Consider the following 56,843-nt stretch of genomic DNA (forward strand, 5'->3'; position numbering starts at 1 on the left):
GGTCTGCTTAAACGCATCTACGAGGCGCGCACCGTCTACTGCTTTGGCACCGGTTACGCTCAGCGCAACGCGGTGCAGGAGTTCGCCAAGTCCATGCAGGCCTGCGGCAAATTCTGCCACGTTATTCCGGCTCGCAACGAGTTCGAGAGCGCCATGAACACCATGACCCAGGACGATGTGGTGATTATCGTGTCGTTCTCGGGCCAGACCGAGAACATGCGCGAGCACATCAAGATGCTGTCGCTGCGCCGTATTCCCATGGTTGCGGTGACAGCGATTGGCGTGAACTACATGTCCTCGCACGCCGAGTACTCCCTGCACTACCAGGCGACCCCCACCCACATCAGCACCCAGCGCAAGCCCTACCACTCGTTCGTGGCTCTCTGGGTGGTGCTGGACTACGTGGTGCGTCGCTACATTGAGTACTCGGAAACCGCGCGCCGAGAATCCCTCAGCAAGCAGGTTGAGGATGCCCTCGACGGAGGCACCGAAACCACCCCGTAGTTGCGGGCGCTCCTGCCCGGAGCCAATTTATTCCCGCTGCCCTGAATCTACCTCCTGAACAGAACCTGAAAGAGACACCTTCGTGACCGCAATCCTGGCGCTGATTGATAACTCCGAGAAGATGCGTAAGTACCTTTTCTGGTACCTCATGATTATTCCGGCCCTCCTCTTCTTGTGGATTGCCGTGGGTGCGGCAAACTCCCAGATGAGCTTCCAGGACGCCATGAAGATTCCCTTCTTTACGGTTGCTTTCATGAACGGATGCTTGAGCCTGCTGCTGGGCGGTACTCTTAAGCTTGCGGGAATCGAGAATGAGCGCACCGAACGAGCCTATGCTCTGTATTTGATTATCTTGCTGGCCGTCATCGGTAACCTGCCCGGCGCGCTCCTGTCCTTCTTCCTCTTCCGTTCCCTGCGCTTCGGTAACCTGGAGGGTGAACTGGCCCCCAGGTACCGCTGGGTCCTGCTGGCGGCCATGGCGTTTTATGTCATGGTGGCTTTGGTGCTCACCATGGCTAATCTCTCGATGACGCTGGGCTAGGACGCTATCGTAGATCGAATAACATCTGAGCGCGAGGACCGCTCACGAAGCACCACCGGATTGCACGCCGTGCATCACACTGACATACAAGGATAGTCGAGACGTGAATCATACTCCTGATTCTGTTCACATGCAGAACACCGACGGAACCCCGAGCGATACCGCCGAGGTACCCGTCGCATCGGCGACCCCCGAAGAACAGGCGCAGCTAGCCGAAACGACCGAACCCGAGATGAGCATCGCCGAGCTTCCCCCGCACCTGAACCCCGCCCACGAGGACTTTGACCCCTCGGCGGGGCTTGAGCGTTGGGCCGAACAGATGGACGTCTACACCGGCCCCGACGCGATGCTTGACTTCAACCAGGTCGACTACGTGCACATCGACCTGTCGGAGGCGAACCCCTCCGGCCTGGCTCAGCTACTTGCCGGACGTAAGACCCGCCTCTCCACCATCCTGCGCGAAAAGTCGCAGCTGGAGGCGGGCATGCGCTCCGCCCGCACCCTGCGCACCAAGATTTACGAGCTTGCCACCGACCACGGTCTGGACTCCGGCTACTTCGTGGCGGGCACCGCATCCTGGCTTTCGCACGACACCCGCGAGGCCGCCGCAGCCTACGAGAAGCGCTTCATCGCGCCGATCCTCATGGCGCCGCTGAGCATCACCCCGCACCCGAAGGATGACGACTTCGAGCTGCGCCTGGCCGGCTCCGCGCGCCTGAACCCCGCCATGGTCCGCCAGATCAAGCAGGAGTACGGCATCGACCTGGGCACCATGGACGTGGCCCAGCTGGCGAACTCCATGTCTCGTCTGGATCCGGAGCCGGTCATCGAGCGCATGCGCGCCTCGGCCGGCCGTATCCCGGGCATGACCATCGAGTCGAAGTACTTCATCTCGACCTTTGCCGACCTGAAGGAAAGCCTGGGCGAGTTGCCCCACACCGCCATCACCCCGCTTGTGCGTGACGTGGCGGCGCTGAAGGTGCCGGGCGTGAAGCCGCGCGAGCTGAACGCCCACAACCTGCAGCAGCCCCTGGACCAGCGCGACCCCGCCGAGGAGATGCTCCTGCTCGACGCGGACGCAAACGCCCAGGATATTATCGACACCGCGGTGAGCGGTTTCTCCTTCACCGTGACCGCGGCCCCCGGCACCGAGCCGCTGCGCACCGCCGTGAATATTGCCTCCGCCCTCATCGGCCGCGGAAAATCCGTGCTGGTTGTGGGCGAGAAGCGTTCGACGCTCGCCGAGTTCTCGGCCCTGCTCAAGCGCACCGGCATTGACAGCCTGCGCTACGACCTGCTGGCCGAACACGATTCGGAGGCGCAGCGAGCCGAATTTATCCGCGCCATCGTACGCAACGAAAGTGCCGAGGAGCCGAACTCCGAGGACCTCAACGAGGAACTGTGCGCCACCCGCCAGACCCTCATCGACCACACCCGCGCTCTGCTCACGAAGGACCCGCACTGGCAGATTTCGGTGTACGCCGCCCTGCAGCGTCTGGCCGAGCTGACCGCATCCGAGGACGGCCCGGCCACCCGCGTACGCTTCGACCGCCCCATGCTGGACTCCCTCCTGGAACGCGATCAGGTACGCGCCGAGCTCGTGCGCCTGGGCGAGATTGACGGATTCGCCGCGGCCTCGCGCACCTCGCCGTGGTACCGCGCCCGCCTGGTCAATGACGAGGAGGCCGCGGAGGCCTACGCCCTGGTCATTACCCTGAAGTCCTCCCTGCTGAATCTGCGCGAGGCCATGAACCGTATGGCCGCCATGCTGGGCCTGCGCCCGGGCCGCACGATTGCCGAGTGGGAGTCGCAGCTGGCGATCCTGATGCGCATTCGCGAGACGCTTAAGCGTTTCCGCGCCGATGTGTACGACCGCCCCGTGACCGATCTGATTGCCGCAACCGCCTCCGGTGCGTGGCGTCGCGAGAACGGCATCGAGATGAGCAGTATGCAGCGCTCCCGCCTGCGTCGCGCGGCGAAGGAGTACATCCTGCCCGGCGTGAACATCGGGGATTTGCACGAACAGCTCAAGATTGTGCAGACCGAACGTGCCGAGTGGATTCGCCATATCGAGGCACCCCGCACCCCGCAGATTCCGCAGAACCTGGATCAGCTGGCCGACGCCCTGAACTCCCTGGTGTCCGAGCTGGCGGGCTTGGGTATCGTGCTTGCCGATACGATCGACGGCACCGACTTTGTGCGCACCGACCTGGACGTTTTGGACGCCCGCCTGGACGCCCTCATGGACGACCGCGTCCTGCTCATGACCCTGCCCGAACGTGACGCGCTCCAGCAGAAGCTTCACGAACGTGGCCTGTCCGAGCTGCTGGATGACCTGTACGCCCGTCAGGTACCGACCGAAGTTGTCGCGGCCGAGCTGGAGCTCGCCTGGTGGCAGTCCGCGCTGGAATACCTGCTGGAACGCCACGAGGGTAAACTGCTGGACGGTGACCGCCTGCGAGACACCGAATCCCGCTTCCGTCGCGCCGACTACGCCCACATGACCAGCGCCCCGGCCCGCCTTCTGGCAAAGGTCGCGCGCGTGTGGACCGACCGCATCGAATCCGAGCACGACCAGGCGGCCTACCTGAAGAGCCAGCTGCGCGGCTACGAGTTCGTGCTGGAGGAGCTGCTGACGCACGCGCCCGTCATGGCGCGCACCCTGCTGCCCCTGTGGACCGCCAGCCCCTTCGCCCTGGCCCGCAAGGTGCCGGCCTCGATGCGTTTTGACACGGCCATCCTGCTGGACTCTGAATCCACCCCGCTGGCGGCCAATCTGCCGGCTATCACCCGCGCCGACCAGGTGATCGCCCTGGGCGACCCGCACTCGGGATACCCCTCGCCGTTCATCGTGTCCGCACCGACCTTCGGAGCGCCGGACCCCGCCGATGAACAGCTGGACAGCACCTTCGACGTGCTCGCCACGGTACTGCCGAACCGCACCCTGGCCATGCTGCACCGCAGCATGGACCCGGTGATTCTCGACTACCTGAACCGTGAGTTCTACGATTCGCAGCTGCACGCCGCCCCGGTGAGCCGCGCCTCCTCGCAGCCGGCCGCAACCCTGACCGTGGAGTACATCGACACTCGCGGCAAGGTGAGCGATAACGCGAACCTTGATTCGCCCGGCGTTGAGGTCGAGCGCGTCACGAACCTGGTGCTGGAGCACGCCTACCGCACCCCCGGCCGCTCCCTCGCGGTCGTAACGGCCAGCCCCAAGCATGCTCAGCGCGTGGCCGAATCGGTGCGTCACGCCCTGAACCTGTACCCGCAGCTCGCCCCGTTCTTTGCCGCCGGCGAGGAGTCTTTCCGCGTGGTCGACCTGACACGCGCCGAGACCCTCGAACGCGACACCGTAATCTTCTCGCTGGGTGTGGGACGCGCCCGCCTGGGCCAGGCCTCCTATGACCTGGGTCAGCTCTCCACCGAGCACGGCCGTCAGGGCTTTGTCGTGGCGCTGACTCGCGCCCGCCGGGCCCTGCGCATCGTTTCGTGCATCGACCCGACCGAGCTGGACCCGCAGAAGCTACACCACGGCGCGGTCGACTTCTACCACCTGCTGCGTGAGCACGCGGAGCGCCAGGCCCGCGAAGAGGCCGAGGCGAAGGCACAGCGCGTGCCCGAGACTCTGCCGCGCAATGCCTTCCTGGCTACCGACGAGCAGGAAACCCCCGACCTGGGCGATTGGCTGCTCAACGATCTGGTAGCGCGTTTGCAGGCCCGCGGCGTACGCGTGACGCAGGGTGAAGGTGACATCGCGCTGATTGCGCACGCCCCCGAAAAGCTCGTGGCCGAGCCCGTGCCCGCCCTGGGCGTGGCTCCCGTGGTTTCCTCCGGCCCGAGCGCTCCCGCCGCGATGCCTCTGGTGGCTTGCTCCGACGGCGAGCAGAACTACGCGCGGGCCTCGGTGCGCGAGCGTACGCGCCTGCTACCCGAGCGCCTGAGTCGCACCGGCTGGAACTACATCACGCTGGGCACCCTGGAGGTCTTCTCCGACCCGGACGGCGTGGTGGCGCGCATCCTGCACTACCTGGACATGGACGAGGATGCTGAGGACCGTGGCTAACTATTCGCCCGTGCCCAAACCCCGACGCGGTAACCGCCGGGTGAGCGGGGGCGGAACCGTGGGAGGTGCCGAACCCCGTCTTGCGGGTCTGGACCCGTCGTCGGGGACCCCCGCCGCTGCGGTGCCCGGCAACCGGTCGGCCGCGCCAAAAACTGCCGATTCCGGCGGTGGCTCCGGCAGTAGCTCGCGGAAGAAGCGCACCGCCCACGGCGCCTCGAAGCCCCTCACCCCCGAGGAGAAGGAGCGCCTGGAGTGGATGCGCCAGCAGCGTCCCCCGCACTGGGGTAACAACATCGTCTAGGCTTCGGTGGCATGAGGCCGCGAGCCATCATCCAATACACGCTAGGGCGGCGGGTACCTGTTCGGTACCCGCCGCCCTAGCGTGTTATCGAACGCCGAGCCGGTCGGCGCTATCCATCCGTCGCGTTCTGCGGCAGCTGGTTTGAATTCTTATTAGTTTGAGTTCTTATCGGTGCTGTAGAAGCCGGAGCCCTTGAAGGTAATGCCCACGGTGTTGTAGCGCTTGCGCAGGGTCTCCTGACCGCACTGGGGGCAGACGCGCAGGGCATCGTCGCTAAAGGACTGGCGCTGTTCAAATACGTGATTGCAATTCTTACACTGGTAAACGTAAACCGGCATAACTTCCTTCGCCCATTGATATTTCGTTGATTACGGTTAATTGCGTGGTTTGAGTGTACCGCTTTTGAATCGTGAGGGGTATTTTGTTTTCTTCCCACGACTAAAAGTAACGCGGCGTATTCGTTATGAGGGGTTCTGCGCGGTGCGTTCTGCCGGGCGGTAGGTTCCTTCTTCGGTCAGAATAACCGGCAGGATACTGTCCCAGCGGTCGTAGGGGACGGTTTCGTAGATTTCCTCGGCGAAGACGATGCCGAGGGTCTTCTCACGCAGTTGTTCCTCGCTCAGCAGGGGGATGATTCGGTCGTAGTAACCGCCTCCCTGGCCGAGGCGATGCCCGGCCGCATCGTAGGCGAGGGCGGGGATGAGGCGCACATCGGCCTCGACGAATGCCTGTACGTCGCGTTCTTCGCCCTCGGGTTCGGGGATTCCCATGGGGCTGCAGGGGTGGTCAATGGTGGGATCCCACTCAACCCAGGCGAGGGTTCGACGGGGACGGACGACCGGCACGATGATGCGGTGTCCGGCCTCGTGCAGGCGGGTAAGCGCCTCGGTGATGGGAGGTTCCGAGGGGGTGGGCAGGTACGCGGCAACCGTACCGGGGGAGTGCAGACGCTCTCGCACCTCGCGCAGAATATTCTCGGTGAAGAGGTCCCGCACTCGCTGCTGTCCGGCGGGCCCTCGCTCGCTGCGAGCGATGAGGCGTCGGGGACGAATCTGCGAACGGAGGATGTTCTTATCCAGGGAGATATCCTCGGCGCTGGCGCCCGAATCGGAGGTGCTGGCGGCTACTGCGGTGTTGAAGTGCATGGGGGTCCCATCGTCGTTGCGGGGTGAGCGGTGTCTTGAACATGAGGTACAGACTCGCGGCGTAGGCCCCAAATCTCGCGAATAGTGGAGATTTGTGAAGGGGCACACTTCTCTCAGTATAGGACGATTTAAAGAAAGAGCGGCGTGCCGATCTTTTGATATTTTCGGTATCTGCACGAGCCTGTATGCAGTTAATCACGTTAGGGATTTTTCACGTCATAGTTTCACGATTCGACCTAAGTACTTTACAACTTAGGGTATTCTTGTGGCATGGCTACTGAAATTAAGTCTGTTACTAAGGCGGTTATTCCTGCCGCCGGTTTGGGCACCCGATTCCTGCCCGCCACGAAGGCCACCCCGAAGGAAATGCTCCCCGTCGTTGATCGCCCCGCGATTCAGTACGTGGTGGAGGAAGCTGTTCGTGCCGGCCTGCACGATGTTCTGATGATTACCGGTCGCAATAAGCGCGCTCTTGAGGATCACTTCGACCGTGTTCCCGTTCTGGAGCGTCAGCTCGCCGAGCAGGGTAAGGATGCTCTGCTGGCTTCGGTTCTTGAGACCAACGAGCTTGGCGGCGACCTGCACTACGTACGCCAGGGTGACCCGAAGGGTCTGGGTCACGCCGTGCTGCGCGCAAAGCGCCACGTGGGCGACGAGGCTTTCGCCGTTCTGCTCGGTGACGACCTGATTGATGAGAAGGAAGACCTGCTCTCCCGCATGGTGGAGGTCCAGGAGCGTACCGGCGGTTCCGTCGTTGCTCTGATGGAGGTTCCCCGCGAGGCAATCTCGGCTTATGGCGCTGCCGCTATCGAGACCGTTGAAGGCGAAGATGGCTTTGTTAAGATCACCGGGCTGGTAGAGAAGCCCGCTGCTGACGAGGCCCCCTCGAACTACGCGGTGATTGGCCGTTACGTTCTGAGCCCGAAGGTGTTCGAGGTTCTGGAGAATACCGCTCCGGGCCGCGGTAACGAGATTCAGCTGACCGATGCCCTGCAGACCCTGGCTCAGGGTGAGGGCGAAGGCGAAGGTGTCTACGGCGTGGTCTTCTCCGGCCGCCGTTTCGACACCGGTGACAAGCTGTCTTACCTGAAGGCAAACGTTATTCTTGCTGCTGAGCGCCCCGAGTTCGGCGACGACCTGCGCGCTTGGCTGAAGGAATTTGTGGCCGAGAACTGCTAAGGCCGTTCTTTCGTAACACCACCCCGGTTACGGGGTATCAATCACCTGATACGCTGAGGGAGGCGTTCCTTGTCGGCTTGCCGAGCGGGGGCGCCTTCCTCAATTTATTTGGTCGTTCCGTCTTTTGGGGAGACGGAGTGACTAATATGCGTGCAATATTGCGCATAACGTTGTGTATGCCGTCCGGGGTATATGCGCTCATCCATCCCATTTTTACCTTTTATGGAAAGAAATGGGAATATAAGGGTATGATTAAAGTCTAGGGATTTAGGGACGATAGAGGGCGACCTAACATGACGTTGTTGAACACCTCGGGTGTATTGGTAATTCTGACCGTGATTTTGCTGCTGTGGTTTGTACCCAGGAGCCTGCGTCGCGCGCCCGCCGGCCACACGGTTGAGCCCGAACGACCCCTGATTAGCGCCGAACGCACCGCTGAGGACATTCTTGCCTCCGCCGGCGTGTTGCTGAACGAATCGGAAGCCTACCAGTCTTCTGACCACGCCGTGGCGCCGGGCACCTCCCTGCCCTCTTCTGCTCTTCCGCGTTCCTCTTCCTCCTCGCACGCGGTGGGGGACGGCGCGGCACCGCAGACGGCGTCCATTTCGCAGATTCGCGATTCCTCCCCGATGGCCCCCTACACGGATGAGATTCCCGTGGTGGAAGAGCCCAAGCAGTCCCTGCTCTCCTCCCTCGATACTTCAACTCCCTCTGGTGTGGCCTACCTGGTCGCCGCCGGGGCTGGCGTTGCCGCAGTGCTGTGCCTGCTTCTGGCCCTCTTTGATCTGTTCTCCTGGGCATGGTTCGTGATTTTCGCCGTGCTGGGTGGTCTGGCCTGGGCCGCGGGCCGCTTTGGTCTGGCAGATACCTTGAGTCAGCGTCTCGCTCACCGCGAGGGCGACGATGACGAAGACGAGCGCTCCGAGGTCGACTTCGATGATGAGCAGCTTGACCGTGAAGCCGAAGAGTCTGCTTCGGCTGCTGAGGCTCACCCCGCGCCGGCTCCCGCCCCCAAGGCTCCCGTCGCACAGCCCGTTCGTCGTGAGGGTTCCTCTGAGGCTTCGTCCCCGAAGACTTCGGTGCCTGCAGCTGAGCATCGTGACGCTGAACCCCGCACACCCGAGCCCCGAGTGCATGAGTCCCATGCCGCTGAGAGTGTCGATTCTGCGCAGGATGCGCCGGCCCACCGCCGAGCAGAAGGCCGTCCCGCGGCTTCGCGCCACGCACAGCATCCGCAGCGCCGCCCCCAGCGCCCGAGCCGATTCCAGCCCATCCGCCGCGGTAGCGTGCTCTTCGACCAGGAGAGCGGTAGCGGGGCGACCTCTCAGCCCGCACCTCGAGCTGCTGAACCTCAGTCTTCGGCCGAGCGAGCAGTAGCGGCTCAGCACACGCAGCCCGTGCAATCCGCTCAGCAGGTTCCGCAGGCGGCGCCTCAGCAGACGGCCTCTCAGCAGGCCCCGCGCGTTGCTCCCCGGGCCGAAGCCACGGAGCAGCCGGCTGTGCACCAGGCTGCCCCCGCTCGCGAGCCCGCGCCGCGTGTGCCGACCGATTTCTCCGCCCCTCGCCCTGCCGGCACTTCGCAGGAGCGCCCAGCGGCTCAGCAGGCTCCGCAGGCGGCGCACCCGAACCAGTCGAATCAGGGTCAGCCGCGTCCGGCCCTGCGCGACGGTTCCCCGGTGCGTCAGGCGCCTCAGCAGGCCCCCGCACCGATTCCGGAGGAGATTCCCCTGCCGGACGTTCTGGACGATTCTGAGTTCGACGCCCTGGATATCGCCTCGTTGAACAATCCCGCAACCCAGCCTGGTTCGTCGCTCGGCGTATCCCGTCGCGCGGGAAGCCGTCATCCCGGTGGTGGTTCCTCATTTGAGGCGGTCAGCAACACCTGGAACCCCGTGCAGCTGCCCAAGCCTCTGAGCGCCCTGCACCGCGAGAACGACGAGAAGAACTCCAAGAAGTAGCTGGGCAGGCACCTGCGGGCTACCGCCGGTTGCGTGCATTGCCTAGAAACTCCCATGAACGAATGTCCCGAAGGATAGAGTCCTTCGGGACATTCTGCGTATTCGGTGGTGTATCACCGTGATTATTTGGCGGGGGAGTAGCAGAGACAAAAAGAAAAGGGAGCCCCGTCAATGGGGCTCCCTTTCCAGCATCACACACAGGAAGAAAGTCTTCTAGACCGATCGGGGAGGCCTTCCCACAAGGCCAGCCCCATTCGGTAATAAAAATATAACCTAATTCGAGAGGGTGCACAAACTGAAAATAGCGACGGTCTGTCACTAAACTAAGGTTACCCTAAATAAAATCCGCGCCATTGTTGGGAAGAGCGGGGCATCGAGGGTGCATAAAAATCTTTAAAAAAATTTTCGGGAGGCCGCTCGAAGCTCGTTGGGCCATATCAGAAAGGTATACACCGTCGGAAAACGTTGCTCGCCGAATCGCCCTTGGGCACTCGTCTGAGCTTCGCGAGGCTCATCCCCGATGCGTGTCGCGGAATAAGCATATTCGCGCTCGGGGAGGACTGGCGAATCTGTTCGTGAGAGAATAGCCGGGTGAAAGAATGGATTAACTCTCTGCCGATTGAGGTTGCCCTACTCTTCATGTGGATTGTGGGAATCGTCCGCACCAGCCTGGTCTACTGGGTGGCGGCCCTGGCCGCGAAGGGGAGCGCGCGCCTCCACCGCATCCGCGAGGCAATGGAACGTCCCCTCTACCGCAAGGCCCGCGCCTTCATTAACCGATGGGGCGTTATCGCCGTGCCCCTGTGCTTTCTGACTGTGGGTTTTCAGACCGCAGTCATCGTCACCACCGGCTTTACCCGCATGCCCCTACGCCGCTGGATTCCCGCAATGCTGGTTGGCACCCTCATGTGGGCCGGCATCTACACCACGATTGGTTTTGCCATTCTCGCCGCCCTGGGCCTGGAACCCTGGATGTTCCCCGTAGCCCTGGCCTTTGTGGTGGCCGGGGCGGTCGTCATCTCCGTGGCGCGTGAGAAGCGCCTAGACCGCGAAGGTGCGGCCGAGGATCTCGACGACACCGATGCTCTGCCTCGGACCGGCACCCAGCGCGACTAGTTTCGCCGGACGAATGTGTTAGCGTGGAGGGATGAGTTCAACCGACACCTCCACCGCAGGCACCCCCGAGCAGCCTCTCGCAGCTCCCGCAGAGCACCGCGAGAATCATGCAGAGCAGACGGCACCCCTTGAGGCGGCCAGCGCCGAAGCGCCCTCCGAGGCTCCCACCCGCGTGTACCTGCACCCCGAGCAGCTGGCCACGATTCAGACCCCGGAGGCTCTACCCGTGCCGGTTCTGCAGCGCTCGGCCCTGCGCGTGAGCTACGTGCCCGGCATTATGCCCGGCAAGTGGTTCAACCGCTGGCACGAACGCTACGGCGACCGCGTGCCCCTGGCCGAGGTGCCCGTGCGCGAGGCGCGCGGACTGGACTCCCTTCACCAGAACCTGCAGCTGATCGACCCGGAGTCTGCGGAAGGCTCCGAAACGGCAAGCCCCGCAGAAAACGCAGAGCCCGCACCTATCGAGCGAGTGGAGGTTCCCGAGAACCCCTTCGCCCACATGAGCATCCTGCGCCCCTACCGCGAGCCGGCCAGCACCGACGGCGAGAAGTACCACAGCATCCGCCTTTACGAGGAGCTGCCCGTGGTTATCCTGCCGGTGGACCACGTTCTCACCGTGCTCGACGAAGTGCCCGTGGCCGAACTGGCCGAGGAGTTCCTGCTTCAGCCCGCCTCCGATATTCCCGCCTACGAGGAGGTTTCCCGCTCCTGGCGTGAAAGCTCCGGCCGCATTGTGCCCGAGGGGTTGAACGACCAGGAGACTATCGATTTGGTGGCCGCCGGCGTGGGCCTGTACATCGTGCCCATGTCCATCGCGCGTTTCTACCACCGCAAGGACCTCACCTACCGCCCTGTGCCCGATCTGGACACCTACCCGGTGCACCTGGTCTGGCCGCGCGCGCCCAAGGGGGAGCCGCGCCCCGAGGAGCTCGAGGCTCTCCTGCAGGACTTTATCGGCATCGTGCGCGGGCGTACCGCCAGCAGCGATCGCGGCACCGAAACTCGCCAGGCACGCGCCGAACGCGTGGCCGCGGAAAAGACCAAGGCCAAGGCGAAGGCCCGCGCCGCTAACGCACGCCGCGAGGCACGCGATAAGAAGCGCGCCAACGCCAAGAAAAACGGCAACGCCCGACAGCACGCCCGCCAGACCTCCAAGGCGGCCTCAGCGCGCCGGGGTAAGAAGCGCTAGGCGGTAAAATCGAACCATGGCATTATCAATGGAAACCCGACCCGCGGCCTACGCGGTCATCATCGAGCAGGGTAAGCTGCTCATGACCCACTGGGTGCCCGAAGACCGGAACCTCAGCCCCCTCTGGTCGCTGCCCGGCGGCGGCATGGAACCGGGCGAGCAGGCCGACGAAACGGCGCTGCGCGAGACCCTCGAAGAGACCGGATACAGCGTCGCTATTGAGGACATCCTGGGCGTGCATGCCGGTCACTTCCCCGTGCGCTCGGCTCAGGCTCAAAAAGACCCGGAGGCGCTACCCTTCTGCGCCCTGCGGGTGGTTTTCCGTGCCCACATCGTCACCGGCGAACTGCGCCACGAGGTGAACGGCTCCTCCGACACCGCGCGCTGGGTGCCCATCGCCGAGCTCGATACGATTCGCTACGGCACGCTCATCGACGAGGTGGCCTCCATGATGGGGTACACCAACGCCGCAAGCTGGGCCCGAGAATACCGCGAATTTCTCGCCGATGAGAACGCCAGGAAGCTCACCTCATGACCCGCCGCACCCTAACCCGCCGCGCCCTGCTGGGCTCCGCGGCGCTTGCCCCGCTACTGGCCGCATGCGCCACCCACGACGCGATGCCGCAGGTCGACCCCTCCGCCCCCACCTACGGCACCCTGCGCATCGGCTACGGTGCCCTGCGCGAAATGCACGCCGTGGCCCACGTGTATGCTCAGGCCCTGCGGAGGGTCGGCTACACCGTCGAATTGGTTGAAACGGGCCACAGCCGCAGCCTGGCCCTGCGCGCCCTCCTCGCGCCCTCGGGACGCCAGGAAAGCACCGGAACCGAATCGACCACCCCCGAGGTGAGCGAGGCCGAAGCCACCGCCGCCTACGAGGCGCTACCCGTGGACCGCGGGGCCGCCTCCGTCGAAGCCCAGGACGTTGACCCGCTGGATATCGTCATCGACTACAGCGGCGACCTGCTACTTTACCTGACCGATGATGGCAAGCTCAGCCCCGCCGCCGTACAGAACGAGCGCGTGGCGGCCTCGGTGACCGCCTCCGCGGCCGCCGCCGGCGTGACCCTGCCCCCGGCTCCTACGCAGAGCCCCACCCCGAGCGATACGGCCTCCGGTAGCGGAGCGACCGGAGAGGCCTCCGGCACCGCAAGCCCTTCCGCGGATTCCTCGGCCGACCCGACGGCCAGCGCCTCCGCGACCCGTTCGGCTGATCCCATCAATCTGCGCGCCATGACCACCACCGACATGACTAACGCCATCTCGCGCATCCTACCCGAGGGGCTGAACCTGCTGAACGGCGCCAGCGCCACCAACAAGGATGTGCTGGTCACCACCCGCGCCGTCAGCGCCCGCTACAAGCTCACCTCGCTGGTCGGCCTGCGCGATGTGCAATCCACCCTGGGCTTCTCCATTCCCGATAGCTACTCGGTCGGGACCTACGGCATTGAGTCGTTGCGCAGCCTCTACCGCTTCACGGCCCGCGCCGTCACGCAGCAGAATGACCCCGCCGAGCGCGTGCGTGCCCTCACCGACGACAGCGTGCAGGTGACCCTGCTGCACAGCGTGAACCCGGCCATCGACGACAACCGCCTGGTCGTGCTGGAGGACCCCTCCAGTGCCATGTTGCAACAACAATTGGTGCCGATTATTCGTCGCACCCTGCCAGATAGCGCTCGCAACGCGGTTAACCGCGTATCATCTACATTAGACACGGGTAACCTCTCGTTCCTGCTGCAGCTCACCAGCGGATCCAACCCCATCGCCGATGACGACGCAGCGCAATTCATTTTGGATCACCCTAGAAAGTAAATCATCATGACGAAGTACCGCCAGTCCTCCCGACTGAACAACGTCCACTACGATATTCGCGGACCGATTCTGGATGAGGCGAACCGCATGGAAGCGATGGGCTACCGCATCCTTAAGCTGAACATCGGTAACCCGGCCCCCTTCGGTTTTGAGGCGCCGGACGCGATCATGATGGATATTATTCGTCACCTGCCCGAAACCCAGGGCTACTCCGATTCCCACGGCCTGTACTCCGCACGTACCGCCATTGTGCAGCACTACCAGAACCACGGCATCATGAACCTGGACACCGAGTCTATCTACTTGGGTAACGGTGTGTCTGAGCTGATCCCGATGACCCTGCAGGCACTATGCGAGACCGGCGACGAAATCCTGGTCCCCATGCCCGACTACCCGCTGTGGACCGCATCCACCGCGCTGGTGGGCGGCAAGCCCGTGCACTACCTCTGCGACGAGGAAAACAACTGGTACCCCGACATCGAAGACATTAAGTCGAAGATTACCGAGCGCACCAAGGGCATCGTGGTGATTAACCCGAATAACCCGACCGGTGCCGTCTACCCGCGCTCGATTCTGAAGCAGATCGTGGATGTGGCTCGCGAGCACGGTCTGGTCGTGTTCTCCGACGAGATTTACGAAAAGATCACCTACGACGGTGCTGAAGCCATCAACATGGCAACCCTCACCGGCGACGACGTGCTCTGCCTGACCTTCTCCGGCCTGTCTAAGGCCTACCGCGTGTGCGGTTACCGTGCGGGTTGGGTCGCAATCACCGGCCCGAAGAAGGACGCCGCAAGCTACCTTGAGGGCATCCACCTGCTCGCCTCCATGCGCCTGTGCTCCAACGTCCCGGCACAGCACGCAATCCAGACAGCGCTTGGCGGCTACCAGTCCATCAACGAGCTGGTTGCTCCTGGCGGCCGCCTGTACGAGCAGCGCACCCTGGCCCACAAGATGCTCAACGAGATTGACGGCATCAGCTGCACCCCCGCCGACGGTGCGCTGTACCTGTTCCCGAAGATTGATATTGAGCGCTTCGACATTACCGATGACGAGCAGTTCGCTCTCGACCTGCTCAAGAGCCAGAAGATTCTCTTCAGCCACGGCCGCGCCTTCAACTGGAAGGACCCCGACCACTTCCGCCTGGTGTACCTGCCCGATACGCAGACCCTCACCAGCGCCCTGGAGCGTCTGGGTAACTTCATGGCCGACTACAAGCAGAAGCACTAGCGAGGGATATCTCGCCGGCCGCTTAGCGAACCCTACCGGAATATAAACGGCCTGCCCCGCAGTTCTGATGAGCTGCGGGGCAGGCCGTTTGTAGTTAGTCGCTATAGCTAGCCGGACAAGCCGGGGAGGGGCGCGCTAGTTGGCCGTGGGTTCCTGACCGCCCTGCTCACCGCGCACCGCGTTCAGGCGCTCCTGCGCGCCCTTCAGCCACGCCTCGCAGCGGGCGGCCAGGGCCTCGCCGCGTTCCCACAGGGCAATAGAGGTTTCCAGATCGCTGGTGCCGGACTCCAGCTGACGCACGACCTGCTCCAGCTCGGCGCGGGCCTGCTCGTAGCCGAGGGTTTCGACGGGTGCGCCCAGCTCGGCGCTGTTGAAGCTAATGTTCTCGCTCATTGAGGAACCTTTCAGGGGTAAAAACTGGGGGTGAAACTTAGGGGTATCGAGGTTTAGGAGATGTTCGAGGGATTCGTGGAGGTCACGGCCGCCTGCGCCGAACCGGTCGCCGCGCGCACCGTAATCTGCTCGCCCTCGTGCAGCACCGAGGCGTCGCGCACAATAGCGCCCGCAGAATTCTGAACGATGGAATAGCCGCGGCTGAGGGTCTGGGCGGGGGAGAGGGACCGCACGCGCGCAATCGTGTGTTCCAACGTTCCCGACTCTCGCTCGATGCGGTGCTCGGTGGCCCGCAGGGCGCGTTCGCGCAGGCGATTCACCTCGTCGGCACGCATGAGTAGCGCCGAATCGGGATGGGTGAACACCGGGCGGCTCCGCAGCTGCGCGATGTAGCTCATCTGCATGCCCACATAGCCGAGTACCGCGCGGTCCAGGCGGGCTCGGGCCTCGGCGATGCGGGCCGCCTCCTCGGAGATATCGGGCACGATGCGCTTGCCCGCATCCGTGGGCGTGGAGGCGCGCAAATCGGCCACCGCATCGAGGATGGGGGAGTCCGCCTCGTGGCCAATCGCCGAGACCACCGGGGTGACGGCAGCCGCGACGGCTCGGATGAGGGATTCTTCGGAGAAGGGGAGCAGGTCCTCGAAGGAGCCGCCGCCTCGGGCGATGACGATGACGTCCACCTCGGGGTGGGCATCCAGCTCCGCGAGCGCGGCGATGACCTCCTGAGCCGCACCCTCACCCTGCACGCGGGTGTTGCGCACCTCGAAGGACACGCCGGGCCAGCGCAGGGAGGCGTTGCGGATAACGTCCTTCTCAGCATCGGAGTCGCGACCGGTAATCAGGCCCACGCGGTTGGGAAGCATGGGCAGCGGCTTCTTGCGGGCGTCGGCGAATAGCCCCTCGGCGGCAAGCTGCTCACGCAGACGCTGCAGCTGCTCGTGCAGGTTGCCGGTGCCGACCGCGTACACTTCCTTGCCGATGAGGGAGAGCTTGCCGTTCTTCCACAGGCTCGGCTTGGCGCGGGTAACGATGCGCGAGCCCACGGTCACGTCGGCGGCGAGGCCGCTACCGGCGCGGCCGAAGAGCGCGAGAGTGAAGGAAAAATCCTCCTGAACGTCCTTGAGCTCCATGAAGACGTTGCCTCCGCGGCCGTTGAGCGAGGCGACCTGCGCCTCAACCCACAGCTCGGGAACCTTGTCCACATAGTTTTTGAGGTTCTGCGCGAGCAAAGCCAGCGGCCAGGGGTTGGTGGCGGTGGTTTCCTGCGATTTCGCGGGAAGCTGCCGCTCGTGCACGGGCGGCACCACGAGCGTCGGCCGTGCTGCGGAGGGGTTGTAGAAGTTCATGTTCCTATTGTCGCCGATACGCCGAATTTCTGCCCGCCGAATGGTGACGGGGCTCTGGGCGAGCGGAACGGGGAGCGGGCGAATCCCTCAGCTGATGGCACATTCTCATCGAGTCGCCTCGTGACCTTAAGGTTGAGGCGGTACGCTAGGCTCATGCGTTCACCAGATCATCACAACGCCACCCGCAACCTGGACGAGGAAGAGACCTCGCTCCTGCAGCCCACGCGCGCGATGCCGGCATCGGGCTATCCGGCCGGCGGCTTGCCGAGCCCCGCCGCACAGTCCGCGGCGGCCCCTCCCGCGCACGCACCCGTTGCGGCGGGTTTGCGTACGGTTATTGCCCTCCTGTTGAGCCTGCTCTCGGTGCTGTGCGCCCTGGGCGCCACGGGCGGCGCCTGGGTGAGGGCAAATATCGCCTCCGAGACCGGCTTTTCGGAGATTTCAGCGAACCTGGCCAGCGACCAGCAGCTGGCCACCCGCATCGCTGACGGCGCGGTCGAAGACCTCATGAAGAGCGAAGCTATGACAACCTTCCTCGACGGAACCAAAGCAAGCGGCCTATACTCCATTCTGGTGAAGCCCACCGAAGACGGGATCCGCTCCATGCTCAACCGCGCCGCCGGTGAGCTCTCAAAAACTGAGGAATACCGAAGCCTCTGGCGCGATATTGCGGAAGAGACCCGGCGGTACAACCTGAGCCACGACGGGCCCGCCGTCATCGTGCTCACGCCCTTCTACCGGGCCCTGGACGAGAAGGTCGGCTCGATCGGTCCCTTCGACCCGGACCTGACGAAGCTCGGCCCCGAAACCCTGAACATTGACAGGGTCCGGGATGGCGCGGCCCAGGGGAGCGCAACGCAGGATAGCGATTGGGTGGTCCACTCGGCGATTAAACGCGTCGCCGCAATTGGGCAGGCCACCGGAACCCTGATTGTTCTGGCTGCAGTTCTGCTCTTCGTGGCCGTCCTGGTTGCGCCTCGCCGCCGCGTGCTGGTGCCGGTCGCCTCCGCCCTGCTGTACGCCCTGGCTTGCTGGGGCGCCGCCTCCTGGCTGGGCGCCCAGACCCCCGCCTCCCTGGGGATCACCAGCCGTAGCGCCGCCGGAACCGCGTTTATCGACGGGGCGTGGAACGTAACCCGACCCTTGGCAACATCCCACCTGGGAGCTGCGGCGAGCTACGGTCTCGCCGCGGCGGTCATCCTGCTGCTGGTGGGGATTCTCGTGCACCTGGTCCACCTGGGCCGCACCACTGCGAGCGATGCCACAGTCATCACACACTAGAAGTCCGAATAACCTAGGATAGTAACCATGTCCACTGAAACTATTGCCCTGGGCCTGCCGCCCGTTCCTCGCGAACGTCGCAGCCGCGCCGACATCGAAGCCGCCGCGCCCGTGAACGGCGAGAAGAAAGTCCTGCTGGCCACTCCCCGTGGTTACTGCGCCGGCGTCGACCGCGCCGTGATTGCCGTTGAGAAGGCGCTGGAGCACTACGGCGCGCCCGTGTACGTGCGCAAGCAGATTGTGCACAACCGCCACGTGGTGGAGACCCTCGAGAAGCAGGGCGCCATCTTCGTGGATGAGGTGGACGAGGTTCCCGAAGGTTCCGTGACCGTTTTCTCCGCCCACGGCGTGTCCCCCGCGGTGGTTTCTGCTGCCGGCGAGCGCTCGCTGAACACGATTGATGCGACCTGCCCGCTGGTGAACAAGGTGCACCGCGAGGCCGTGCGCTTCGCCAAGCAGGACTACGACATTCTGCTCATCGGCCACACCGGCCACGAAGAGGTCGAGGGTACCGCCGGCGAGGCGCCCGAGCACATCCAGATCGTGAACTCGCCCGATGAGGTGGATCAGGTGACCGTCCGAGACCCCGAGAAGGTCGTGTGGATTTCTCAGACCACCCTGTCTGTGGATGAGACCCTGGAGACCGTGGCGCGTCTGCGTGAGCGTTTCCCCTCGCTGCAGGATCCGCCCTCGGATGATATCTGCTACGCAACCTCCAACCGCCAGGGCGCTATCAAGGAAATCGCTCCGCGCGCCGACCTGGTGATCGTGGTGGGTTCGGCGAACTCCTCGAACTCCGTGCGCCTGAAGGAAGTAGCACTCGAATACGGCGCCAAGCGTGCCGAGCGTGTGGACTTCGCACACCAGGTGGACGAGTCCTGGTTTGAGGGTGTGGCAACCGTGGGCCTGACCTCCGGCGCGTCGGTGCCCGAGGTTCTGGTTCAGGAGGTGCTGGCTCTGCTCGCCGAGTACGGCTACAGCACCATCGAAGAGGTGGAGACCGCGAAGGAAGATATTCTCTTCTCCCTGCCGAAGGAGCTGCGTTCCGCCCTGAAGAACGACGAGAACGTGGGCCGCCAGCTCGGTGGCCGCGGCGCTAAGCCCACTCGTTAAAGGCTTGCTCAAGAGCTTATAGATCCCCGTATCTTCTCCCGTTTGGGATTGGATACGGGGATTTTTGTATCTACTGTGCGGGATGCGCGGGTAGGGGTTCTTACGCAACTTCGTGTAACCGGCTACCCCCGCAGCTTTACGGTCTCGCTACGGGGGGGGGGAGAAAACACTGGGTTTTCGCGCATGAGGATGCACAGGTAGGGGGAGAAGCGCAGCTCTGCGGTCACGCTACGCGGGGGAGTGCCCCCTCTGCGGCGCTGGGGCGCCTTGAGGACGGAGCCCCCGCTTCGCGTGACCGCCTCCGCTGCTGGGGGTGTGCCCTCTCTGCGGCGCCCCAACAATGATTGACACTGGCGCCTTGAGGACGGAGCCCCCGCTTCACGCGACCGCCTCCGCTGCCGCCTCGTTGCCCAGGGCCTATTACCCCGGAAATTACCGCGTCATAACAGCCCCTCTGCGAACTCATGACATTTGTCATGTGCAGGTCATGACACTCTGTACCGCACCGGCGCGAGAACCGGCGGTGTAATAGAAACATGAACACCGCAGCACTTCAGAACAGCAAGCACAACACCGCAGAAACCGTTATTTCTGCCCGCTCCCTCCGCCAGGTTTTCTCCACCCGCGCGGCAGGCACCGTGGTCGCCGTCGACTCGATTGACCTGACCGTCAAGCGCGGCGAAATCATCGCCCTGCTCGGCCCCAACGGCGCAGGTAAGACCACCCTCATCGACATGATTCTTGGTCTGACCCAGCCCAGCGGCGGCGAGTTGAGCGTCTTCGGTCGCAACGCCTCCGAGGCGGCACGCGCCGGTCTGCTCGGTGCGGTGCAGCAGACCGGTGGCCTGCTCAAGGACCTGACGATCCGCGCCACGGTCGAGATGATTGCGGCGCTGTACCCCAAGCCCATTGACGTGGATGAGGTGCTCGCCGGCGCCGATCTGACCGATATCGCTAAGCGTAAGGTCGGCAAGTGCTCGGGCGGCCAGCAGCAGCGTCTGCGTTACGCTCTGGCGACCATGCACTCGCCGGAACTGCTGATCCTGGACGAGCCGACCGCCGGCATGGACGTGAATGCGCGCCGCACCTTCTGGGAGCGTATGGAAGCCATCGCAGAACGTGGAACGACCATTCTTTTTGCGACGCACTACCTGGAAGAAGCACAGAACTTCGCCCAGCGCATCGTGCTCATGGAATCCGGCTCCATCATTGCTGACGGCTCCTCCGATGAGATTCGCGCCCTGACCGGCCACCGCCACCTTTCCTTCCTCGCACCCGCACCCATCACCGACCTGGATGTTCCGGTCGAGGTCACCGAAGAGTCCGGCGGGTACCGCCACCGCATCTCCGTGCTGGAGATTGAGCAGGTACTGCGCACTCTGCTGAACAATTACAGCATCACCGACCTGGAGGTCACCAAGCCCTCCCTGGACGAGTCCTTCACCCTGCTGACTGAGCAGGCCGCCGCCTCCAAGGCATCCGACGCCTAAACATCAGACCATCTAAACGCTACGCCGCCGCTACACACCTCAAGGAAAACATCATGCTCCGCTACGCACTCTACGACATCCGCGCTTCTATCCTCTCGACCGACCGTTTCTTCTTCGGCGTGGCACTGCCGATTGTCTTCTTCCTGCTCTTTGGCGCGATGCAGGACTACTCCTCCCAGCAGATGGGTGACGGCAACGTAGCAGCGTACGTCATGATTGGCATGGCGCTCTACGGTGCGGTTCAGAACACCGTGGCAATTAGCGGCAGCACCGTCACCGAGCTCTCCAGCGGCTGGAACCGCCAGCTGGCGCTGACGCCGCTGACCACCGGTAGGTACCTGGGTGCGAAGGCTCTGACCGCGCTGGTGATTTCTGCGGTGCCGGTGATTGCGGTGAACATTGTGGGCATGTTCACCGGTGTTGAGATCCCTGTGAACCAGCAGCTTGCAGCCGGCGCGCTGACGGTGCTGTGCGGTCTGGTGTTCGCCTTCTACGGCATCATGATGGGCCTGCTGATTCGTAACGAGAACGCCGTGTCCATTGCGAACGGTCTGCTGGTGATTATGAGCTTCTTCGGTACCGTGTTCTCCCCGCTGAGCACCGACCTGCTGAAGTACGCACGCTTCACCCCGCTGTACGGTGCCGCCGAGATTGCCCGCTACCCCTTCACTGCAGGTCAGACCATTATTCTGGGTGGTGAGGACTGGTTCGTGACCGAACCGCTCTGGTACGCAGTGGTGAGCCTGGTTGTGTGGGCGGCTATCTTCCTGGGTGTTTCTGCCCTGCTGATGCGCCGCGCAACCCGCCGCTAACGCTTTCTTTCCGCCGTAGTCTCAAGGGTTCCGTAGCATCAGGGGCTCCCGAGGCTGCGGCGGAAGCTGTATCCGCTCACGCTGCTCCTACTAACACTGCCGCTACTGACACCGCCGCGCCGGTGGCATCTGCACCCGCGGCACCCGCACGTTAGGCTAGAACCATGACCGAAACCCACACCCACCCGAACGAACACCCCCACGCAGAGAAGGAGGCGGCACCCTCCGCCGCGAAGCGCACCCTGGGCAAGCACCGCTTCCGCTTCCTCCACCGCGAACGCAGCGGCAACGTGAACTGGCTGGCGCTGGGCTTTAGCGCCCCGTGGCTGGTGTTTCTGCTCATGCCGCTGGACGGCTTCCTCACCACCCCGGAGTTGGGGCCGGTGCGCTGGGCCGGTGTGGCGCTGATTGCGCTGTTCGCGGTGGTGAACTGCTCGGCGTACGCGGTGCCGTGGCTGGTGCCGGTCGCCTCCACGGTGCGTCGAAGCGTCATCTGGACGCTACTGATGGCTCTACCTGTGGCTGGCCTGACGGCGCTGCGGGCGGAGTCGGCGTATGTGGTGTTCTTGTCGTTCAGCATGTACTTTGTGGCGTTCTGGATTTTTGGCACAATCGCCCCGTACCGCCTGCGCCTGGGCGTGGCGGCGACGATTGCCCTGGTCTGCTGGCTAATTTTTATGGCGAGCATTGGCTTTGACGTCACCGCGCGCGGCGGTATTGCCCTCTTTATCGGTGCGCCGATGGTGGGTATGCTGGGCTTCTCCTACCTCATTGAGCTTGGTGAACGCGCGGACGTAGCGCGTGCCTCCCTGGCACTCTCCGAGGAACGTGAAGAGATTGCCCGCGACGTGCACGACGTGCTGGGCCACTCCCTGACCGTCATCACCCTCAAAGCGGAGCTGGCGCAGCGCCTGCTGGAGATTGACCCCGCCCGCGCCGACGCCGAGATGGAGGCAATCGCGCAGCTGTCCCGCGCATCCCTGGCGGAGGTCCGTTCAACCGTGACGCGCCTGCGTGTGCCCGACTTCTCGGGTGAGATTGAGGGTGCGGGTCGTGCCCTGCAGACCGCCGGTATTCGCGCCGAACTGCCGGAGGCTCAGAGCGCGCTCGCGGTGGCTGGCGTGAACGCGAAGCTGTTCTCCTGGGTTCTGCGTGAGGCGGTCACGAACATGGTGCGCCACTCGGGTGCGAACGCGGCGCGGGTGCGTCTGAGCGCAACCGGTCTGGACATCCTCGATAACGGCGTGGGTGTGGGCGATGCGCGCGGTAACGGTCTGACGGGTATGGCTCAGCGTGTGGCGGCGTCCGGCGGTAGTGTGGTGATTGAGCCGGCCCCCGCGCAGTGGCTGGCTGAGAACCCTGGTGGTGGGGTGGGTACGCGCATCCGTGTGAGCATGGACGGTGACACTTCACTGCTGTAAATAGGTGCTGTAGATTGTGGAACTTGTCGCCGCGCCCTGGACGGGGGAGCTACCCGCCCCTGTATCGTGGTGGTAGGTAGCGCCCAGTGCGCCCGCCGTGCCGGTATTCGCTCGTTCCCCGTGAGGTTCCCATGATTCGTGTTCTGCTCGCTGACGACCAGCAGCTCATCCGTGAGGCTCTTGCCGCTCTGCTGGGGCTGGAGGTTGACCTGCAGATTGTGGGTCAGGTCGGTAGTGGCGATGAGGTGTTGGGCGCTGTCGCCCTGCTGAAGCCAGACGTGGTTCTCCTTGATGTGCAGATGCCCGGTACTTTGCTGGCTGATGGTATTGAGGCGGCTGCGGCGCTGCGTGATGCGGGTGCGGTGAGTGAGTCGGGTGAGCCGGTGCGCACGCTGATTGTGACGACGTTTGGCCGCCCGGGCTATGTGCGCCGCGCCTTGGAGGCTGGTGCGAGTGGTTTTGTGGTGAAGGATACGGGTGCTCGCCAGTTGGCGGAGGCGATTCGCCGCGTGCACGCGGGGTTGCGCGTGGTGGATCCGTCGTTGGCGGCGGATTCTTTGGTGACGGGTGCTTCTCCGTTGACGGAGCGTGAGGCGCAGGTGCTGCGTGAGGCGGCGTCGGGTGGTACGGCTCAGCAGATTGCGTCGGCGTTGTTTTTGTCGGCGGGTACGGTGCGCAATTACCTGTCGGCGGCGATGGCGAAGACGGGTGCGTCGACTCGTCAGGATGCGGTGCGTATCGCCACGGAGAACGGCTGGCTCTAACCCGCTGCTTCTCATCTCTTTCTCATTGATCCCCGGGGGGGGGCGGCGGTGCTTCCTCGCCTCAGTTTTTTCGCCTCCACTTTCTCCTTTTCTGCGCCCCGGTTGGTGCCTATCCTGCACTCGGGGCGGCTCCTGCTCGAACACGGTAGAATGGTACTGTCTATGCCCGCAGGCGCCCCGCACCCGTTTCTTCCTGAGACCGACGGTGCCGCGCTTGGAAGCGGGCACCATTTTCGCCCTGTGCCCGCCCGCACCCGCCGCATCACGTACGCGGCGCATCCGAAACGTATGGCGGCACATGATTCGAAGGAAAACTTGTGGCTCTAACTATCGGCATTGTTGGCCTGCCTAACGTGGGCAAGTCCACCCTGTTCAACGCTCTAACCGGCAACACTGTGCTGGCGGCTAACTACCCGTTCGCGACTATTGACCCGAACGTGGGCGTGGTGAGCCTGCCGGATGCGCGTCTGAACCGTCTGGCTGAGATTTTTGGTTCGGAGCGTATTCTGCCTGCGACTGTTTCGTTCGTTGATATTGCGGGTATTGTGAAGGGCGCTTCTGAGGGTGAGGGCCTGGGTAACAAGTTCCTCGCGAACATTCGTGAGGCGCACGCTATCGCCCAGGTGGTGCGTGCGTTTGATGACCCGGACGTTATTCACGTGGACGGCAAGGTCGACCCCGCCTCCGATATGGAGACCATTAACACTGAGCTGATTCTGGCTGACCTGCAGACTCTGGAGAACGCTATTCCGCGTCTGGAGAAGGCTGTGAAGATTAAGAAGGGTGACGCCGCTCAGCTGGAGACCTACAAGACCGCGCAGAAGATCCTGGAGGATGGTGACACCATCATTTCTCGTGCGAAGGACGCGAAGCTGGAGCTGGCTCACCTGAAGGAGCTGAACCTGCTGACCGCTAAGCCGTTCATTTACGTGTTCAACGCGGATGAAGGCATTCTGGCATCTGAGGAGAAGCAGCAGGAGCTACGTGACATGGTGGCGCCGGCTGAGGCTGTGTTCTTGGATGCGAAGCTGGAGGCTGACCTGGTGGAGCTGTCTGAGGAGGAGGCTCGCGAGATGCTGGAGATGAACGGTCAGGATGAGTCCGGCCTGGACCAGCTGGCTCGTGTGGGCTTCTCGACCCTGGGTCTGCAGACTTACCTGACTGCTGGCCCGAAGGAGGCTCGCGCCTGGACTATTTATAAGGGTGATACTGCGCCGCAGGCTGCTGGCGTGATTCACTCTGATTTTGAGCGCGGCTTCATTAAGGCTGAGGTTGTGTCTTTCAAGGACCTGGATGAGGCTGGCTCCATGGCGGAGGCGAAGGCGCGCGGTAAGGTTCGTATGGAGGGCAAGGACTACATTATGCAGGACGGCGACGTGGTCGAGTTCCGCTTCAACGTCTAAGCAATAAAAACATAAAAGCGGAGCCCCGCACTGTGAATGTACAGTGCGGGGCTCCGCCCTATTAACCCTCGCGCGCCATAGAAGTAGCCGCCCGGGTGTAAGCCTTATCGACCGGGATTAGTGGTCAGCACCAACCATAACGTTGGACGCCTTGATGACTGCGTACGCGGTCTCGCCAACCTTCAGGCCCAGTTCCTTAATCGACTCGTTAGTAATTGAAGCGGAGATAACAACCTCCGGAGCGATCTCAATCTTAACGATGCCGTTAGTCGCACCCTCAGTAATCTCAACAACCTTGCCAGCGAACTGGTTACGTGCAGAAAGCTTCATGAAGCCGTGCCTTTCACTACTCAAAACGTACAAATACTCTAAGCACTCTACACGCCGCAGCCACTCAAAAGCACCTTCCAACCAAAATATTACGCACAAACCATGCAAATTTTATTTTCGGCTTCACCCACGCCCCGCATCCACCCCAAAAGACCGGCAAAAACCAGCCCCACACATGCGGTTCACGCCCGCCAAATGGTATAGTCAGCACGAACGCGAGAATCCTCGCACCCTCCACCGTCGCACCCCGCCCTCGCTGACGCGCGCCCACACGCCGCAGCACCACCGCAGTAACACCGCGGAAACAGGGGAGCGGCGCATCCGCACAGATCGAAGAAGGAACCATGAGCGAAAACCTCAACGAAATCGAAGCACCCGCCTGCCCCGAATGCAACGAAAACTACACCTACGAAATGGGCGAACTCTGGGCATGCCCCATGTGCGGCCACGAATGGGAACGCACCGCAGCAGGCGAAACTGAAGAAGAAGCAGGCTCCAAGGTTCTCGACTCCGTCGGTAATGAGCTCGTCGACGGCGACTCCGTCACCATCGTCAAGGGCCTGAAGGTCAAGGGCGGCGCAGACATCAAGGCAGGCACCAAGGTACGCGGCATCCGCCTGCTCGAATCCCCCGTCAACGGCCACGACATTGAGGCGAAGGTCCCCGGCGCAGGCCAGATGTACCTGAAGTCCTCCGTCGTGAAGAAGGCATAAATCAAGAAGGCATAAGCCCAGGCGATATAAGCCAAGAAGACGTAACGCCTCTTGCGGGGCACAGAAAAGGCGGCATCTCCCGCACTAGCTCACGCTAGGGGAGGTGCCGCCTTTGTACATGAGGGACTCCGCGAGTCCTCGATAGGTCGGATTGTTACTTCCTGCCGGTCATGCCCAGGTACAGGGAGATGGTCAGCATCGCCGCGAAGACCGAAAGAATCCCACGCATCCAGTCGATGCCTGCGGTGGCGGTGACGCCCAGTTGGGTTGCCGCCCAGTTGCCGATAGCCGCGCCGATAGCGCCGCAGACAATGGTCCAAAGAATCGAAATGTTCTGGCGGCCTCGCATGAAGAAGCGCGCAATCACACCGATAATTGCACCGGTAATAACCATAGTGATAAGAGCGTCCATCGTTGTCTCCAAGGGTCGTGCACCTGCCGCTGTGACAGGTGGGCTTTACCTCAAGTGTAGGCAATGCCGGTTACGGGAGGCTTAACAACGGGTATGTTAAGGTGAACGGCACCTCGGTGTTTTACGTGTAAAACACCGAGGTGCCGTTGTTCTACGGCGAAGGTGCTACTTGGAGTGGCGCCAGATCTTCAGAGCGCTACAAATCATCGGCACCTGCAGGGGCAGACGACCGTACGCAATAGCCTTACGCTGAGTGGACTGCTTGCGCGCATCCCCATATCTTAAAAAGGGAAGCGAGAAGGGGACGGTGTTGTCGTGACAAGATCTGGTGTAGCTTGGGATTCTCATATTTTTCTTATTTTGTGATTGTTCAGTTATTGGTAATAGGGTTTAAATATTTTGTGGCCCAGTAAGAAATATTTTAATTCGGCATAAGCGGATAAATATTTGCTGTATAATAGTGTAACTATTGAAGGAGGATTTTATGGCAAAGAATGTTTTGGGGCAGTACTTTACTCCGTCCCATATAGCTCGAATTATGGTTGATTTAATTGAATCTCCCCGAGAAAGCAAAATACTTGAACCTTCCGCCGGAGAAGGGGTGTTTTTGGATGTGCTTCACGAAGCCGGTTATTCGAATATTGAAGGAATTGAAATCGACTCTTCACTGAAGCAAGATGTGATACATACTGTTTATCATGAATCGTTTGTTTCGTGGATGAAGGACGGGGAATACTCTGCCGTTATCGGAAATCCTCCATATATCCGATGGAAAAACCTTGAAGAATTCCAGAAAAACGAGATTAAAGAACATCCTTTGTGGGGTATACTATTTAACTCTTTGTCGGATTACCTGACTGTATTCATAGCTAATGCTATACGAAACCTTCGTGACGGAGGTGAATTAATTTTTATTACTCCAAGCTTTTGGATGCATACGCTCCACTCCGAGAACCTTCGGTCTTGGATGTTGAGTCAGGGGACATTCTCTCACATTATTAACTTTGGTGAGAGTAATGTTTTTCAAGGGGTTTCAAGCTCAATTATAATTTTTAGGTTTGTTAAAAATGCCCAGATTCAGGAAATTCAGTTTTATGAATATGGTGGCCCTCGAAAGGTTTCTGAGTCAATTAGTCTAAATGGTGATGAATTTAAGAAATTTATGATTCCTCAATTTACCGCTGGGGAACAATGGATTTTTGCTGACCGGAAAACTTTGAACGATATAGCCGAACTTGAAGACGCATGCACCATGACGGCGGAGACCGATGATCTATTTGATGAGAAGGTGCGGCGTGTGGCTTTATTGGGTGATTATGTGCATATTGCTAATGGAATGGTTTCTGGATTGGATAAAGCCTTTCGTTGGGATGCCCCTGTTGATAACTTGAACGAAGCTGAACAAGTAGCTTTGGCCACTGTTGTTAAAGGTAAAGATATTAAAAATGTTTACATGGAAGGAAGTAGCAGGTATATCGATATTCCGGAGGGCCTCACGGAATCTGACGTAGCTTCAAAATACCCCTCTCTATATGAGCAGCTAGTTTCTTATAAAGAGAAGCTGATAGAACGTTACTCGTATCAGAGGTCTCTTCCGTTCTGGGAGTGGGCTTTTAAACGGTCTCAAAAGTATTTTTATACGGAGATTCCTAAAATTTTCGTTCCATGTAAGGAGCGTGTCACGAATAAAGAATCTGCACGGTTCTGCCTTGTTCCCGCGGGTGTTGTGGCAACTCAGGACGTAACAGCTTTCTCTCCTTTGGAGGATACGAGGGAGTCAATCGAATATATCTTGGCTTACTTGGTTCATCCGCGTGTTACGGCTTGGTACAGATACAAGGGACTTATGAAGGGCGGAATCGCTGAATTCTCGGAAAAGCCCCTCGCGTCGATACCTTTCAGATATATCGACTGGGATAATGATGAAGATATCGCGTTCCATGACCTTGTAACGAATACAATTCGAGAAAGTGTATCAGAAAATGTAGCCTATGAGGAGATTATTGTGCGTATTATTAATTTGTTTAAATCAGTTAAGGATCGCAACATTCACTATGATACTAATATTTCAGAGGGGAGCTAAGGGTGACTCTTAAAATGCAGGATGTCGAAAAAGCTATTCGAGAATATTTTGTGAATCGAGGCTATATTGATTTAAATTTAAAGCCGAATCAGGAAACCTCTGGGCATAGGATAGCAACTCCTCTTGAAGAAGAGGTCTATGATGCTTTGTCGAAGACCTACCCTGGATTAGCCTTCAAGCAGCATGAAGCGGTTAATAAGTACCTCTCGGAGACTGTGGTACAGGGGAGAGTGCCTGATGGCTTTGTTTTTGGAAATGAAGCTGTCGATTCTTTGGTGAACCCTGGAAAAAAAGCGTTATCTAGTTGGCCAGAAGAGCTGGTTCCGGGTAAGCAAAGCGATACGGCCGATATAGTTCTTTTTTCGGACTCTTCTCTATTTGATGGGTCGGCAGTTTTTCTTATTGACGTTAAAAGTCATGATTTGGGTAAAAGTGATCAGCCTCCAAATATCATGTCTGCTCGCAAACTGGCTAAGGTGGCAGAAATCTGCCTTTCAAAAAATATAGACCCTAACTTCTCTCTGTATTATATTGATCTCGGATACAGAAAGAAGGATGCTGGAGTTGTTGTAGAGGATGTTCGCATGGTAGATATGATGAAAATACCACCTCTTGACTATAACGGCAAAGGAAAACCTCTGTATATTAACTGGTCTGCGGCTATTCAAGTTCAGTTTAGACCTTCTGAGGTATCTCAGGATTTCCAGTTGAGCCAAAAGGACTGGCTGGCAATTTTTATGAAGAATTATACTTCACAAAAGAGGGATAGGATATATAAAGAGGTTCATGAACTTGGGGAGCAGGAAAAAATGCTTGCTGAATATTATGCAAAAAATGGATATGTTCTAGAAGCAAATAGAATTATCTCTGATAGGTTGGAAATTAAATCGCCCCAAGAATCCGTTGAAGGTGTGAAAAAATCTAACTCGCAACTTGGTCAAAATATTGGCGCAAGAAATGGACTGAATCAAATAAATCAACTGCGCAGACTGCAAAATGATAATAATTCACGAGGGGATTTATCTCTATAATTAGGACCACGAATATGGAGGGTGGCAGGTTGCTTAGAGCAACCTGCCACCCTCTAAAACACAAAATTAAATGTACTACTTGGAGCGGCGCCAGATTTTCAGCGCGCTACAAATCAGCGGCAACTGCAGGGGCAAGCGCGCATACGCGATAGCCTTACGCTGAGCGGACTGCTTGCGCGCATCCAGAGCCATCTGAATATTCGCGGGGAACACCGCAACGAACAGCAGTGCGGCCAACAGACCACCGGCACGGCGGGTCTTATCGCTCGACAACAGGGCAGCGGTACCCAGCTCAGCCACACCGGAACCGTGTGTGTACGCATGCGGAGGGCCCGGCAGGTACTTCGGAATAATTGAATCGAAGGGCTCGGGGATAATGAAGTGCAGCGCACCCATCACGGCAAGACCGCGCGCCATACGAGTCGCCGAACGCTCGGCGCTGTACTCTTTCTTCTTAAAAATGCTCATGCCCCCAGTATCCTCTCCAACGAAGAGGAAACCGCTGACCTTCACGGCGAGTCCCGAAAATATCTACCCTCGGAAGGGGAAGCCCAGAAGCCACCGCAACCGGGCGAGGTCCAAATCCAACCCCTCAAGAGGAAAAGACCCGTCAAACAGGGTATGATGTGAAGCATGGCACCGCGTGCGGTACCGACCGACGAGTGGCTCCCCACGAGCCGACGCCGATCAGGACGGACCGGGTGCACCATACCAAAAATCAAAGGAGTAACCCCATGAAGAAGATTCTGTTCATCGCAGCACTCGCAGGCGCCGCATTCTTCATCTACAAGAAGAAGGCAGCCTAAGGTATCTCGCCCCGCAGGGCGTAATAATCCTAAGCATAAGAAGCCCGCCCCTCGAAACATTCGAGGGGCGGGCTTCGTCGTATCCGCAGAATTTACGGACGGAGCGGGGAACCTACTCGCCGCTGGGCGGAACCTCGCCGCTCATCACGACCTTATTCTGAGAAGAGCTCCACGTGAACGTAGCCGTCGTGCGGCCGCTCGCGTTGGCGGGGCTCTCATCGTCCTTCATGTAGCGGTAGGTCACGCTAATCGAATTATCGGAGGTACGGGTAATGGAGGGCGAGAACGAGTAGGGCTCGTAGGTTGCCGTACCAATAAACTTGCCGTAGTGGAAGAGCAGGATGTGATGGGCCATCGAGGAGATGCAGCACTCATCCGGGGAGGAGCCCGGAATCGCGTCAATCCAGGACAGCTCGGCGCAGGGATCAAAACCCTCGTACGTGCGGGAAACGTTCGTCCACTGGTTCCACTTGCTCTTGTTCTTCATATCGCTCAGAGCCTTCGAGACCGTGGACGAAGCCGACACGTTGGAGCAGCTGGAGCTCTTCTTATCGCCCGAGGAGTCAGACTTCGCGGGAACGGTCGTAACGCTCGGCTCGGGGTTCACCGTAATCGTCACCACTGACGGAGCCGGGGCAGGCGAAGACGCAGAGGCAGAGGCGGAGGCAGAAGCGGAAGGGCTCGCCGAAGCCGTGGGGAAGATAGCCGAGGCGGCGCTCGAGGAGGAGCTCGGCGAAGCCGAAGCGGATGCGCTCGCCGAGGCGGACGAAGACACAACGGTACCGGAAAGCGCCGAATCGGTGCTTGCCGAGCAGGACGAGACGGCCAGGGCCACGGCCGCGCCCAGGGCGGGCAGGGATAGAGCGGAGCGGGTCAAACGCATGGGGACTCCTCGCGCGATGCGGCGGCGCATCGCAAGCTGATGTATGTGAACAGTGAACTCGTCCAGTATAGAGAAAAAGACGCATTGACGTGGTGCGGGGCGTCAGCGCCGTTCATTACCGTAGCCTTTTTCCATTGCCGGTAGGCGGCAGAAAACCGGTTAGCAGACCTTATCGTCCGTCAGATAATGCACCAGCCAGGCGCGCCTCGCCGTCGCAATACGCGCCGTAATCCGCGGAAAAACCCACAGGCTGATAGCGCCCTGAGCCCACAAAGTCAGCGAAAACAGCAGTGGCCGGAACGCAACATCCCGCGGATCCACGCCGGGGTTGAGAAGGCGCGCGAGCGCATCCGATAAGAAAATCGACGGGAACATCAGCGACATCAACACCGTACCCAGCACCCAGCCCGGCCCGAAACAGAGCAGAACCCAGCGGACGCTCATCCGCAGGTTCTTGCGGTGCGCCCAGCGGAACTGCCAGCCGCGCAGACGGTACGGATACATCACGCCCAGAATCGAGCCCAGGGACACCACAATAGCCGGCACCACAAAGAACGACAGGGACATCATGAGCGTGGGGGTCAAATGCTCATCCTGACTGTGCAGAACCAGCGCCAGCAGGGTGCCGGAAATACCCGTGATCAGACCGATTGCAATAGCCTTCGTGCGCACGAACAGGTGCAGGGCGTGCGGGTCGCTACTGCGCAACGCACGCAGCGCATGCTCCTCGTCGTGACCCATCAGGTTTGTGGAGGTTACGTCCGCAACCATCCAGCCGACCATCACCAGGGCGAAACCAGCCGGGCCCCTAAACTCGCTAAACAGCCACGAACGCCACGCTTCCGGGAGCAGGTACCAGCAGATTGCCGCCAACAGCGCATTGCATACAATGGTCTGCGTTTCCACCGGGAGGGGGCGCGTGAACATGCGGCGCAGCTCAGCGCGCACACTCGGACGGTAGGTATTCTGCGGATCAACGAGGGCACGACCTTCCACCCGCTGACGGCGCAGGTCCCGGCGGAGGGCCCTGAAATTCGTCACGGGATGCGCCAGCGGCGTAAGGCGGGAAGATACGTGCCTCAAAATGCTCACCTGCCCATTGTAGAGGTGTCGCTGAGGCGAATCGGCATAGCAGAAAATCAGCTATGCGGAAACTCTGCCCGCTAGTGCCTGTGTCCCCTTGCACACCCGCCCTATCCGGGGGACAATGAAGGCATGGCTGAAGTAACTCTACAGAACGAACTCGTAATCCACACCAACGGCGACCTGCCCGCAGTCGGCGCAAAGCTGCCCGAATTCTCGGTTCTCGCGGCTGATCTCTCCGAGATTTCCTCCGCAGACTTCGCAGGTAAGAACCTGGTGCTGAACATCTTCCCCTCCGTCGACACCAGTGTTTGCGCAACCAGCGTCCGCACTTTCAACAAGCAGGCTGCAGGCCTGGAGAACACCGTCGTGCTGTGCGTCTCCAACGACCTGCCCTTCGCAATCGGCCGCTTCTGCGCAGCCGAGGGCATTGAAAACGTCGTCACCTCCTCCGCTTTCCGCTCCTCCTTCGGTGAGGACTTCGGCGTGAAGCTGATTGACGGCCCCCTGGCTGGTCTGCTGGCACGCTCCGTGGTCGTCGTGAACCCCGAGGGCGAGGTCGTCTACACCGAGCTGGTTCCCGAAACCACCAACGAGCCCAACTACGAGGCAGCACTCGCCGCCATCAAGTAGTTTCCGTTTCGTTCGCCTCGCGAATGAGCAATTGATTCTCAACGCCCCGGCGCGCATACCCCTGGTTTGCGCCCGGGGTGCTTTAAAATAGTGATAACCGCCGCGCGATTATTTCTCTCGCGCGGTGCACGACACAACAGATACGAACGCTACACCGCACGAGTACGGTCTCACCCCACACATGCGGCTGGCGACAGCATTACGCTCCGCCCACCCGATATCACGGGTGGGCGGAGCGTTTTAACGATGTATTAGGTGGGGGCGCGAAGGGCCGGCAAGCCACGGGCGCCTAGCGCGTCTGCTTGTGCTCCCCGTCGTGGTCGGCCACAAGCATGTGCTCGGGCAGGGTACCGCGACGCTTTTGCACCGCGTAGCGAGCCACCAGCAGGCTTAGGTAGACGACCATGGACACCACAAGCATGGACTGCGGGGCGATCAGCAGGCCCGCGGCCGCGGCCACCAGCGCGATGACGGCGGTCAGACGGTCCTTCGATTCGCGGTACGCATCCACGGTCAGGATCGCGAAGAGCGCAGTCATCACAAAACCCAGACCCTTCAGCTCGCTCAGGAAGCTGACGCCCAGCACGTAGCCCAGCAGAGTACCGCAGATGACGGACACCTGCATGCCCGCGTGAATCCACAGGATGCGGGAGCCACGCAGCGTGTGGCGGTCGGGGCCGCTATTGAGGACGTACGCCTCGTCGGTGAGCGTGTACACGCTGTAGAACTTCGCGAGAGGATGGCGCACACGCTCAATCGGGTAGGAAAGGCCGTACATGAGGTGACGCGAATTCACGAGCAGAGTCATGAGCGCAATAGACACCAGCGAAGCGTGCAGAGACATCATGTCCAGCAGCACGAACTCCACGGAACCGGCGAAGACAATGCCCGGCAGGACGACCGCCAGCCACATCGGGAAGCCGTAGCTGTGAATCACCACGCCCAGGCCGATACCCACGAAGAACAGGCCCGCCATGACCACGCCGGCGGTGCGCATCGCCTCGGCAAAACCGCTCACGCGCGGTTGCTGAGAACCCGAAGAGCCCTTGGGCGCCTCGACCACGGGAATAACGCCGGTCAGCGGAAGGGCGGAGGCGATCACCTGATCCACCTGCTCCGGGCTTGCCTGGTGGGGTTCCGCCCGTTGCTGGCTCGTCTGTTGCTGCACGCTACGGTCGGGCGCGGTGCGGTGGACCGACTCGACGATGGGGGCGGAGGCATCCGCCGGGTGACGCTGAGAATCCTGAGATGAAGTCATGACGCCCCCTAGAAAACCCAGTTAGCCAGCACAACGCAGGTGACGGTACCCGCCACCATGCTCAGCACCATATTCTTACGCCACAGGTGCACACCCACAGTCACCACCAGACCCGCCAGGTACGGTGCCGCCGTGGTGAACGAGGAGTAATCAATCTTCGCCACCGCATAGATAGCAAGTAGCGCGACTGCGCCGAGCGGAATCCAGTGGCTGAGCGCATCCAAAAGTTCGGAGCCAGCCAGAGCCTTCTTCAAACCGAAAGGCAGAAGACGCAGCATAAAAGTAATACCTGCAGCAACGAACACCGCAGTCAAAATATATCCGGCAGTAACTTCGCCGTTCATGAGGGTTGTCTCTTTCTGCACCACTCAGAAAACCCCGGAGGCGAAAGACACACGGTCGAACGGTTAAAGTCTTCAAAGCAACCGCCGAGAGCCGGGTCTGCCCGAGGAAACGGGGGAGTAGTGCGATAGGTACGTGAATAGATGAAAGCCGCGAACAACGAGGCGGAGGGACGTTCCTCCCGCATGAGACTAGTTTTCGGCGCGGGTAGTTGCGCGCGGCAGTAGTTCTCGTGCGTGACCTCGGGGTGATGCCGCTCCCGGTGCGGTGTTACTCCGGGGCGGCACAGCGTTCTGCGTCGCTGGTTTCCTTAGCGGTATCTTTCATCTGCATGTGGTACCTCAAATCTGTGGGCGGCGGCTCACGAGATGGCGCCGGGAAAGGCGAATCGCGGCCGGTTCCGCGTGAAACAGGAAAGAGAAGGGCGGGCCGAATAGGCGGCTCGCACTTTTTATATTAACGGTTTTCCGAGCCGCCGCGTAACACCCCGGCGGAACCCCCATTATCCTCGGAAGCGGACCCCGTTACTTCGCTTGTCTTCTGCTCCGAGTGGGCTGGCAGGGTGCCGCGGCGCTTCGCCACCGGGAAGCGCGCCAACAGCAACACCACGTACGAACCCAACGCCACCACCAGGAACGAGGAAGGCGCAAAAATCAGCGCAATCGCGGCCGAAACCGCAACGAAGAGCGCCGTCACGCGATCCGGGTTAGCGCGGTAGCCGTCCATGGCGAGAACCGTGAAGATGGCCACCATCACGAAGTCCACGCCCTTCAGGTCGTTTAGGAAGCTCGCGCCGAGTACGTATCCGAGCACCACGCTCAGAATCCACGACACGTAAATCAGCGTGTTAACCCACAGGATGCGGGCGCCGGAACGCTCGTTACGGTCGGGCCCGGAATTGACGGCGAAGGCCTCATCGCAGAGAGTGTGAACCGCCAGGGTCTTAGCCCAGAGACCCTTTACCCTGTGCAGAGGGAAGGAGAGGCCGTACACCAGGTGGCGAGCATTCACGAGGAACACGGTCAAAGCAATCGAGGCAACCGACGCGCCACCGCTGATCATGCCCACCATGAGGAATTCCACAGAACCGGCAAAAACTAGGGCAGATAGAAGCGGTGCCGTCCAAATCGGCAGGCCGTGCGCGTTGAGGATAATGCCCAAACCCAAACCCAGCACAGCGATACCGAGCATCACCACGGAAGAATCCGCAACAGCCAAGAGGAAATCACGCTGCGAGCCTGTGCCCTTAAATCGAGTGCCCTGACGCTGAGCGCCCCGAAGCTTGGGAGTCTGTGCCATAAGTGGGTTCCTCGTATGCGTTACGTTCTACGAAATGCCTCGTCTGCCTGCAGACGGGCAAAGATAACGCCCGCCGCGGCTTTCCAGTGTATAGGAGCAAGCGGTTGACCGACGAGAAAAAGAGTCCGGGAATAAAATAATGAGAAACACGCTTATAGTGAATGACGCTAAACAACGCGGTGCTGAATAACCTAGCGACCGTGCAGACAACCCGAAAGGAACCTCAATGGCTGAACAGAACAACAGCGTGCAGACTGCTGAAGAGCAGAAGAAGGTGTACTCGCGCCAGCAGGAACGCCGCGAACTCGACAACTACCGCCAGACCAAGATTGAGCGCATCGACCGCTTGCGCTACCGTGCCTACGGTGCCAACGGCGCAACCCTCGACTTCGGTGTGGGCGAGGGTCTGCTGACCCCCGTCGAGCTGCTGCTCGCCGCGATTGCCGGCTGCTCCTCCGTGGACGTGGACGCGGGCACCTCCCGCCGCTCCACCCCCGAGGTATTCGAGGTGCTCGCCTCGGCGCTGAAGCAGACCGAGGACGGCGCGGTGCGCCTCGACGACGTTGAGGTGGACTTTGATGTGCGATTCCCCGAGGATGAGCAGGGCGCCAAGGCCCAGAAGATGGTGGACCGCCTGATTCAGCTCAGCGAGCAGAAGGACTGCACCGTCTCCCGCACCGTGGAGCACCCCACGAAGGTTTCGTTCCACAACCTGGCGAACTAGAAAGGCTAGACGGACTAAACGCCCGGAGAGATAGCCTGACTTGAGGCCCTCCCGTGCCGCTCGTGATGGAGCGGTGCGGGAGGGTTTTTCTGTGTTTTTGTGGGTTTGGGGTGGAAAAGAGCCCGGAAAGCGGGTAGGATTGACCCTCAGATTAGGAAAACTTACGGTACGTAAGAAATCCTTAAGATTGAAGAATTTCTTGACCCAGGCACAAACCTTCGGCAGCCGCATCGACGGCAGGGATAGACTGGACAGCACACAATCCCCCTAGCAAACGCACGAAGCAATAGCCTCAGAAAGAAGACCTGACATGGCACAGCCTACAGAGACTTCCGGCACTGCATCGGAAGCCACCCCCGCAGAGGGTGAACTGAAGCGAGGCCTCTCCGCCCGACACATGCAGATGATCGCAATCGGCGGCGCAATCGGCACCGGCCTCTTCGTCGCCTCCGGTAAGACCATCTCCACCGCGGGCCCCGGCGGCGCAATCCTCGCCTACGCCCTCATCGGTGTCATGGTGCTCTTCCTTATGCAATCCCTCGGCGAGATGGCCGCGCACCTGCCCGTGCCCGGAGCCTTCCAGACCTACGCCGCGCGCTACGTGTCCCCGTCCTTCGGCTTCGCCATGGGCTGGAACTACTGGTTCAACTGGGCGATTACCGTGGCCGCCGAGCTCGTCGCGGTCGGTGAGGTGATGAGGTACTGGTTGCCGGACGTGCCCTCCTGGGTGTGGGCGGCAGGATTCCTCGTGCTACTGACCGGTATCAACGCCCTCTCGGCACGCTCCTACGGTGAGAGCGAGTTCTGGCTGGCCACCGTCAAGGTCGTCACCGTGGTCGTCTTCCTCATCGCCGGTATCGCCATGATTTTCGGCATCCTGGGCGGTAGCTCCCCGGGCGTTTCCAACTGGACCGTGGGCGAGGCACCCTTCGTGGGCGGTGCCCCCGCCGTCCTGGCCATCTTCATGGTGGCAGGCTTCTCCTTCCAGGGCACCGAGATGATCGGTGTGGCAGCGGGTGAGTCCAAGAACCCCCGCCGCGACGTGCCCCGCGCGCTCACCAGCGTGTTCTGGCGCATCATGCTCTTCTACATCGGCGCGATGGTCGTCATCGGCTTCCTGATTCCCTACACCGACCCGAACCTGCTGACCGCAGCGGACGGCAACGTGAACATCTCCCCGTTCACCCTCATCTTTGAGCGCGCAGGCATCGCCTTCGCGGCGGCCGTCATGAACGCCGTGATTCTCTCCGCCGTGCTTTCGGCGGGTAACTCCGGCCTGTATGTCTCGGCTCGTATGCTCTTTTCCCTGGCGCAGGAGGGCAAGGCACCGAAGATGTTCACCCGCATCAACTCCGGCGGCGTGCCCATGAACGCGCTGCTGGCTACCGCAGCTATCGGCGCGGTCGGCTTCATCGCCGCGCTGCTCTCGCCGGATGGTGCGTACCTGTGGCTCGTGAACGTGTCGGGTCTGGCGGGCTTCATCACCTGGGTGGGCATCGCCGTGGCGCACTACCGCTTCCGCCGCGCCTACCTGAAGCAGGGCCACAGCCTCAAGGAGCTGCCGTACGTGGCGCCGTTCTTCCCCGTGGGCCCGATCATTGCGTTCCTCATGTGCCTGGTCGTGATTGGCGGCCAGAACTACGAGGCCATCATCAGCGGCGACTGGTTTGGCGTTCTGAGCTCCTACATTGGCCTGCCCGTCGTGGCGGCCGTGTGGCTGGGCCACCGCATCGTGACCCGTGACCGCCTGATTCCGCTGGAGGAAATGGACGTGAGCGGCCTCGAGGTTAAGGCTTCGAAGTAACGCGAACGATTGCGCCAGCTGATTGAATTAGCTGATACGTGAAGAGCCGCCGGTTCCCCCCTGACCGAGGGGAGCCGGCGGCTCTTTGCTATCTGCAGTTTATTCCGGACGGGTGAGCTAGGCTGTAAGCCCTGCAGCTCTTAGGCGCTGCGGCGCGAGCGCAGAACGCTCAAACCCAGACCCGCACAAATCGCGACAATGCCAATGCCAACAATCACGCCAACGCTGGATGCACCGGTGTTCGCCAGGGTAGCCTTCTTGGGGCTGCTCTCCTGAGCCAGATGATCCTTAGCGGGGCTGTCCTTTGCCGGGCCGTCCTTAGTCGGAGTGTCCATAGCCGAGCGGGCGGCGGTCACCGGAGCCTCCTGAGCGGGCTTGCTCTGAGCTGGCTTACTCTTGGGATGCGCCACGGTTGCGTCCTCCAGCTTGTCAGCGTTGGGGGTCTTATCGGCAACCGGTGCTTCCGGCAGCGCAGGAACCGTCGGTGCGTCAGTGGGGTTTACACCCACGGTTGCCTCGGGCAGGGGCGCTACGGTCGGTGCGTCGGTGGGGTTCACGCCAACGGTTGCCTCGGGCAGAGGAGCTACGGTCGGCGCGTCCGTGGGGTTCACACCCACGGTTGCCTCGGGCAGGGGCGCCACGGTGGGCGCATCAGTGGGGTTCACGCCAACGGTTGCTTCCGGCAGGGGCGCCACGGTGGGTGCGTCGGTGGGGTTCACGCCCACGGTTGCTTCCGGCAGGGGCGCTACGGTGGGCGCGTCGGTCGGGTTCACGCCCACGGTTGCCTCGGGCAGAGGAGCCACGGTCGGTGCGTCGGTCGGGTTCACACCGATAGTTGCTTCAGGCAGGGGCGCCACGGTCGGCGCATAGGTCGGGTTAACGCCAATGGTTGCTTCAGGCAGGGGCGCCACGGTCGGTGCGTCGGTCGGGTTCACGCCCACGGTTGCTTCAGGCAGGGGCGCTACGGTGGGCGCGTCCGTCGGGTTTACACCAATGGTTGCCTCGGGAAGGGGCGCCACGGTCGGTGCGTCAGTGGGGTTTACACCGATGGTTGCTTCCGGCAGAGGAGCCACCGTCGGAGCATAAGTCGGAACCGCAGACACCACAGGCTCCTGCGCGAAAAGCTCAAGAGGCTTCTGAGCATCAAACGAGCCGTACTCAGCACCCTGAACGCCAGCTGCCATAGTGCCCGCAATGTACTTGTGAGAGGTATTCAGCGTCGCCGCAACATCCGCCGGGACCTTCACCTCCGTCTCAAAAGCACCGTTGTGAATCTGCGAAGCAGGTACGGTCACCTCAGCCACGAAGCGCATACCCGTCTGAGGAAAACGACCGGGAACCCACACGCTCGTATCAGACACCACCACGCGCACACCGTGCGGGGTCGCCTCACCGGTGTAGCCGGTACCGCGCACCTTCAACACAGTCTCACCCTTGGTGTTCAGGCGCGGCGAATCCACGTGCAGAACCGGTGCGGCGCTATCCTTCACAACGTCCATGCGCAGCACCTGGCCGCCCGAATAATAACCATCAACGGCGATATTAGCGACGAAGCTGTAGTTCTTCGCCGGGTCAATCAGGCTACCGGGAACGTAATGGGTCGCAGTCGCCGTGCCATCCTTGAACGGGCCCGCAACGCGCACCGTCTGAATCGGGTTCAGAAACGGGAAACCCCTATGGTTTGCCTCATGCAAAGCCGGAGAAAAAGCAGTAGTTTTCGCGGGCAGATTCGTCGCCTTGAACGTAATCTTGTTCAGACGCAGGGCGGTCTTCAGCTCACGGGTATTGGTCTCAACCTTGTAGTTGTAGACCGTAATAACCGGCGGGTTATCCGGATTCGGGGTATTAGCCGCTGCAACAGAAGGCAGAGCGCCCAGGCTCAAGGATGCGGCAAGAAGAACAGAAGCGCCGGCGCTACCGTAGCGGCGGGCACGAGAAGAGTTAGCCATCATGAAGTTCCTTCTACATGGGTGATTGAGTGATCCGCACTCTTCCTGTATCGCGCCAAGTCGAGTGCGTATACGGTACCGCGACATCGCGGTTAATTACACCGTAACACGCACCTAAACGCATGAACCGGACATAAGATAACTCGCCGAAATATTACATAAAACCAACGCCTGCAGGGCGCACAATAGGGCGGATGAATAAGACAAACACGCACAGCGCCGGGTGGAGGATACAGAAATGCTAGGGTAGAAAGATGCCCACGCAGAAGAACCCGCAGAACCGAGTAGAAGCAGCCCAGCCCGCCGAACGCAGCGCTACTGAGCACAGTGCCATCGACAGCGTGCACCGCGTCGTGAACGTGTGCGCTGTAGCAATCCGCAACCGGGACGGGCTCGTACTCACCGTGCGCAAGCAGGGCAGCGACGGGTTCATGATGCCCGGCGGCAAACCCGAACCGGGGGAGACCCCGCTACAGACCGCCTGCCGTGAAGTGAACGAAGAAATCGGGCTCACCCCCGACCCCGTCCGGATGCGCTACCTCGGCACCCTGGAGGCCGCCGCGCTCAACGAGTCCGGCTTTACGGTGCGCGCCGAAACCTTCGAGTACGCCCCCACCGACGAGCAGTACGAGCAGCTGGCTACGCTGGTGCCGCAGGCCGAAATTGCCGAGCTGCGCTGGGTCGATCCCGCCATGGCCCGCCCTTCAGATATCGCCGCGCAGGCACCGCTGAATACCGAGCAGATTTTCCCGCTGCTGGCGGCCACTCCGGTTCCGCGGGGCTAGCGTATCGGTGGACCCGGCGGCCTAGAGCCCCCGTTTTATCCACAGGGCTACCCTGCACACATGAGGTACACAGGTACGTCCGGTACCCTCAACAACAGACAACCCATAGAAGGCGGGGCGCAACGCCGCGCACCCGCTGCACAACCCAAGGAGAACCATGAAGAAGACTGACTACAACCTCGCCGTCTACTGCGGCGCACGCTCCGGCAACGACCCGCTCTTCACCGAGCGCGCCCGCGAGCTCGGCACCCTCTGCGCCCGGAACAATATTGGCGTGGTCTACGGCGGCGGCCGCACCGGCCTGATGGGCACCGTCGCGGGCGCGACCCTGGATGCCGGCGGCGTGGTCTACGGCGTGGTCACCCACAAGCTGGTCGGTCTGGAGGGCGTCTACCCCGGCCAGACCACCCTCGACATTGTGGACACCATGCACCAGCGCAAAATCGCCATGATCGAGAAGGCCGACGCTTTCGTCGCCATGCCCGGCGGCCCCGGCACCCTGGAAGAGTTCTTCGAGGTGTTCAGCTGGCAGTTCCTCGACATCCACTCCAAGCCGGTTGCGCTGCTGAACGTGAGCGGCTACTGGGATAAGCTCATCGACGCGATGCACTACATGGCCTCCACCGGCCTGCTGAACGAGCGCTACCTGGACGAACTCATTATCGCGACCACTCCCGAGGAGCTGCTGGATGCACTCGCCAAGGACCTAGAGCGCCGCGCCGCCACAAAGACCAACGCAGAAAGCTAAACTGCCATGGCCAATACCCTGCTACTGACCTACTTCGGACCGTTCCCCGGCGTGCCCGTGAACCCCACCGTAGCGCTCGCAGAAGGCGCCGTGCGGGCGCTGAATACCGCCCGCCCGGACCTGCGCGTCGTGGCCCGCGAGCTGCCCGTCAGCTACGACGGATCCAGCGCCGCACTGCGCGCCGCCCTGCAGGAGGTGCAGCCCGATGCGCTCATCAGCCTGGGCGTAGCGGTCGGCCGCGATGTGGTGAGCCTCGAGCAGGTCGCTATCAACCTGGACTCCGCCGGTATTGAAGATAACGACGGCGACCGACGCTGCGACGAGCCGATTGTTCCGGACGGCCGGGAGGCGTACTTCTCCTCCCTGCCGGTGCGCGCCAGCTTTGAGCGTCTGCGTGCGGCGGGGGAACCCGTCGAGATCTCGTACACCGCCGGAACCTACGTGTGCAACCACGTGTTCTACGAGGGCCAGCGCATCAGCCGCGAACTGGGGCTGAGTATCCCCGCCGGATTCGTGCACGTGCCCGCAATCTGTGCTGATGGTGAAGAGGATGCCGACGGCGAAGAGGCGACCGAGGGCGTTGAGATGACCGCCCACCGCGACGCCGGTGGCGTGGTGCGTGACGAGCAGGGCATCCCGCAGCTGCCCGAATCCACCGTGGTGCGCATTATCGCCGAGATTGCCTCGGACACCCTGCCCGCGGTGGACTAGCAACACGGTATTGAGCTAGAAGATACAACAAAACCGCCGGATAGCCTCCCAACTGGGAGACTATCCGGCGGTTTGTGTATCCTACGCCCGCAGGTTCTAAAACCCTCGAGCGTAAGTTTGAGCTACTACTTGGTGCGGTTCTTCAGGTAGTAGTCAATCAGCGAAGCGGTCGAAGAATCCTGACGCTCCAGAACCTCGCGGTCACCCTCGATAGCGGGAACCAGGTCCAGGGCCAGCTTCTTGCCCAGCTCAACACCCCACTGGTCGAAGGAATCGATGCCCCAAACAACACCCTGAACGAAGGTGATGTGCTCGTACAGGGCAATCAGGGAGCCCAGAACACGCGGGGTCAGGCGCGGTGCCATGATGGAGGTGGAGGGGCGGTTACCGCTGAAGATACGTGCGTTGACCACGTGCTCTGCGGTGCCCTCTGCACGAACCTCTTCCTCGGTCTTGCCGAAGGCGAGAGCCTGAGACTGTGCGAAGAAGTTAGCCAGGAACAGCTCGTGAACGTCCTGCTCGCCGTCCTTGGTCGGGTGGACCGGGTTGGCGAAGGCCAGGAAGTCCGCGGGAATCAGGCGGGTGCCCTGGTGAATCAGCTGGTAGAAGGCGTGCTGGCCGTTGGTGCCGGGCTCGCCCCAGAACACTTCACCGGTTGCGTAGTTGACGAAGGAACCGTCTGCGCGAACGGACTTGCCGTTGGACTCCATGGTCAGCTGCTGCAGGTATGCGGGGAAACGGTGCAGGTACTGGTCATAGGGCAGAACCGCGTGGGTCTCTGCACCCAGGAAGTTCACGTTCCAGATGTTCAGCAGACCCATCAGAACGGGGACGTTCTTCTCGAAGGGAGCGGTGCGGAAGTGCTCATCCATAGCGTGGAAGCCAGCGAGGAAGTCAGCGAAGACCTTCGGGCCCAGCACGATAGCCAGGGAGGTGCCGATGGCGGAGTCCACGGAGTAGCGGCCGCCAACCCAGTCCCAGAAGCCGAAAGCGTTCTCGGGGTCGATGCCGAATGCGGCAACCTTATCGAGCGCGGTGGAGACAGCCACGAAGTGCTTTGCCACGGCCTCGGATGCTTCCTTACCGTCCAGAGCGCCAGCTTCACGCAGGGAGGAGATGAGCCACTCGCGGGCCACGCGGGCGTTGGTCAGGGTCTCCAGGGTACCGAAGGTCTTGGAGGCGACAATGAACAGGGTGGTCTCGGGATCCAGGTCGGAGACCTTCTCGGCCACGTCGGTCGGGTCAATGTTGGAGATGAAGCGGGCGGTGATGCCTGCATCGGCGTAGGGCTTGAGAGCCTCGTACACCATGACCGGGCCCAGGTCGGAGCCACCGATACCGATGTTCACGACGGTCTCGATGCGCTTGCCGGTCACACCGGTCCACTCGCCGTTGCGCACGCGATCGGCGAAGGCGTAAATCTTCTTCAGTACGGCGTGCACATCGGCGTCTACGTCCTGGCCATCAACGGTCAGCGCGGGGGTGTAACCCTCGGGGCGGCGCAGGGCGGTGTGCAGCACGGCGCGGTCCTCGGTGACGTTAATGTGCTCACCGGAGAACATGGCCTCGCGAGCCTGCTCCAGCTTGACCTCTTCGGCGAGCTTGAGCAGCAGCTCAACGGTCTCGGAGGTAATCAGGTTCTTGGAAAGGTCAACGTGCAGTTCGTCAGCGGTGAAGCTGAACTTCTCGGCACGGGCGGGGTCGGCGGCAAACCACTCGCGCAGGTTCGGGGTGAGAGCCTTGTGGTGAGCGGACAGAGCCGACCAGGCAGAGGTGGTCGTGGGGTCAATAGAAGTAGTCATGCTTCCATTCTCTTATTTTCGGGAGCCGCTGTCACCTCTTTCGAGGGTGATGTGGGACGATACAGCGAAAAAATCGAAAATGGACACCCGGTGAGCCCGTTTGCACCTCGGTAGGCAATCTGTAGAGGTTGAAAAGAATGGTTTGGCTTGTCAGAGGCATATCTAGGGGATGGACGGATATACCTCAAGAAAATAGGAGATACCCTACAAACCTTGAACTTTTGCTTGAAAAAAACCTTACACTAGGCTGAATAATGCCTGGGATGCAGAAACACCTCGAGGATCACTCCCTCAATGCGTTCCCTGGCACTTTGTGAGATGCCCCGCCCGGTACAACTTTTGGGGCAGGGAACGATTTTCTACTCTCAAACACAACGCTCAGGACAACACAACATAGCTTTTAACCAGGGGGTTCGTGTGCCCAAAAACGGCCAGAACCCTCCCTACGAGTCTTTCCTGGAAAGCCGCGGTTTCCGCCCCGAAATCCAGGGGCTGCGTGCTTTTGCAGTGCTCCTCGTCGTGTTTTACCACGTCTGGGTGGGCAAGGTTTCCGGCGGTGTGGACGTCTTCCTGTTCATTTCCACATTCCTGCTCTCGCTCTCCTTCATGCGGAAGATCAACGAGGGTAAGCCCCTCAATCTCCTCAACTACTGGACCCACGTGTTCACCCGTCTGCTACCCGCAGCTTCGGTCGTGATTCTGCTGACCCTCGCCGGTAGCCTCCTGGTGCTCTCGCCGACCGCCTGGAGCGCCCGCGCCGTGGATGCGCAGTCCTTCCCGGGCGAGCAGGGCGGGGGGAGCGTTACGAGACGGAGTAGCATTGGGACTATGCATGAATCAGCCCAGACCGCATCCGACCAGTCCCTCTACCTCGTCGTCTCCCGGTCAGGTGAAACCCTGACCAACCCGGACGGCACCGTGCACTACGTGCGCGTCCTGCCCCGCACCCTGGCCGAAGAAGGTGCCGTGCTGGGCCGCACCGTACTCCGACCGAACCCCGTTCTAGAGCCCGACCTCATCCCCGGGTTCAACGCGAGGGAAGGCGCGCGCGATGAGCACGCACCCGCAACGGCTGCTCCGGCGGCGGGCACCCCGACGGCAGAGGTGCACGCCCTCTACTGCGAGGACGACGCGCTTCAGGCCGTCGCCGCAGAACTCAACGCCGCCGAACCGAACAGTCAGGAGGGACCCGTGCAGGCCTCCTCCAGCGGCTTCCGCTACTACCCGGTGCACCGCGACCCGCTCGGCCGCGCCCGCTACGCCGCTGCCCTGGCCCGCCGCGACTACCTCATCGAAATGCGGTACTCCGCCTACACCGGTGAAGAAGCCCCCATCGGCCGCAAGGGAATCCGCCGCACCGCATCCGGCGAAATGGTCTTTCCCCGCATCGAACCGGCCGTCATGGGCCTGGTCATGAGCCGCGACGGCGAGCGCGTGCTCCTGGCCAATAACCGCCAGTGGCACCCCAACCGTTTCGCACTCATCGCCGGGTTCGTCGACCCGGGCGAAAACCTCGAGGAGGCCATCGCCCGCGAGGTCTACGAAGAGACCGGCCTGCGCGCGGAACGCAGCGAGTACCGCATGAGCGATGTGTGGCCCTTCCCGCGCTCGCTCATGATCTGCTACCGGGTGACCGTGGACGAGAACGAGCCCATCGTTCACCACGACGGTGAAATTCGAGCCGCCCGCTGGTTTACCGCCGAGCAGCTGCGCGAGGCGATCGCCATCTCGGAGGAACGCGGCAATAGCGGGCAGGACGACCCCGCCAAGCTTGAGCTGCCCGGCACCAACGCCGTGGCCCGTCGTATGCTGGATGACTGGCTCGCCGAAAAGCCCTAGTGCTACACTGGTAGCTAAGCCCAACGGAGGGGGGTCCCTTTTGCCGTGCCCGCATACAGCGGAGTTTCACACCCGAAGGTACAGTCGGCAGAAGCGAACAAGGCAGGTTTCTCCAGCTGAGGATTGCCTCCTGCACCCCCGCGCCCGGAGCGCATCAGCCGTTGGCAGGACTATCCCCTAGATTTAAGCGAGAAACTTTACGCATGTCTGAAAACACCGCTTCGCGCCCCGACCTTCGTAATGTGGCCATCGTGGCACACGTTGACCACGGTAAGACCACCATCGTCGACGCGATGCTGCAGCAGACCCACGCCTTCTCTGACCACGCAGATGTTGAAGACCGAGTCATGGACTCCGGCGACCTCGAACGCGAAAAGGGCATTACCATTCTGGCGAAGAACACCACTGTGTTCTACAACGGCCCCTCTGCTAACGGCGAGACCATCACCATCAACGTGGTCGACACCCCCGGCCACGCCGACTTCGGTGGCGAGGTGGAACGCGGCCTGTCCATGGTTGACGGCGTTGTGTTGCTTGTGGACGCCTCCGAGGGCCCGCTGCCCCAGACCCGCTTCGTGCTGCGTAAGGCACTGGCCGCCAAGCTTCCCGTGATCCTCGTGGTCAACAAGGTGGACCGTCCCGACTCCCGTATCGACGAGGTCGTGAGCGAGTCCATGGACCTGTTGCTGGGCCTGGCCTCCGACCTGGCCGAGGAGGTCCCCGACCTGGACCTGGACGCTGTGCTGAACGTTCCGGTCGTGTACGCATCCGGTAAGGCCGGCGCCGCTTCCCTGAACCAGCCCGCAGACGGCCAGCTGCCCGACAACGACGACCTCGAGCCGCTGTTCAAGACCATCATCGAGCACGTGCCCGCCCCCACCTACGACCCCAACGAGGTTCTGCAGGCACACGTGACCAACCTGGACTCCTCCCCGTTCCTGGGCCGTCTGGCACTGGTCCGTATCTTCAACGGCACCCTGAAGAAGGGCCAGACCGTCGCCTGGGCACGCCACGACGGCGAGATCAAGAACGTCCGCATCTCCGAGCTGCTGGCCACCAAGGCGCTGGACCGCGTTCCCGCCGAGTCCGCCGGCCCCGGCGAGATTGTCGCGGTTGCGGGTATCGAGGACATCACCATCGGTGAGACCCTGACCGACGCCGAGAACCCCAAGCCCCTGCCGCTAATCAAGGTGGACGACCCCGCGATCTCCATGACCATCGGTATCAATACCTCCCCGCTGGCCGGCCGCGTCAAGGGCGCAAAGGTCACCGCACGTCAGGTGAAGGACCGCCTGGACCGCGAGCTCATCGGTAACGTGTCCATCAAGGTTCTGCCCACCCAGCGTCCGGACGCCTGGGAGGTTCAGGGCCGTGGCGAGCTCGCCCTGGCAATCCTTGTGGAGCAGATGCGCCGCGAGGGCTTCGAGCTGACCGTGGGTAAGCCCCAGGTGGTCACCAAGACCATCGACGGCAAGGTGTACGAGCCCATGGAACACATGATTATTGACGTGCCCGAGGAGTACCTGGGCGCCGTCACCCAGCTGATGGCGTCTCGTAAGGGCCGCATGGAGAACATGGCAAACCACGGTACCGGTTGGGTCCGTATGGAGTTCGCCGTTCCCGCCCGTGGCCTGATTGGATTCCGCACCCAGTTCCTGACCGAGACCCGCGGTGCCGGCATTTCCTCCTCGTACTCGATTGATCCCGAGCCCTGGGCCGGCGAGATTGAGTACCGCACCAACGGTTCGCTGATTGCTGACCGCGCCGGCGTGGTGACCCCCTACGCGATGATCAACCTGCAGGAGCGCGGCACCTTCTTCGTGGAGCCCACCTCCGAGGTGTACGAGGGCATGATCGTGGGTATGAACTCCCGTGCCGACGACATGGAAGTGAACATCACCAAGGAAAAGAAGCTGACCAACATGCGTTCTTCGACCGCGGACAACTTCGAAAACCTGACCCCGCCGAAGAAGCTGACCCTGGAGGAGTCCCTCGAATTCGCCCGCGAGGACGAGTGCGTTGAGGTGACCCCCGAGGCCATCCGTATCCGCAAGGTCATCCTTGACTCCAACGAGCGTGTGCGCGAGTTCCGCCGCCGCGCCCGCGCCAACTAATTGCGCTGACGGTACGACCATCGGGCCGTAGCGTTTCAAAGAGCCGCCGCCATCTTCCGGAAGGAAGAGGGCGGCGGCTCGGCGTATTCGGGCAGGCCGGGGAGCGAAACCGGGACCGCTCAATACTGAGGTGAGCCTACCCCCGCCGCCGTGTAAGATAAGACCGTGTGCTGAGACAGCGTGCACCCCCCCCGCAGACGCCCTGCGCGCGGGGTGAGGCGTGAGCCCCAGAGGCACATCCCAGTCCGTGCGTTATGAGAGGGAATTCCCGTGTCCGCATCCGACAACAGCCCGCAGGAAGCCGAGCAGCAGAAGCCGCAGGAAGCCGCGACCCCCAGCTACCCCACGCAGGGTGAGCGCATCGCATCCGGGGCCAAGCGCGACCTGCTGCCCACAAACTACGATTCGGAGCAGGCGCGCATCCTCTTCGTGCATGCGCATCCCGACGACGAGACCTCCTCGACCGGCGCGACGATGGCATACTACGCGCAGAAGGGCGCCGAGGTGTACCTCATCACCGCAACCCGCGGTGAGCTGGGCGAGGTCATCCCGCCGCAGCTACAGCACCTGGAGGTCGGTAAGCCCGGATGCACCGACAACGGCGAGGCGCTGGGGGAGTACCGCGTGGGCGAGTTGAACGGTGCTCTCGAGGCTCTGGGCGTGCACCGCCACCTCTTCCTCGGTCAGGAGCCGGCCACCGCCGAGGGCGTGCCGGCCCTCTACCGCGACTCCGGCATGGCCTGGGGCCCGAACGGTAAGCCCATCGCCAACCCCGTCTCGAGCGATGCCTCGCTGACCGCCCAGCCCCTCGAACCGCAGGCGCAGGCCCTGGTCGCCGCAATTCACGAGATCCAGCCGGATGTGCTGGTCACCTACGACGCCGACGGCGGCTACGGCCACCCCGACCACGTGCGCGTGCACCAAATCGTGAAGCGTGCCCTGGAGATTCTGGGGGATGACGAGGACCGACCGCTGCTCACCTGGGGCATTGAGGGCGAGTACAACCCCGAGGACACCCGCGTGCAGGCCGCTATCTTTGGCGACGGCACCGCCAAGCGAAAGGCTATGGAGGCGCACCGCACCCAGATTACGGTGCTGGACGATAAGACTTTCGAGTACTCGAATAAGGTGCTGCAGAAGATTTCTGCCGTTGAGACCTACCGCGTGCTCGACGGCGACCCCACCCGCACGGTCAACCCGAAGCCGCAGGAGGCGGGGCTCGTCTCCACGGTGCTGACCGGCGTGATTCTGGGCACCGTGGCGGCCGTCGCCGGTTCCATCTACCACGCTTGGGTTGTGTACGCAGGCGATGTTGCCCTGCCCGTGGGCTTGCTTATCGCGTACCTGACGATTTTCTTCGCCTCCCTGTGGAGCGCGCTCGCCCTGCGCCGCGGCATGACGGCGGCCATCGTGGGTGCCGTGGCCTTCGTGACCGTGTACTGGCTGGCCTACGGCCGCCCGGATTCGCCCTTCGTGCTCGTGAACCCGGGGCACTCGGCCATCGGCCTGTACGGTGCTCTGTGGTGGTTCGGCGCGCCGGTGGCGGCGATGCTGGGCATGTTCGCGTACACGCGCAACCGGGTGAAGGATGCGCGCTACTTCTCGGCCCGTTCGGCGCATCAGCGTGCGCGTGCCAAGGCCGAGGGCCGGGATAAATAGCGAAGAAAAAGTATGCGTTATTGCGTGTTTTTCCTCGGTGGGAAAAGGGTTGTGCCCACCCACAAATTAATGTGACGAAGATTTCATTTATATAATTTGGGTATTTTTATAATTCGCTGACTAGGTGAAATAATGAACGGCGGCAGGGCAGGCTTGCCTAAAAAATAGGCCCCCGCCCGCCGCCGTTCGCTGTCTAATACACCACGAAAATACGATAAAACACCGAGCGCGCGATAGACTATACAAAGACTTCCCCGCCGAGCACCACACGCTCGGCGGTTTACTCTGCAGACCCTGCCCTGGAGAAGGCGACCCGCAGACCGGCGGGCACAGGGCGCACAGCATCGAGAAAGGCACCGACCCATGACCTACGTTATCGCGCTTCCCTGCGTGGACGTCAAAGACCGCGCCTGCGTTGAAGAATGCCCCGTGGACTGCATCTACGAAGGTGACCGCACCCTGTACATCCACCCCGACGAGTGCGTGGACTGCGGCGCCTGCGAGCCCGTCTGCCCCGTCGAGGCCATCTACTACGAAGACGACGTTCCCGAAGAGTGGAGCGAATACGTGAGCGCCAACGCCGACTTCTTCGACGACCTGGGTTCCCCCGGTGGCGCCGCAAAGCTCGGCCCCACCGGCAAGGACGTGCCTTTCATCGCGGCACTGCCCCCGCAGAGCAACTAACCCCATACCTGAAGCATCCGCGCCCGCAGAGTAATTGCGCGAGTGACCGGATGCACGAGCCCCCACCCCGGCCGATGCGCACCGCACGCGGTGCGCCCCTGGACAAACTGTCTAGGCGCTGGGATGGGGGCTCTTCCTCTAGTCAGCCCCGAAGCCCGGGCGATAGACTGAAGTGACGAAAAATCCCCAAGCGACCAGGTGACACAATGACTTACGGCCTGAACCTGCCCGAATACCCCTGGGAGGCGCTCGCCCCCTACCGCGCCACCGCTGCGGCTCACCCCGACGGCCCGGTGGACCTGTCCATCGGCACCCCCGTGGACCCCACCCCCGAGCTCATCCGCAACGCGCTCGCCGAGGCCTCCGACGCCCCCGGCTACCCGACCACCCACGGCACCCCCGCCCTACGCGAGGCCATCGCCGAATGGTTTGAGCGCCGCCGCGGCGTGAAGGGCCTGGACCCGCAGGCCATCATGCCCACGATCGGCTCGAAGGAGCTCGTAGCCTGGCTGCCCTTCCTGCTGGGCCTGGGCCCCGGCGACGTGGTCGTGTACCCGCGCATCGCCTACCCCACCTACGATATGGGTGCCCGCTTCGCCCGCGCCGAATCCGTGCCCGCAGACAGCCTGGACGAGCTGGACGCCGACACCCGCAGCCGCGTGAAGCTGATCTGGGTGAACTCCCCGGCCAACCCGAACGGCACGGTCCGCACCGTGGAGCAGCTGCGCGAAATCGTGGCGCAGGCCCGCGAAATCGGTGCCGTGGTGGCCTCTGACGAGTGCTACGCGGAGCTCGGTTGGGGCGCCTGGGACGAGGCCCGCGGCGGTAAGCCTGTGCCCTCCATCCTGGATCCGCGAGTGTGCGACGGCGACTTCACCGGCCTGCTGGCCGTCTACTCGCTGTCCAAGCAGTCGAACCTGGCCGGCTACCGCGCCGCCTTCGTGGCCGGCGCCCCCGAGCTCATGCCGAACATTATCAACAGCCGCAAGCACGCCGGCATGATCGTGCCCGCGCCCGTGCAGGCCGCCATGATTGCCGCCCTGGGCGATGAGGCGCACGTTGCGGCGCAGAAGGACCGCTACCGTGCCCGCCGCGAGGTGCTGGAGGACGCCATCACCGCCGCCGGCGGACGTATCGAGGGCTCCGAGGCGGGCCTGTACCTGTGGACCACCTTCGGCGAGTCCACCTGGGACTCCATCGGCCGTCTGGCCGAGCTGGGCATCATTGCCGGACCCGGCGTGTTCTACGGCGAGGACGGCGAGGGCTACGTGCGCATCGCCCTGACCGCCTCCGACGAGGCCGTGGCCAAGGCCGCCGAGCGTCTGAAGGCCTCCGCGGCTAAGTAGGTTGGCCGGCCCCGCATCCGCGCGGCGCTACCGAGCCGCTCGCCGGGGACCTAACCTGCATAGCAGAGAAGCCCCCGCACCCTCCCGAAAGGGGAGTGCGGGGGCTTTGCTGTACCTCGTGCTGTACCTCGGCTGTGGCTACTTACGGCCGCCGGGGAGCACGAACATCTGAATCGTCGGCGGGTTCGGGTTGTCCAACTCGCCGGGAATCAGTTCGCGGGTCACCTTCGCGGAGGTGCGCGATGCCAGGCGGTCGGTAATACCGGTTGCCAGTGCGGTTAGCGCGAAGTTCACAATGATAAACAGGGCCGCCGCCAGTAGCAGGGTCTGCAGCACGTTACCGTCACCGGAACCGATGCGGCGCGCCGAGGCGAGCAGCTCCGGGTAGGAGATGATGTAACCCAGGGCGGTATCCTTCAGAATCACCACAAACTGGCTCAGCATGGAGGGCATCATCGCGGTGAATGCCTGCGGAATCAGAATCTGAATCAGCGTCTGGCTGGGGGTCAGACCAATTGCCAGACCGGCCTCACCCTGACCACGGGGTAGCTGCTTCACGCCCGAGCGCAGCAGCTCGGCAATCACCGAACCGTTGTACAGGGTCAGACCCACCACCACGGCGATAAAGGGCAGCTGAGCAGGCGGAAGACCGCTGTACTTGCCCAGGAACAGCCAGAAGAAGATCATCATGATCAGCACGGGCACGGCGCGGAAGAACTCCACGACCACGGTGCCAATCCAACGGACCACGCGGTACTGCGACAGACGCGCGATGCCGAAGACCATACCGAAGGCAATCGAGGTCACCACCGAAATCAAGGCGGCGGACAGGGTCGAGGCCAGGCCGGGCAGATAGTAGGAGGTCCACGCACGGGCGGTGAACAGGTCGGTCCACTTCTCCGCCTCCAGCTGGCCCTTCTGGCCCATCACGGTCAGCACGTACACCGCGAAAATCGCGAAGACAACCAGGGCCGCAATGTTGAAGATGCGGGTGCGGCGCTGAGCCATGGGACCCGGCTCGTCAAAGAGAACCGACGAGGTCCCGCGGGTTTCGTTACTGATAAAGGGGTTTTTCATCGCTTCACCGCCAGCTTTCGAGAGGACCAGGTGGTCAGAACACCAATGGGAACAACGATCACCACGAAGCCCAGAGCGAAGACGAGGAAGATGGCCAGAACCATGTTCGCGTCAAACTCAATCATGGACTTCATCATGCCGGAAGCCTCAGCTACCGACGCGACAGAAGCCACGGTCGTGTTCTTCGCCAGAGCAATCAGGGTGTTGCCCAGCGGGGTAATCGCACCGCGCAACGCCTGCGGGAAAATCACCAGGCCGGCGGTGTCGAAGAAGCCCAGACCAATAGCGCGGGCAGCTTCTGCCTGACCCTTCGGAACGGTGTTCACGCCCGAACGAATCGCCTCGCAGATGAAGGCCGCGTGATAAATCGACAGCACAATCACCGCGTACACGAAGAAGTTCGTGTCGAAATCGCCGGAGAACGAGAGCTGGAACTGCGTCCACACGCCCAGAATCGCCAGGGTCATCAGAATGGTCAGCGGGGTGTTACGCACCAGGTGCACGTACGCGGTACCGGCCCAACGCAGGGAGGGGACGGGGCTGATACGCATGAGCGCCAGCACGGTACCGATAACGAAGGAACCAATGGCCGCCCAGAAGGTCAGCTCAATATTGGTCATGAAGGCGCCAACCACATCGTACTTGGCTAGGAGGGCGCCGAGTTGGTCAAAGAATGACATTCGTAAACCTCTCTAACTAGGCGCAGGAGGCGCTCGGGGACGGCGGGTTGGTCTCGGTGTTGTAGTGGTAGCCCGTGCCCTCGGTGTACTTGGTGACGAGCTTCTCCCAGGTGCCGTCGGCAACCATCTCGTTAATGGCCTTGTTCACGGCTTCGCACTTGTCGGTGCCCTTGGGCAGGCCCACGCCGTAGCGTTCGGTGGTGAAGGGGGCGCCAACCACCTTCAGCTTGCCCTTGTTGGCCTTGGTGGCCGCCAGGCCGGCGAGGATGATGTCGTCGGTGGTCACGGCGTCCACCACGCCGCCGTTGAGGGCGACCACGCAGTCGGAGTAGCTGTTCTGCTTGACCAGGTTCACGTTCTTGGCGAACTTCTCCTGGACCTTCTTGGCGCTGGTGGAGCCGGTCACGGAGCAGAGGTTCTTGCCGTTGAGGTCGTCCGGGCCCTTGATGTCGGTGTTATCGGCGCGCACGAGCAGGTCCTGGCCGGCGGTGTAGTAGGGGCCGGCGAAGTCCACGGTCTTCTTACGGCTGTCGGTGATGGAGTAGGTCGCAAAAATCATGTCGACCTGGCCGTTGTTGAGCATGTTCTCACGGTTGGCGCTGGGAGACTCGACGAACTCAATCTGGTTCTCGGAGTAGCCGAGCTTGCCGGCGACGTAGCGTGCTACGTCCACGTCGAAGCCGGTGTAGGCGCTGCCGTCCTGGTAGCCCAGACCGGGCTGGTCGAACTTGATGCCGATGCGAATCTTATGGTCGCTGTTTGCGCTGGAGCAGCCTGCAAGGGTGCCGGTGAGGGCGAGGGATGCTGCCGCGGCGAGCGCTGCCAGCTTGCGTGAATATTTTTTCATTTCACCCTCCGGATTAGTGGTCGATGATCTTGGACAAGAAGTCCTTGGCGCGGTCGCTCTTCGGGTTGGTGAAGAACTCGTCCGGGTGGGCTTCCTCGACGATTTCACCGTCGGCCAGGAACACGATGCGGTCGGCGGCCTTGCGGGCGAAGCCCATCTCGTGGGTCACAACGATCATGGTCATGCCTTCCTTCGCGAGGGAGACCATGGTGTCGAGCACCTCGTTGACCATTTCGGGGTCGAGTGCGCTGGTGGGCTCGTCGAAGAGCATGACCTTGGGCTTCATGGCGAGGGCGCGGGCGATGGCGACGCGCTGCTGCTGGCCACCCGAAAGCTGGGCGGGCATCTTGTGCGCCTGGGAATCCACGCCGACCTTTGCGAGTAGCTTCATGGCCTCCGCTTCTGCCTCCGACTTGGAGATCTTGCGGATTCGGCGGGGGCCGAGGGTCACGTTGTCCAGGATGGTCTTGTGCGCGAAGAGGTTGTAGGACTGGAACACCATGCCGACCTCTGCGCGGAGCTTGGCGAGGGCGCGGCCCTCCTTGGGCAGTTCCTGCCCGTCAATCTTGATGGAACCGCTGGAGATGGTTTCGAGGCGGTTGATGGTTCGGCAGAGGGTCGACTTGCCGGAACCGGAAGGGCCGAGAAGGATAATTACTTCACCCTTACCCACGGAAAGGTTAATGTTCTTCAGAACGTGGTTCGTGCCGTAGTACTTGTTGACATCACGAATTTCAACGAGGTTTTTCGGCGATGCGGGGGTTGCCTGTGCGGACATCACTAACCCTTTCATGTGAGATGTATCTATGATGCGGGTTGCAAAAATGGTGAGTTTTCAGCTTACGTGCTCCATGTAACACGCGTGTAAATTATTCGTTTCCCCGTTGAAACGCCGTGAATTTTTAAGGGGTAGTGCATAGTTATAGTATTTTTGACGTAAAAATACGGGTCAAAAGCACCTCTTCTGCGTAAAAGGTCCTGACTAGGATTAATACCGCAAATACTCGGCATGTTCCCGGGAAGTGCCAACCACCTCCGGTGTGCAACTCGCCCGCCGGCAAAAATTTCGAAAAAGCGTACAAAAATGCCCGATAGGTGAGACAACACCTATCGGGCATCCTTCAACACCCCAGCAGGAGGGGCTAAAACTGTTTAGGCTTCGTAACCGTTGGGGTTATTCTTCTGCCAGTTCCAGTGGTCGCGAACCATGGTCTTGATATCACGGGTAGCGCTCCAACCCAGGTCAGCCAGGGCGGAGGAGGGGTCGGCGTAAGAGACCGCAACGTCACCGGGGCGACGATCCACAATCTTGTACGGCAGCTCCTTGCCGCATGCCTCCTCGAAGGCGTGCAGAACCTGCAGAACCGAGTAGCCGTTACCGGTACCCAGGTTCCAGGTGTGCAGGCCGCCGTGCTGGGTAATGTAATCCAGTGCCTTCAGGTGGCCGTCGGCCAGGTCGACCACGTGGATGTAGTCGCGCACGCCGGTACCGTCAACGGTCGGGTAGTCGTTGCCGAAGACGTTCAGGTGGTCGCGGCGGCCCACAGCAACCTGGGCGATGAAGGGCACCAGGTTGTTCGGGATACCCGCCGGGTCCTCGCCGATACGGCCGGACTCGTGTGCGCCCACCGGGTTGAAATAGCGCAGCAGAGCAATGTTCCACTTGGAGTCGGAAGCGGCCAGGTCGACCAGCATGTCCTCGATGTGCTCCTTGGTACGGCCGTAGCAGGACTGCGCATCCATGTTCATCTTCTCGATGAGCGGCATGGACTCGGGCTCGCCGTACACGGTAGCGGAGGAGGAGAACACGATGGAGTGGCAGTCGGCCTCGTCCATGGCGTAGAGCAGGTTCAGGGTGCCGGCCACGTTGGTCTGGTAGTACCACAGCGGCTTCTCAGCGGACTCACCCACAGCCTTCAGGCCCGCAAAGTGAATCACGGCGTCGGGGCGAACCTGCTTGAAGAGGGCCTTCATGCCCTCGAGGTCGAGCAGATCAACCTTGTGGAATTCGGGAGCGCGGCCGGCCAGCTCGGTGACGCGCTTGAGGGACTCTTCGGAGGAGTTGGCGAGGTTATCCATGACGACGACGTCGTGGCCTGCCTTGAGCAATTCAAGTACGGTGTGCGAGCCAATG

The 56,843-nt window shown here is 61.6% G+C and carries 52 protein-coding genes and 1 pseudogene (1 of these 53 only partly in view); 33 read left to right on the forward strand and 20 right to left on the reverse strand.

The features are described 5' to 3' along the window. The 4 genes from HMPREF2630_RS05145 to HMPREF2630_RS05160 all read left to right on the forward strand — a co-directional run. Positions 1 to 504: MurR/RpiR family transcriptional regulator (locus HMPREF2630_RS05145; protein ID WP_141761781.1), on the forward strand; the 504-nt coding region annotated here is incomplete at its 5' end. An 82-nt stretch (positions 505 to 586) separates the two neighbouring features. Further along, positions 587 to 1,045 carry a cell shape determination protein CcmA gene (locus HMPREF2630_RS05150; protein ID WP_070483696.1) on the forward strand — a complete coding sequence of 153 codons (459 nt, stop codon included), beginning with the start codon at positions 587 to 589 and terminating at the stop codon, positions 1,043 to 1,045. 232 nt (positions 1,046 to 1,277) lie between these two features. Further along, positions 1,278 to 5,111, forward strand: coding sequence for a DEAD/DEAH box helicase (locus HMPREF2630_RS05155; RefSeq protein WP_371440190.1), 3,834 nt, complete (start codon positions 1,278 to 1,280; stop codon positions 5,109 to 5,111). Continuing rightward, positions 5,104 to 5,412 carry a hypothetical protein gene (locus HMPREF2630_RS05160; RefSeq protein ID WP_143131597.1) on the forward strand — a complete coding sequence of 103 codons (309 nt, stop codon included), beginning with the start codon at positions 5,104 to 5,106 and terminating at the stop codon, positions 5,410 to 5,412. Before HMPREF2630_RS05155 ends, HMPREF2630_RS05160 begins: the two co-directional genes overlap by 8 nt. Before the next feature lie 152 nt (positions 5,413 to 5,564). Here HMPREF2630_RS05160 and HMPREF2630_RS05165 read toward each other — a convergent pair whose 3' ends face one another. Then, complete coding sequence (locus HMPREF2630_RS05165; RefSeq protein ID WP_049332007.1) at positions 5,565 to 5,750, reverse strand: FmdB family zinc ribbon protein; 186 nt, start codon at positions 5,748 to 5,750, stop codon at positions 5,565 to 5,567. Between the two features lie 123 nt (positions 5,751 to 5,873). Next, a complete protein-coding gene (locus tag HMPREF2630_RS05170; RefSeq protein ID WP_070483700.1) occupies positions 5,874 to 6,557 on the reverse strand; it encodes a 5-formyltetrahydrofolate cyclo-ligase in 684 nt (227 codons plus the stop codon). A 270-nt stretch (positions 6,558 to 6,827) separates the two neighbouring features. Between HMPREF2630_RS05170 and galU the strand changes: the two genes are divergently transcribed. The 7 genes from galU (at position 6,828) to HMPREF2630_RS05205 (ending at position 15,041) form a co-directional block, all read left to right on the forward strand. Continuing rightward, positions 6,828 to 7,736, forward strand: coding sequence for a UTP--glucose-1-phosphate uridylyltransferase GalU (galU, locus tag HMPREF2630_RS05175; protein WP_049345134.1), 909 nt, complete (start codon positions 6,828 to 6,830; stop codon positions 7,734 to 7,736). Between the two features lie 293 nt (positions 7,737 to 8,029). After that, positions 8,030 to 9,694, forward strand: coding sequence for a hypothetical protein (locus tag HMPREF2630_RS05180; RefSeq protein ID WP_070483702.1), 1,665 nt, complete (start codon positions 8,030 to 8,032; stop codon positions 9,692 to 9,694). A gap of 591 nt (positions 9,695 to 10,285) precedes the next feature. Then, positions 10,286 to 10,810, forward strand: coding sequence for a DedA family protein (locus HMPREF2630_RS05185; protein WP_070483704.1), 525 nt, complete (start codon positions 10,286 to 10,288; stop codon positions 10,808 to 10,810). A 31-nt stretch (positions 10,811 to 10,841) separates the two neighbouring features. Continuing rightward, positions 10,842 to 11,999 carry a LysR substrate-binding domain-containing protein gene (locus HMPREF2630_RS05190; RefSeq protein WP_070483706.1) on the forward strand — a complete coding sequence of 386 codons (1,158 nt, stop codon included), beginning with the start codon at positions 10,842 to 10,844 and terminating at the stop codon, positions 11,997 to 11,999. 28 nt (positions 12,000 to 12,027) lie between these two features. Next, on the forward strand, positions 12,028 to 12,534 hold the full coding sequence (locus HMPREF2630_RS05195) for an NUDIX domain-containing protein (RefSeq protein WP_049332014.1): 507 nt from the start codon (positions 12,028 to 12,030) through the stop codon (positions 12,532 to 12,534). Further along, a complete protein-coding gene (locus HMPREF2630_RS05200) occupies positions 12,531 to 13,811 on the forward strand; it encodes a glycine betaine ABC transporter substrate-binding protein (protein WP_070483709.1) in 1,281 nt (426 codons plus the stop codon). The genes HMPREF2630_RS05195 and HMPREF2630_RS05200 overlap by 4 nt, the downstream gene beginning before the upstream one ends. A 6-nt stretch (positions 13,812 to 13,817) precedes the next feature. Further along, positions 13,818 to 15,041, forward strand: a complete 1,224-nt coding sequence (locus HMPREF2630_RS05205) for a pyridoxal phosphate-dependent aminotransferase (protein WP_049346185.1) — start codon at positions 13,818 to 13,820, stop codon at positions 15,039 to 15,041. Between the two features lie 135 nt (positions 15,042 to 15,176). Here HMPREF2630_RS05205 and HMPREF2630_RS05210 read toward each other — a convergent pair whose 3' ends face one another. Further along, positions 15,177 to 15,434, reverse strand: a complete 258-nt coding sequence (locus HMPREF2630_RS05210; protein ID WP_070483711.1) for an exodeoxyribonuclease VII small subunit — start codon at positions 15,432 to 15,434, stop codon at positions 15,177 to 15,179. A 53-nt stretch (positions 15,435 to 15,487) separates the two neighbouring features. After that, positions 15,488 to 16,783 (reverse strand): exodeoxyribonuclease VII large subunit, encoded by a 1,296-nt coding sequence (xseA, locus tag HMPREF2630_RS05215; protein WP_070483713.1) that lies wholly within the window; start codon positions 16,781 to 16,783, stop codon positions 15,488 to 15,490. Positions 16,784 to 16,936: 153 nt separating this feature from the next. On the opposite strand from xseA, the gene HMPREF2630_RS05220 reads away from it, so the two are divergent. The 7 genes from HMPREF2630_RS05220 to ychF all read left to right on the forward strand — a co-directional run bounded on the left by HMPREF2630_RS05220 (position 16,937) and on the right by ychF (position 25,067). Next, complete coding sequence (locus tag HMPREF2630_RS05220; protein ID WP_053090108.1) at positions 16,937 to 18,064, forward strand: hypothetical protein; 1,128 nt, start codon at positions 16,937 to 16,939, stop codon at positions 18,062 to 18,064. A 27-nt stretch (positions 18,065 to 18,091) separates the two neighbouring features. After that, positions 18,092 to 19,177: a 4-hydroxy-3-methylbut-2-enyl diphosphate reductase gene (locus tag HMPREF2630_RS05225; RefSeq protein WP_049343353.1), complete on the forward strand. Its 1,086-nt coding sequence runs from the start codon at positions 18,092 to 18,094 to the stop codon at positions 19,175 to 19,177. A 536-nt stretch (positions 19,178 to 19,713) separates the two neighbouring features. Then, complete coding sequence (locus HMPREF2630_RS05230) at positions 19,714 to 20,667, forward strand: ABC transporter ATP-binding protein (RefSeq protein ID WP_070483715.1); 954 nt, start codon at positions 19,714 to 19,716, stop codon at positions 20,665 to 20,667. Positions 20,668 to 20,720: 53 nt separating this feature from the next. Next, positions 20,721 to 21,479: an ABC transporter permease gene (locus HMPREF2630_RS05235; RefSeq protein WP_070483717.1), complete on the forward strand. Its 759-nt coding sequence runs from the start codon at positions 20,721 to 20,723 to the stop codon at positions 21,477 to 21,479. 164 nt (positions 21,480 to 21,643) lie between these two features. Continuing rightward, positions 21,644 to 22,900, forward strand: coding sequence for a sensor histidine kinase (locus HMPREF2630_RS05240; protein ID WP_070483719.1), 1,257 nt, complete (start codon positions 21,644 to 21,646; stop codon positions 22,898 to 22,900). A gap of 131 nt (positions 22,901 to 23,031) precedes the next feature. Beyond that, on the forward strand, positions 23,032 to 23,664 hold the full coding sequence (locus HMPREF2630_RS05245) for a response regulator transcription factor (RefSeq protein WP_005508461.1): 633 nt from the start codon (positions 23,032 to 23,034) through the stop codon (positions 23,662 to 23,664). 317 nt (positions 23,665 to 23,981) lie between these two features. Beyond that, positions 23,982 to 25,067, forward strand: a complete 1,086-nt coding sequence (ychF, locus tag HMPREF2630_RS05250; RefSeq protein WP_049346490.1) for a redox-regulated ATPase YchF — start codon at positions 23,982 to 23,984, stop codon at positions 25,065 to 25,067. A gap of 117 nt (positions 25,068 to 25,184) precedes the next feature. Here the strand turns inward: ychF and HMPREF2630_RS05255 are convergent, their stop codons facing one another. Next, complete coding sequence (locus HMPREF2630_RS05255) at positions 25,185 to 25,397, reverse strand: TOBE domain-containing protein (RefSeq protein WP_005505155.1); 213 nt, start codon at positions 25,395 to 25,397, stop codon at positions 25,185 to 25,187. 344 nt (positions 25,398 to 25,741) lie between these two features. On the opposite strand from HMPREF2630_RS05255, the gene HMPREF2630_RS05260 reads away from it, so the two are divergent. Continuing rightward, entirely contained in the window at positions 25,742 to 26,110 is a 369-nt protein-coding gene (locus tag HMPREF2630_RS05260; protein ID WP_049327608.1) for a zinc ribbon domain-containing protein YjdM, read from the forward strand. A gap of 154 nt (positions 26,111 to 26,264) precedes the next feature. On the opposite strand, the gene HMPREF2630_RS05265 is transcribed toward HMPREF2630_RS05260, so the two are convergent. Next, positions 26,265 to 26,522: a GlsB/YeaQ/YmgE family stress response membrane protein gene (locus tag HMPREF2630_RS05265; RefSeq protein ID WP_070483721.1), complete on the reverse strand. Its 258-nt coding sequence runs from the start codon at positions 26,520 to 26,522 to the stop codon at positions 26,265 to 26,267. Between the two features lie 165 nt (positions 26,523 to 26,687). Beyond that, positions 26,688 to 26,870, reverse strand: coding sequence for a hypothetical protein (locus tag HMPREF2630_RS09110; protein ID WP_143131598.1), 183 nt, complete (start codon positions 26,868 to 26,870; stop codon positions 26,688 to 26,690). 136 nt (positions 26,871 to 27,006) lie between these two features. Here HMPREF2630_RS09110 and HMPREF2630_RS05270 point away from each other — a divergent pair, with 136 nt between their 5' ends. Together HMPREF2630_RS05270 and HMPREF2630_RS08935 are read left to right on the forward strand one after the other, a co-directional pair. Then, entirely contained in the window at positions 27,007 to 28,605 is a 1,599-nt protein-coding gene (locus tag HMPREF2630_RS05270) for an Eco57I restriction-modification methylase domain-containing protein (protein WP_070483723.1), read from the forward strand. 2 nt (positions 28,606 to 28,607) lie between these two features. Beyond that, a complete protein-coding gene (locus HMPREF2630_RS08935; RefSeq protein WP_083298889.1) occupies positions 28,608 to 29,636 on the forward strand; it encodes a HincII family type II restriction endonuclease in 1,029 nt (342 codons plus the stop codon). A 75-nt stretch (positions 29,637 to 29,711) separates the two neighbouring features. On the opposite strand, the gene HMPREF2630_RS05275 is transcribed toward HMPREF2630_RS08935, so the two are convergent. From HMPREF2630_RS05275 to HMPREF2630_RS05290, 3 genes are all read right to left on the reverse strand, one after another. After that, on the reverse strand, positions 29,712 to 30,104 hold the full coding sequence (locus HMPREF2630_RS05275) for a DoxX family protein (RefSeq protein WP_049332044.1): 393 nt from the start codon (positions 30,102 to 30,104) through the stop codon (positions 29,712 to 29,714). A gap of 450 nt (positions 30,105 to 30,554) precedes the next feature. Continuing rightward, complete coding sequence (locus tag HMPREF2630_RS05285) at positions 30,555 to 31,325, reverse strand: LppP/LprE family lipoprotein (RefSeq protein ID WP_083298890.1); 771 nt, start codon at positions 31,323 to 31,325, stop codon at positions 30,555 to 30,557. 159 nt (positions 31,326 to 31,484) lie between these two features. Continuing rightward, positions 31,485 to 32,366, reverse strand: coding sequence for a hypothetical protein (locus HMPREF2630_RS05290; RefSeq protein ID WP_143131599.1), 882 nt, complete (start codon positions 32,364 to 32,366; stop codon positions 31,485 to 31,487). Between the two features lie 174 nt (positions 32,367 to 32,540). On the opposite strand from HMPREF2630_RS05290, the gene tpx reads away from it, so the two are divergent. Then, entirely contained in the window at positions 32,541 to 33,041 is a 501-nt protein-coding gene (gene tpx, locus HMPREF2630_RS05295; RefSeq protein WP_070483729.1) for a thiol peroxidase, read from the forward strand. A gap of 289 nt (positions 33,042 to 33,330) precedes the next feature. Here tpx and HMPREF2630_RS05300 read toward each other — a convergent pair whose 3' ends face one another. The 3 genes from HMPREF2630_RS05300 to HMPREF2630_RS05310 all read right to left on the reverse strand — a co-directional run bounded on the left by HMPREF2630_RS05300 (position 33,331) and on the right by HMPREF2630_RS05310 (position 35,940). After that, complete coding sequence (locus tag HMPREF2630_RS05300; protein ID WP_070483731.1) at positions 33,331 to 34,299, reverse strand: AzlC family ABC transporter permease; 969 nt, start codon at positions 34,297 to 34,299, stop codon at positions 33,331 to 33,333. Positions 34,300 to 34,307: 8 nt separating this feature from the next. After that, entirely contained in the window at positions 34,308 to 34,643 is a 336-nt protein-coding gene (locus HMPREF2630_RS05305; RefSeq protein ID WP_049343862.1) for a branched-chain amino acid transporter permease, read from the reverse strand. 454 nt (positions 34,644 to 35,097) lie between these two features. Continuing rightward, on the reverse strand, positions 35,098 to 35,940 hold the full coding sequence (locus HMPREF2630_RS05310; protein ID WP_070483733.1) for an AzlC family ABC transporter permease: 843 nt from the start codon (positions 35,938 to 35,940) through the stop codon (positions 35,098 to 35,100). A gap of 226 nt (positions 35,941 to 36,166) precedes the next feature. On the opposite strand from HMPREF2630_RS05310, the gene HMPREF2630_RS05315 reads away from it, so the two are divergent. Both HMPREF2630_RS05315 and HMPREF2630_RS05320 read left to right on the forward strand, forming a co-directional pair. Continuing rightward, positions 36,167 to 36,664, forward strand: coding sequence for an OsmC family protein (locus tag HMPREF2630_RS05315; RefSeq protein WP_210389015.1), 498 nt, complete (start codon positions 36,167 to 36,169; stop codon positions 36,662 to 36,664). A gap of 310 nt (positions 36,665 to 36,974) precedes the next feature. Continuing rightward, entirely contained in the window at positions 36,975 to 38,468 is a 1,494-nt protein-coding gene (locus HMPREF2630_RS05320; RefSeq protein ID WP_070483735.1) for an amino acid permease, read from the forward strand. Between the two features lie 140 nt (positions 38,469 to 38,608). On the opposite strand, the gene HMPREF2630_RS05325 is transcribed toward HMPREF2630_RS05320, so the two are convergent. Beyond that, positions 38,609 to 40,417, reverse strand: a complete 1,809-nt coding sequence (locus HMPREF2630_RS05325) for a hypothetical protein (protein WP_246822756.1) — start codon at positions 40,415 to 40,417, stop codon at positions 38,609 to 38,611. Between the two features lie 254 nt (positions 40,418 to 40,671). Between HMPREF2630_RS05325 and HMPREF2630_RS05330 the strand changes: the two genes are divergently transcribed. The 3 genes from HMPREF2630_RS05330 (at position 40,672) to HMPREF2630_RS05340 (ending at position 42,661) form a co-directional block, all read left to right on the forward strand. After that, positions 40,672 to 41,202, forward strand: a complete 531-nt coding sequence (locus HMPREF2630_RS05330; protein ID WP_083298891.1) for an NUDIX hydrolase — start codon at positions 40,672 to 40,674, stop codon at positions 41,200 to 41,202. Between the two features lie 157 nt (positions 41,203 to 41,359). Next, positions 41,360 to 41,950, forward strand: coding sequence for an LOG family protein (locus HMPREF2630_RS05335; protein ID WP_049332063.1), 591 nt, complete (start codon positions 41,360 to 41,362; stop codon positions 41,948 to 41,950). A 6-nt stretch (positions 41,951 to 41,956) separates the two neighbouring features. Continuing rightward, on the forward strand, positions 41,957 to 42,661 hold the full coding sequence (locus HMPREF2630_RS05340) for a pyroglutamyl-peptidase I (protein ID WP_070483739.1): 705 nt from the start codon (positions 41,957 to 41,959) through the stop codon (positions 42,659 to 42,661). A gap of 125 nt (positions 42,662 to 42,786) precedes the next feature. Here the strand turns inward: HMPREF2630_RS05340 and pgi are convergent, their stop codons facing one another. After that, positions 42,787 to 44,463, reverse strand: a complete 1,677-nt coding sequence (gene pgi, locus HMPREF2630_RS05345) for a glucose-6-phosphate isomerase (protein ID WP_070483741.1) — start codon at positions 44,461 to 44,463, stop codon at positions 42,787 to 42,789. Positions 44,464 to 44,781: 318 nt separating this feature from the next. Here pgi and HMPREF2630_RS08940 point away from each other — a divergent pair. The 6 genes and pseudogenes from HMPREF2630_RS08940 to dapC all read left to right on the forward strand — a co-directional run. Beyond that, a pseudogene (locus HMPREF2630_RS08940) lies at positions 44,782 to 45,237 on the forward strand (acyltransferase family protein); the annotation flags it as partial. 54 nt (positions 45,238 to 45,291) lie between these two features. Continuing rightward, positions 45,292 to 46,302 carry an NAD(+) diphosphatase gene (locus HMPREF2630_RS05350; RefSeq protein ID WP_070484051.1) on the forward strand — a complete coding sequence of 337 codons (1,011 nt, stop codon included), beginning with the start codon at positions 45,292 to 45,294 and terminating at the stop codon, positions 46,300 to 46,302. Positions 46,303 to 46,505: 203 nt separating this feature from the next. Continuing rightward, positions 46,506 to 48,416 carry a translational GTPase TypA gene (gene typA, locus HMPREF2630_RS05355; protein ID WP_049343880.1) on the forward strand — a complete coding sequence of 637 codons (1,911 nt, stop codon included), beginning with the start codon at positions 46,506 to 46,508 and terminating at the stop codon, positions 48,414 to 48,416. Positions 48,417 to 48,686: 270 nt separating this feature from the next. Continuing rightward, entirely contained in the window at positions 48,687 to 50,075 is a 1,389-nt protein-coding gene (locus HMPREF2630_RS05360) for a PIG-L family deacetylase (protein ID WP_070483744.1), read from the forward strand. Between the two features lie 363 nt (positions 50,076 to 50,438). Beyond that, a complete protein-coding gene (fdxA, locus tag HMPREF2630_RS05365; protein WP_049332074.1) occupies positions 50,439 to 50,759 on the forward strand; it encodes a ferredoxin in 321 nt (106 codons plus the stop codon). A gap of 206 nt (positions 50,760 to 50,965) precedes the next feature. Continuing rightward, on the forward strand, positions 50,966 to 52,105 hold the full coding sequence (gene dapC, locus HMPREF2630_RS05370; RefSeq protein ID WP_070483745.1) for a succinyldiaminopimelate transaminase: 1,140 nt from the start codon (positions 50,966 to 50,968) through the stop codon (positions 52,103 to 52,105). Between the two features lie 138 nt (positions 52,106 to 52,243). On the opposite strand, the gene HMPREF2630_RS05375 is transcribed toward dapC, so the two are convergent. The 5 genes from HMPREF2630_RS05375 to galE form a co-directional block, all read right to left on the reverse strand. Further along, a complete protein-coding gene (locus HMPREF2630_RS05375) occupies positions 52,244 to 53,182 on the reverse strand; it encodes an amino acid ABC transporter permease (protein WP_070483747.1) in 939 nt (312 codons plus the stop codon). Beyond that, positions 53,179 to 53,862 carry an amino acid ABC transporter permease gene (locus tag HMPREF2630_RS05380; protein WP_070483749.1) on the reverse strand — a complete coding sequence of 228 codons (684 nt, stop codon included), beginning with the start codon at positions 53,860 to 53,862 and terminating at the stop codon, positions 53,179 to 53,181. The genes HMPREF2630_RS05375 and HMPREF2630_RS05380 overlap by 4 nt, the downstream gene beginning before the upstream one ends. 16 nt (positions 53,863 to 53,878) lie before the next feature. Continuing rightward, positions 53,879 to 54,709 (reverse strand): glutamate ABC transporter substrate-binding protein, encoded by an 831-nt coding sequence (locus HMPREF2630_RS05385; protein WP_070483750.1) that lies wholly within the window; start codon positions 54,707 to 54,709, stop codon positions 53,879 to 53,881. A 13-nt stretch (positions 54,710 to 54,722) separates the two neighbouring features. After that, positions 54,723 to 55,487, reverse strand: coding sequence for an amino acid ABC transporter ATP-binding protein (locus HMPREF2630_RS05390; RefSeq protein WP_070483752.1), 765 nt, complete (start codon positions 55,485 to 55,487; stop codon positions 54,723 to 54,725). 374 nt (positions 55,488 to 55,861) lie between these two features. Beyond that, positions 55,862 to 56,843: the 3' portion of a UDP-glucose 4-epimerase GalE gene (gene galE / locus HMPREF2630_RS05395; RefSeq protein WP_049346648.1), read on the reverse strand. It continues 32 nt past the right edge of the window; 982 of the gene's 1,014 nt are visible here — the last part of the coding sequence; its start codon lies off the right edge, out of view; its stop codon occupies positions 55,862 to 55,864.

It is taken from the genome of Rothia sp. HMSC072B03, assembly GCF_001809565.1.
Classification (GTDB): Bacteria; Actinomycetota; Actinomycetes; order Actinomycetales; family Micrococcaceae; genus Rothia; species Rothia mucilaginosa_A.

Excerpts from the sequence above, each read along its gene's own strand:
- HMPREF2630_RS05155 (WP_371440190.1), top strand. The coding sequence starts at position 1,278 with ATGAGCATCGCCGAGCTTCCCCCGCACCTGAACCCCGCCCACGAGGAC.
- HMPREF2630_RS05165 (WP_049332007.1), bottom strand. The coding sequence starts at position 5,750 with ATGCCGGTTTACGTTTACCAGTGTAAGAATTGCAATCACGTATTTGAA.
- HMPREF2630_RS05170 (WP_070483700.1), bottom strand. The coding sequence starts at position 6,557 with ATGCACTTCAACACCGCAGTAGCCGCCAGCACCTCCGATTCGGGCGCC.
- galU (WP_049345134.1), top strand. The coding sequence starts at position 6,828 with ATGGCTACTGAAATTAAGTCTGTTACTAAGGCGGTTATTCCTGCCGCC.
- HMPREF2630_RS05180 (WP_070483702.1), top strand. The coding sequence starts at position 8,030 with ATGACGTTGTTGAACACCTCGGGTGTATTGGTAATTCTGACCGTGATT.
- HMPREF2630_RS05190 (WP_070483706.1), top strand. The coding sequence starts at position 10,842 with ATGAGTTCAACCGACACCTCCACCGCAGGCACCCCCGAGCAGCCTCTC.
- HMPREF2630_RS05195 (WP_049332014.1), top strand. The coding sequence starts at position 12,028 with ATGGAAACCCGACCCGCGGCCTACGCGGTCATCATCGAGCAGGGTAAG.
- HMPREF2630_RS05200 (WP_070483709.1), top strand. The coding sequence starts at position 12,531 with ATGACCCGCCGCACCCTAACCCGCCGCGCCCTGCTGGGCTCCGCGGCG.
- HMPREF2630_RS05205 (WP_049346185.1), top strand. The coding sequence starts at position 13,818 with ATGACGAAGTACCGCCAGTCCTCCCGACTGAACAACGTCCACTACGAT.
- HMPREF2630_RS05210 (WP_070483711.1), bottom strand. The coding sequence starts at position 15,434 with ATGAGCGAGAACATTAGCTTCAACAGCGCCGAGCTGGGCGCACCCGTC.
- xseA (WP_070483713.1), bottom strand. The coding sequence starts at position 16,783 with ATGAACTTCTACAACCCCTCCGCAGCACGGCCGACGCTCGTGGTGCCG.
- HMPREF2630_RS05220 (WP_053090108.1), top strand. The coding sequence starts at position 16,937 with ATGCGTTCACCAGATCATCACAACGCCACCCGCAACCTGGACGAGGAA.
- HMPREF2630_RS05225 (WP_049343353.1), top strand. The coding sequence starts at position 18,092 with ATGTCCACTGAAACTATTGCCCTGGGCCTGCCGCCCGTTCCTCGCGAA.
- HMPREF2630_RS05230 (WP_070483715.1), top strand. The coding sequence starts at position 19,714 with ATGAACACCGCAGCACTTCAGAACAGCAAGCACAACACCGCAGAAACC.
- HMPREF2630_RS05235 (WP_070483717.1), top strand. The coding sequence starts at position 20,721 with ATGCTCCGCTACGCACTCTACGACATCCGCGCTTCTATCCTCTCGACC.
- HMPREF2630_RS05240 (WP_070483719.1), top strand. The coding sequence starts at position 21,644 with ATGACCGAAACCCACACCCACCCGAACGAACACCCCCACGCAGAGAAG.
- HMPREF2630_RS05245 (WP_005508461.1), top strand. The coding sequence starts at position 23,032 with ATGATTCGTGTTCTGCTCGCTGACGACCAGCAGCTCATCCGTGAGGCT.
- HMPREF2630_RS05255 (WP_005505155.1), bottom strand. The coding sequence starts at position 25,397 with ATGAAGCTTTCTGCACGTAACCAGTTCGCTGGCAAGGTTGTTGAGATT.
- HMPREF2630_RS05260 (WP_049327608.1), top strand. The coding sequence starts at position 25,742 with ATGAGCGAAAACCTCAACGAAATCGAAGCACCCGCCTGCCCCGAATGC.
- HMPREF2630_RS05265 (WP_070483721.1), bottom strand. The coding sequence starts at position 26,522 with ATGGACGCTCTTATCACTATGGTTATTACCGGTGCAATTATCGGTGTG.
- HMPREF2630_RS09110 (WP_143131598.1), bottom strand. The coding sequence starts at position 26,870 with ATGAGAATCCCAAGCTACACCAGATCTTGTCACGACAACACCGTCCCC.
- HMPREF2630_RS05270 (WP_070483723.1), top strand. The coding sequence starts at position 27,007 with ATGGCAAAGAATGTTTTGGGGCAGTACTTTACTCCGTCCCATATAGCT.
- HMPREF2630_RS05275 (WP_049332044.1), bottom strand. The coding sequence starts at position 30,104 with ATGAGCATTTTTAAGAAGAAAGAGTACAGCGCCGAGCGTTCGGCGACT.
- HMPREF2630_RS05285 (WP_083298890.1), bottom strand. The coding sequence starts at position 31,325 with ATGCGTTTGACCCGCTCCGCTCTATCCCTGCCCGCCCTGGGCGCGGCC.
- tpx (WP_070483729.1), top strand. The coding sequence starts at position 32,541 with ATGGCTGAAGTAACTCTACAGAACGAACTCGTAATCCACACCAACGGC.
- HMPREF2630_RS05300 (WP_070483731.1), bottom strand. The coding sequence starts at position 34,299 with ATGACTTCATCTCAGGATTCTCAGCGTCACCCGGCGGATGCCTCCGCC.
- HMPREF2630_RS05305 (WP_049343862.1), bottom strand. The coding sequence starts at position 34,643 with ATGAACGGCGAAGTTACTGCCGGATATATTTTGACTGCGGTGTTCGTT.
- HMPREF2630_RS05310 (WP_070483733.1), bottom strand. The coding sequence starts at position 35,940 with ATGGCACAGACTCCCAAGCTTCGGGGCGCTCAGCGTCAGGGCACTCGA.
- HMPREF2630_RS05315 (WP_210389015.1), top strand. The coding sequence starts at position 36,167 with ATGGCTGAACAGAACAACAGCGTGCAGACTGCTGAAGAGCAGAAGAAG.
- HMPREF2630_RS05320 (WP_070483735.1), top strand. The coding sequence starts at position 36,975 with ATGGCACAGCCTACAGAGACTTCCGGCACTGCATCGGAAGCCACCCCC.
- HMPREF2630_RS05325 (WP_246822756.1), bottom strand. The coding sequence starts at position 40,417 with ATGGCTAACTCTTCTCGTGCCCGCCGCTACGGTAGCGCCGGCGCTTCT.
- HMPREF2630_RS05330 (WP_083298891.1), top strand. The coding sequence starts at position 40,672 with ATGCCCACGCAGAAGAACCCGCAGAACCGAGTAGAAGCAGCCCAGCCC.
- HMPREF2630_RS05335 (WP_049332063.1), top strand. The coding sequence starts at position 41,360 with ATGAAGAAGACTGACTACAACCTCGCCGTCTACTGCGGCGCACGCTCC.
- HMPREF2630_RS05340 (WP_070483739.1), top strand. The coding sequence starts at position 41,957 with ATGGCCAATACCCTGCTACTGACCTACTTCGGACCGTTCCCCGGCGTG.
- pgi (WP_070483741.1), bottom strand. The coding sequence starts at position 44,463 with ATGACTACTTCTATTGACCCCACGACCACCTCTGCCTGGTCGGCTCTG.
- HMPREF2630_RS05350 (WP_070484051.1), top strand. The coding sequence starts at position 45,292 with ATGCATGAATCAGCCCAGACCGCATCCGACCAGTCCCTCTACCTCGTC.
- typA (WP_049343880.1), top strand. The coding sequence starts at position 46,506 with ATGTCTGAAAACACCGCTTCGCGCCCCGACCTTCGTAATGTGGCCATC.
- fdxA (WP_049332074.1), top strand. The coding sequence starts at position 50,439 with ATGACCTACGTTATCGCGCTTCCCTGCGTGGACGTCAAAGACCGCGCC.
- dapC (WP_070483745.1), top strand. The coding sequence starts at position 50,966 with ATGACTTACGGCCTGAACCTGCCCGAATACCCCTGGGAGGCGCTCGCC.
- HMPREF2630_RS05375 (WP_070483747.1), bottom strand. The coding sequence starts at position 53,182 with ATGAAAAACCCCTTTATCAGTAACGAAACCCGCGGGACCTCGTCGGTT.
- HMPREF2630_RS05380 (WP_070483749.1), bottom strand. The coding sequence starts at position 53,862 with ATGTCATTCTTTGACCAACTCGGCGCCCTCCTAGCCAAGTACGATGTG.
- HMPREF2630_RS05385 (WP_070483750.1), bottom strand. The coding sequence starts at position 54,709 with ATGAAAAAATATTCACGCAAGCTGGCAGCGCTCGCCGCGGCAGCATCC.
- HMPREF2630_RS05390 (WP_070483752.1), bottom strand. The coding sequence starts at position 55,487 with ATGTCCGCACAGGCAACCCCCGCATCGCCGAAAAACCTCGTTGAAATT.